Source organism: Vibrio aquaticus (assembly GCF_003970385.1).
Classification (GTDB): domain Bacteria; phylum Pseudomonadota; class Gammaproteobacteria; order Enterobacterales; family Vibrionaceae; genus Vibrio; species Vibrio aquaticus.
In genome coordinates this window covers 173,015-230,685 of record NZ_RXZH01000006.1, presented here as the reverse complement: position 1 = coordinate 230,685, position 57,671 = coordinate 173,015, and the positions used below count along the sequence as shown (strand labels likewise).

Here is a 57,671-nt window from a genome sequence, read left to right as displayed (position 1 = left end):
AACTTGGTTAATGATCAAACTAGCCTAAACGTCAGCATGACAACCATGGTTATCGCTATCTTCGCTTATTACATCATCGCGACGATTGTTCCTGTCGATAAAATCATTGGCCGTTTCTATCCACTGTTTGGGGCACTACTTATCTTCATGTCGGTTGGCCTAATGACGGCGGTTGCGTTCTCTAGCGAACACACTGTCATGGGCGACTTCCAAGTCAGCGATATGTTTAGCAACTTGAACCCTAACGACATGCCTTTATGGCCTGCGCTATTCATTACTATTGCTTGTGGTGCGATTTCTGGCTTCCATGCGACTCAATCACCATTGATGGCGCGTTGTATGGAAAATGAAACCAACGGTCGTTTCGTCTTCTACGGTGCAATGATTGGTGAAGGTGTGATTGCTCTGATTTGGTGTGCGATTGCTCTGTCTTTCTTTGGCAACCTTGATGCTCTCTCTGAAGCAGTAAGCAACGGTGGCCCAGGTAATGTTGTCTACAGCGCATCATTTGGCTTACTCGGTGTCTTTGGTGGTGTGATTGCGTTCCTTGGCGTGGTGATTCTACCTATCACATCTGGTGATACAGCCTTCCGCTCAAGCCGTCTAATTCTGGCAGAGTATTTCAACGTCGACCAAAAAGCACTGCGTAACCGCCTAATGATGGCTGTGCCACTGTTCGTCATTGGCGGTATCTTAACTCAAGTCGATTTCGGTGTGATTTGGCGCTACTTCGGTTTCGCGAACCAATCAACAGCCGTGATGATGCTATGGACCGCTTCAGCTTACCTACTACGTCACAATAAGCTGCACTGGATTACCACTATCCCTGCAATGTTTATGACGACGGTCTGTGCGACGTTCATCCTAAACAACAGTACGCTAGGCTTCGGTCTACCAATTCAAGTATCGACGGTCTCAGGCATTCTGTTCACACTAGCGGTAACGGCATACGTTATCAAAATCTCAAAAGGCAAAGGTGACACCGACCTTGCTGACGAAGAAAAACCACAAGCAGTGAAGAAAACTGCATAAGCTAATAACACTTCGCTTGCTACACATAAAAGGCTCCGATTGGAGCCTTTTTCTTGTCTCAAAGTGACAGCCAATAAAAAAGCCAGCGTTCACCGCTGGCTTTCTATGTCACGCAAATCGAGCTTAATCGACTTGTTTAATCTGTAGCTCTTTCGGCACTTCGAAGAACATATTTTCTTCACGACCTTGAATCTCTTCCACCGAGCGAGTACCAACCAGATCTTTAATGCGATCTAAGATTTGATTCACAAGCTCTTCTGGCGCTGATGCACCTGCGGTGACACCAACTTTCACTTTACCTTCAAACCATTCCGGTTTGATGTCTTCTGCGCAATCTGTCAGATAACCCGGCGTGCCCAGTTTCTCAGCCAGCTCTTTTAAGCGAGTTGAGTTTGAAGAGTTCTTAGAACCAACCACAATCACAACGTCTACGTCTGTCGCCATTTCACGAACCGCATCTTGACGGTTTTGCGTAGCGTAACAGATGTCGTCTTTACGTGGGCCTTGAATGTCTGGGAACACACGGCGTAGCTCGTCAATCACGTCAGCTGTCTCATCGACCGAAAGCGTCGTTTGGCTAACATAATGCAGGTGGCTTGGGTCTTTAACGATCTCTTTTAGCTTAAGCACATCTTCAGGACGCTCAACCAAGTACATACCGCCTTCATCACTGGCGTATTGCCCCATAGTGCCTTCAACTTCAGGGTGACCTGCGTGACCAATCAGAACGACTTCCATATGTTTGCGGCTTGCACGAGCCACTTCCATATGAACTTTCGTCACTAGCGGACAAGTGGCATCAAAGACTGTTAGGTCACGCGCTTTGGCTTCTTTACGTACTGCCTGAGATACACCATGAGCTGAGAAAATAACGATGTTGTCATCTGGCACTTCATTTAGCTCTTCAACAAAGATCGCGCCACGCTGTTTTAGGCCTTCAACAACAAAGCGGTTATGCACCACCTCATGACGAACATAAATTGGTGGTTGGTACATTTCTAATGCACGTTCAACAATACTGATCGCACGATCTACACCGGCACAAAAACCGCGAGGGTTGGCTAACTTAATTTTCATTTGATTGCTCATGGCGTCGTTATCTTCTTTGGGCGCTTATTCTACTGACAAAATCTCAACTTCAAAAGTCACATCTTGCCCTGCTAATGGATGATTAAAGTCAACCGTTACTGAATCACCCGCAATATCGGTGATAATACCTGGAATCTCCATACCATCGCGGCCAGAGAAAGCCATAATCGTACCAACTTCCACTTCGGCATCACCGACAAACTTGGCACGATCCATATAGTGGATATTGTCTGGGTTCGGCATACCGAAAGCATCAGCGGCTTTGAGCTCAATGGATTTTTTGTCTCCCGAATTCAAACCCACTAAGCACTTTTCGAAGTTTTCACTTAGGCTACCGTCACCAATAACCAATTTAGCGGGCTTACCCATATTGTGAGTGCTATCAGCCACTGAGCCGTCATTCATCTTGATGGTAAAATGCAGAGTTACTGCGGAGTCTTGGGCAATTGTCGTCACGTTACTGCTTCCTTGTTATTCGGTTTTCCTACGCTGATTGGCTTTATTGTACGAAGATGCGTAGATTCCGCTCCAACATAATAAAAAGCGTCGCCCGAATCAACGGACGACGCTTAAGGTTATTCAATTTATCACCAATTATGCTTTGGCTTCTTCTTTCTTGCGAAAGCCGTCAAGAATGATCATTGCCGCACCAATACAGATAGTCGTATCCGCTAAGTTGAATGCAGGCCAATGGTAGTCACCCCAGAAGAAATCTAGATAATCGACCACAAAGCCGTGCACAACACGGTCAAAGACATTACCAACGGCACCACCAATGATCATCGCATAAGCGATATTATTCCATTTCTCTTTGGCTGGCAGCTTACTCATCCAGTAAGTCAGCATGCCTGTTACCACAAAAGCGATACCAGTAAAGAACCAGCGCTGCCACCCAGCTTGATCACTCAAGAAGCTGAATGCTGCGCCGTAGTTATGCACATACAATAGGTTAAAGAAAGGCAGGACTTCAATACGGTTAGCCCAGCCATAACCCATGCTGTCCATGACGTACAGCTTGATACCAATGTCAGCAAAAAAGATCACGATAGCTAACCACAGCCAACGTACACCTGATTGTTTTAGTGGAATGTTACTCATTAGAGTTCCTACCAATTATAAAAATCTCGTCACTCCGCCTGTGAAGTGCGAACGAATCAAAATTACATTTAATACGAGATCCCCAACTCGGTCGCTCCTCCCTCTTGAGGATGACAGTACGACTGAACTAAACACTGTCATTCCTTAGAGCGAAGAATGAGTGAGTAAGGAATCTCTATCAACTTGAACCACTCTAAGTATCTCTAACGAGCAGTTAAAAATAACCCCAGTAGATACACTGGGGCTATGTTATTTCAATAAAGTTCCGAGAACTCTTGCTCTAAATTATTGGTGCTGTAGCAAGGCGACAAGCTTACGAGGCTCCTGAGCATAGTTTTCCTATGTGATGGAGCGAGTCAGTGCAGTCAACACAGCTACAGTGCCAAGAATGACGAGCAATTAAGCGAACTTGCGAACTTCACCTTCACCATCAACGTTAGAAACACAACGACCACAGATCTTCTCGTGACCTTCGATTGTGCCTACGTCTGGAGTGTGGTGCCAACAACGGTCACACTTCTCAGCTTCTGTTGCTTTCACTTCCACAAACAAACCTTCAACGTCTGTCGCTTGAGCTGAGTCAGACTTCTCGCTTAGAGGCTTCACTGTTGCTGCAGAGGTTAGAAGGACAAAGCGTAGTTCATCTTCTAGTTTGTTAATTTTCGCTGCTAGTGCATCTTCAGCGTATAACGTTACTTCTGCTTGCAGTGAACCACCGATCGTCTTCTCTTTACGAGCATCTTCTAGCAGTTTGTTTACACCACCACGAACGGATTGCATCTCTGCCCAGAACTCGTTGTTTAGCTCTTCGCCTTCAGCAAGACCAAATAGGCCTTCGAACCATTCGCCAGTGAAGACAAACTTATCGCGCTCGCCCGGCATTTCGTTCCAGATTTCATCCGCAGTGAACGACATGATTGGAGCCATCCAACGAACTAGAGCTTCTACGATGTAGTAAAGCGCTGTCTGACAGCTACGTTGAGCATGGCCGCCCAGTTTCGCTGTGTATTGACGGTCTTTGATTACGTCTAGGTAGAATGAACCCATTTCGATAGAACAGAACTGCATTAGACGCTGAATTACGGCGTGAGTGTTGTACTCACCGTATGCTTTCACGATCTCTTCTTGTGCTGCTAGTGCACGACCTACAGCCCAACGATCTAGAGCAACCATTTCTTCTGCAGGAACAATATCTGTTGCTGGGTTAAAGCCACTTAGGTTCGCTAGGAAGAAACGTGCCGTGTTACGAATACGACGGTATGCATCTGCAGAACGTTTTAGGATTTCGTCAGAAACCGCTACTTCACCAGTGTAGTCTGTTGAAGCAACCCATAGACGTAGAATGTCTGCACCTAGTTTGTTGGTTACGTCTTTTGGCGCAACTACGTTACCGATAGATTTCGACATCTTACGACCGTGACCATCAACCACGAAGCCGTGAGTTAGCACTTGCTTGTAAGGTGCTTCGTCTTTCATCGCGATAGATGAAATTAGAGAAGACTGGAACCAACCACGGTGTTGATCTGAACCTTCAAGGTATAGGTCAGCGCTTGCACCGTTGTACTCTGCACGAGCATCAACTACAGAGTAGTGCGTTACACCTGAATCGAACCATACGTCTAGTGTATCTAGCACTTTCTCGTACTTATCTGCGTCTTCGCCTAGTAGGTCAGAGATTTCTAGATCCCACCAAGCTTGAATGCCTTTTTCTTCAACAAGCTGTGCAACTTTCTCGATAAGTTCAAGTGTGTTCGGGTGCAGTTCTGCTGTCTCTTTATGAACGAACAGAGCAATTGGCACGCCCCAAGTACGTTGACGAGAAATACACCACTCAGGACGACCTTCAATCATACCTTCGATACGGCTTTCACCCCATTCAGGCATCCACTCAACACTCTTAATCGACTCTAGTGCTTTTGCACGTAGGCCTGCTTGGTCCATAGATACGAACCACTGTGGTGTTGCACGGAAGATGATTGGAGTTTTATGTCTCCAACAATGTGGGTAGCTGTGCTCGTAAGCGTGGTGGTGTAGTAACGCACCTTTCTCTTTCAGAACTTCAAGAACTGAATCGTTCGCTTTGAATACGTGCTGACCAGCAAATAGCTCAGTATCAGGTAGGTAAACACCGTTAGAGCCTACTGGGTTTGCGATTTCTAGGTCATATTTTTTACCAACCACAAAGTCTTCTTGACCATGGCCTGGTGCAGTGTGAACAACACCTGTACCTGATTCAGTCGTTACGTGATCGCCAAGGATAGCTGGAACAGTGAAATCATAGAACGGGTGGTTGAACTGAGTCAGTTCAAGATCGGCACCTGTAGCAAAACCAAGGTTGTGGAAGTGCTCGATACCCGCACGATCCATTACGTCTTTCGCTAGCTCAGACGCCACGATAATACGTTGTGCTGCTTGCTCACCGTTTGCTTCTACTTGGATAAGAACGTATTCCAGATCATCACGTAGACATACTGCGCGGTTTGCTGGCAGTGTCCATGGCGTAGTAGTCCAGATAACGATAGAGATATCGCCTTGACCTTCATGACCTTCTGCTAGGTTGAATTTAGCAAGAAGAGCGGCTTCATCTGCTGCTGTGAATTTCACATCGATAGATGGAGATACTTTGTCTTTGTATTCTACTTCTGCTTCAGCAAGCGCTGAACCACAGTCAGTACACCAGTGAACAGGCTTGAAACCTTTTAGTAGGTGGCCGTTATCTGCGATTTTACCTAGCGCACGGATGATGTTCGCTTCTGTTGCGAAGTCCATAGTGCGGTATGGCTTATCCCACTCACCCATGATACCTAGGCGCCTGAAGCTCTCTTTCTGGCCTTCTACCTGACCTGCCGCGTACTTACGACACTCTTCACGGAACTCAGCCGCAGAGATTTTTTGGCCTGGTTTGCCTTTTTTCTTTTCTACCATTAGTTCAATTGGTAGACCGTGACAGTCCCAACCAGGAATGTACGGTGCATCAAAACCAGAAAGTGTTTTGGATTTAATAATAATGTCTTTAAGAATCTTGTTTAGTGCGTGACCAATGTGAATGTCACCATTTGCGTATGGAGGGCCATCATGCAGAACGAAAGATTTTTTGCCTTTCTTCGCTTCACGGATTGCGCCGTAAAGGTCTTCTTTGTACCAACGCTTAAGCATTTCTGGCTCGCGATTCGCCAGATTGCCGCGCATCGGAAACCCTGTTTCAGGAAGGTTCAGGGTATCTTTATACTCACTCATCGATTCTTAATTCCGTTGTGTTGGGTGACAGTTAGACATTATGCCAAGCAGCGAACTAAACCACTTGGTCTTCACGCTGACGCAGCCACACCCTTGCTGCTTCAGCATCCAATTCAATTTGTTGTTTTAAAGCTTCGAATGACTCAAATTTATGCTCATCTCGAATCTTATCTAAAAGTACGATTTCTAGCTGCTTGCCATATAAATTGGCCTTAAAGTCAAAGAGATGTACTTCTAGCTGTTGGCGAACACCGTTAACCGTCGGCCTGTTGCCTATGTTCGCCACTCCCCCTACGGCTTTTCCATCCAGGCCTAAAGCCTCCACGGTATAGACGCCAGAAACAGGGGACACGCAACGTTTTAGTGGGATGTTCGCGGTAGGAAAACCAATGGTTCGACCTAACTTGCGACCATGAGATACTCGACCACTAATACTATAATCTCGTCCTAACATTTCTGCGGCGACATCAAGCTTATCACTAGCTAATGCTTTACGAATGGCAGTGCTGCTCACTCTTAGCTGCTGTAAGCGAAAACTCTGGGTACTTACGACCTCAAAACCATACTTTTTCCCCGCTTCTTGCAGCATCGCAAAGTTGCCTTTACGCCCACGACCAAAGCAGAAATCATCGCCTACGACGAGAAACTTAACACCCAAACGCTTCACCAACAAGTCACTAATAAACTCATCAGCTGATTGGTTGGCAAATTGATGATTAAAGTTAACACAAAGCAGTCGCTCAATATCGAGCTTACTTAGCTGAACAAACTTATCCCTCAGGCGAGTTAACCGCGCCGGGGCTTTATCTTTAGCAAACAGTTCCAATGGCTGAGGGTCAAAGGTCATCACCGTTGAAGGTAAACCTAATTCTCTCGCCTTTTCTGACACTTGGCGTAAAACCTCTTGATGCCCGAGGTGGACACCGTCAAAGTTCCCGATCGTCAATACACACCCTTGATGGTGTGATTTGATGTTGTGAATACCGCGGATCAATTCCATTGGGAAGCGCTAAAAACCTATCTTTGTATTAACTTCTCTTCAAAAAAGAGACATAGTGCGTGAAACCGACGGATTATATACTAATCAGGTTCACTCTGTCGCTGCTTTTAAATCTTTTAGGCGAACACCAAGTACGAGCAAGGTAACTAAGTAAACACCCGCACCTAACCCAATCAAGGCAGTCAGCCACATAACTCGCTCAATAAAGCTCCAAGTTAACCAAACGGCCATCTCTTCCAATTGCCATAAAATGGCAGCAATCATCAAGCCACCAGCTACAACCAATTTAGCCATAAAGACCAGAGTTCTCTGGGTGAGTTTATAGACACCCGCCAAATGAAGACCGCGATACAGCAGGGACATATTAACGAAGGCCGACAGTGCAGTAGCAATCGCCAAACCTACATAGCCATAGAACCAGGCAAAAATAGCGTTGAACACCATATTGGTGACCATGGCAATAATGCCGTACTTAACGGGGGTTTTGGTGTCTTGACGAGAGTAATACCCCGGCGCTAATACTTTGATTAGCATGAAGTTTAATAAACCAGATGCATAGGCAACCAAAGACATTGAGGCAAACTGAACATCTTGTGGCGAAAACTCACCACGCATAAAGAGCACCATTAACATAGGTTTAGCGAGAACCATCAAACCCAACATCGCCGGAATACCAAGCAAGGTCACCATGCGAACGCCCCAGTCCATCGTTTGTGCAAAGCCATCACTTTGGTCATCAACGTGTTTACGAGAGAGCGAAGGGAGAATCACAGTTGCAATCGCGATACCAAACAAACCAAGAGGGAACTCTAATAAGCGGTCTGAGTAGTAAAGCCAGCTTATCGAACCCGTCTGAAGAAAACTGGCAATAAAGGTATCAAACAACAAGTTGATCTGACTAACAGAGACACCAAATAAAGCAGGGATCATCAGAGTGCGAATTTTCACAACTCCAGGATCACGCCAGCCCCACTTAGGCTTAACCATAACGCCGGCTTTAATAAGGAAGGGAATTTGGAAAAGAAATTGAACCAAGCCACCTAAGAAGACGCCAATCGCTAAGCCGATCTCTGGCTGTGACAGCTGAGGAGCAATAAACCAGGCTGAAAAGATGATCATCACATTAAGGAACACTGGGGTAAATGAAGAGACCGCAAATTTCCCCATGGTGTTCAAAATAGCGCCGGACAGAGCAACAAAGGTAATGAACCATAAATACGGAAAGGTAATTTTAAGCATTAAGCTTGCTAGCTCAAACTTTTCCGCTGAAGGCCCGCCGTTCATCCAATCAAGAAACCAGCCGAAACCAAACAATGCGGTGACCACACCTGAACCTAAAACGCCCAAAAACGTGACAATAGAGACAATCACACTAAGCGTACCTGCCGCCCTGGCAATCAGCTCACGGGTTTTATCCATGTCTCCAGCGGCATGGCTTTCAGTTAATACTGGAACAAATGCTTGTGAAAATGCCCCTTCTGCAAATAGGCGGCGCAAAAAGTTAGGAATTTTGTTCGCAAAAAAGAAGACATCGGCACTTGCACCTGCGCCCATTAGATTTGCAACCACGACATCTCGTACTAAGCCTAAAACACGAGAAATCAATGTCATGGCGCTTACAATCATGCCCGACTTGAGTAGACGTTTACTCACATTAACCCCAGGATTTGAAAATTTTGCCTTACTTTACACTAGGAATGTCATATCCAGAGTAGATTAGTATTAGCATTGAAAAAAAAATACTGTTAGAATCCCCGCCATCTTAACCGTGAAGACCTTTCAATCCAAAATTTGTTTGGCTAGATTGGTTTTTGCACAAATTATTTGACATTTAAGAGCAAATGAGGGATATTCCTCGCCCTTAAATTGTCACTGAACTAAGTTTTTGGGAGTTAGACCCTTGGCAAATAGTAAATCTGCTAAGAAGCGCGCTATCCAGGCTGAGAAACGTCGTCAGCACAACGCTAGCCGTCGCTCAATGATGCGTACTTACATGAAGAAAACTGTTGCTGCTATCGAAGCAGGCGACAAAGAAGCTGCAACTGCTGCATTCGCTGTAGTTACACCAATCCTAGACCGCATGGCGACTAAAGGCCTTATTCACAAGAATAAAGCAGCTCGTCATAAGTCTCGCTTCTCTGCTGCAATCAAAGCTCTTTAATAGAACTCTGATTACTCAGTGAAGAAAAAACCGGCTAAGGCCGGTTTTTTTATATCCAAAATTTGAGATCTACGCTCATTCATCTCTCAATAAAAAAGACCAATAATCTCTGATCATTGGCCTCTCTTCTTTACTCTTTGCAATACAACTCATGCAGTAACTGAATCATTGCTTTTACTTCTTCGCTGCTCAACGTGTAATAAACCGTTTGTGCTTCTTTGCGTGTATGGACCAACCCATCTCGTCTTAACCATGCCAAATGCTGAGAGAGAGCCGACTGGCTAAGCTCTAACTTGCAACACAGCTCTCCTACAGAGAGTTCCTGGTTATGCAGTAAACATAAGATTTGTAATCGGCGTTCGTTCGCCATCGCCTTAAGCAGCACTACCGCTTGAGCAGAGTTTTTTTCCATCTCTTGTAGATTCATCGGTTACGGCCTCTAAAAAACAACACAACAAAAAGACTGACTGAGCGACTGCTCACGACAACAAAGTGCCTTATCCACAATTTATATAATGATATTGGTTGAGAATATTTAAAATTTTAATCGAATTGTTACAACTAATCTATTTATAGAAATGAAAAAAGCGTCTAATTGAAGAGTGTTGTGAAGTCTGCATCACAAACATTCTTTACTGCAGGATGTTGAATCATTCGCTCAGCAAAGATGACGTAATACTCTTCTTTCAGCTCTTCAATGTGTCCAATCAACTGTAAAGGTAAATCACTCTCTACTTCGGTGACATAAATAGAAGGCGCCAAAAAGATCACATCGTGGTGATAACGGGCAAAAGATTTCATTAAAGCAACGTCATCAAACTCACCGAGGATATTCGGTTGTAAGCCTTGGCGATCAAACCACTGTAGTACTTTGCGCCCCATTGCCGTTCGGCTACCTGGGATCAGCAATTTACGTTGTTCAAGAATGGCGGGAAAGCTGACAGTATCGACGTTGCCTGAACAGAAGAAGCTCATGTTTGATTCACCCAGTTTTTTACTGTACAAACCAGGGCTTTGGCTTGAATCAACCGGGCAATCCGAAAGAATCATATCCAGTTTATGTTGCGATAGTTGCTCAAGTAACATTTCATGAGTCGATTCAAAACAGCGCAAATGGATACTGTTATCGTCAGGGACTGTTGTCATCAAAATTTTACTGACCAAACGTTTCGACAAAGCATCAGCAACGCCGACATCAAACAGAATATTGGAGCGTTGGCTGTAATTAACAATATCAAGCATCTCATAACTGAGGCCAAACATACGATCTGCGTACTTAAACACGAGCTGTCCCAGCTCAGTCGGCTCTAAACTTCGGCCGTTACGCTTGGTGAGCTTTCCATCCATACGTTCTTCAAGCGCTTTAATCTGCCCGGTGACCGTTTGCGGAGTCAGAAACAACGCATCTGCCGCTTTGGTTACCGACCCTTGTTTACACACCATCCAAAAGTAATAAAGGTGGTTATAATTTAAATGTGACATGCACTGAGACTCTGTTTAAGGAACAAACATGGTTATAACAAAAGCAAACCATGACAACAATAACTCGATAAATCCGATAGAAAATCAACTTTACCACCATTTTGTCGAGGTGTGATTTTGAAATATGACAGTAAAGTGTCATAAAACTCTACTCGCCGATCATTTTTCTGTATTTTTTTCGACTTTTATCACGCTTAGCCACTCGCTAAGAAAATGAAACTTAATTGATAATAATCAATAACTTAGATTGAATGTAAAAAACAAATTACACGCAAAATATCACCACTAGTACAAAATAATTTCTATTACACAGAACTGTAATATTACTGAAATATTTCCCCTCTAACATCGCCCTCAGTTTCAACAACAGACCAAAACAAAGACATTAACGGTCCACGGAGAAAATGATTATGAACCAAGCTACTACTTCAGCAGCGCCGATTTCGAGCACTACTCGCTGGTTGCGCTGGGCTAACTTGGCATTCATGTTGTACCTACTACTTCTAGCAGTATCTATGGTAGGCAGCGGTTTCAAATGGGCAACAGGCGATCAAGCTAAAGTCCTATTCGAATTTGCGTCTCACCCAGTAGCAGGTTTGATGATCGGTCTAGTCGCAACGGCGCTAATCCAATCTTCAAGTACAGTAACTTCAATTATCGTGGGCCTTGTTGCCGGCGGTCTTCCGGTGGAAACAGCTATCCCTATGGTGATGGGTGCAAACATCGGTACAACAGTAACCAATACTCTAGTTTCTTTAGGTCACGTTCGTTGTAAAGAAGAGTTTAAGCGTGCGTTTGCAAGTGCAACCATCCACGACTTCTTTAACCTACTAGCTGTCGCGATCTTCCTACCTATCGAAATGATGTTTGGTATTCTTGATAAGATCTCTCATTGGTTGGTATCACCATTCCTTGCGACTGGCGATATGAGCATCAAAGGTTTGAACTTCATTAAACCTCTGACTAAGCCTGTTGTCAGCGCAGTAAAAGAGCCGCTAGCAACATTTGGTGACCAAGTAGGTGGCATCATGCTAATCGTTCTGGGTATTGCGACTATCTTCGTTGCTATCACAGTGATGGGCAAACTGATGAAGAGCCTAATGGTTGGCCGAGCTCGTGAAATTCTGAAGAACGCAATCGGTCGTGGCCCAATCCACGGTATCTTCTCTGGCTCAGTAGTAACGGTACTTGTTCAGTCTTCTTCTACGACAACAAGTCTAATGGTTCCACTAGTAGGTTCAGGTGTTCTAAAAGTACGTGACGTTTACCCGTTCACTCTAGGTGCAAACATCGGTACTTGTATTACAGCACTGCTAGCAGCAACAGCAGTATCTGGTGAGTTCGCTGTGTTCGCACTACAGATTGCTCTGGTACACCTAGTGTTCAATATCATGGCAACGGTATTCATCTACGGCATTCCGTTCCTACGTGAACTCCCAGTGAAAGGCGCTGACCTTATCTCTGATATGGCAGTGAAGAACAAAGCAGTGGTAGCAGGTTACCTACTAGCCGTGTTCGTCGTACTACCAGGTACTATCCTAGCGCTAACAGCATAATAAAAAGTTAATTACACCATCGCTTGCTGGCCCTCAACGAAAGTTGGGGGCTTTTTTGTATGTGTTGAAAAGAGAATCACAGCCTTTAGAGGCTATCTGCTCACTCACTCTTCGTTCTATGGCGTGAACTCTGTTCGTTCAAGCGACCTCTGCAGCGCCATCCTCAAGAGGAGGAGCGTACGAGTTAGCGATCTCTTAAAATGAGTGGATAGCTCTTGGAAATACACTACTCGCTCTTTCGTCATTCTGGAATGACCAAAGTCCGTTGTTCCAGACACAAAAAAGCCGCCCTATCTAAGGCGGCTTTCTCAATCACTGCTTGGTATTACACCGAGAACGGATACTTAATCGCGTCATGGTGTTCGTAACCTTCAACCCAGAAATCATCCAACGTTACCCAAGTTTCTAAATCTTCGAGAGATTTAATCTCTGGGTTCATGTGGAAGGTTGGCGCTTTTAGAGGCTCACGCTTCAGCTGAATATCACGCATTGGTGCCAGTTGATCTTCATAGATATGAGCGTTAACTAGCTTGTGGTAAGCCACACCCGCTTTCTTACCGGTAATCTGTGCCATGATTGCCAAGAAGACGTAAACCTGAACCATATTGAAGTTAAGACCAAGAGGAACATCACATGAGCGCTGAGTGCTGTTTAAGTACAGTGTGTCACCTAATAGAGAAAAATGGTGGCTGTACATACAAGGGCGCAGGCATCCCATGTGAAATTCACCTGGGTTGTAAAAGTTTAAGATTTCACCACGGTCATCAACACCGCGCGTTAAATCATCGACAATTTTACGTAGCTGATCGATATGACCGCCATCTGGCTTAGCCCAAGCACGACCTTGTACGCCGTACACACGGCCCATGTCATCTTCACCCTTACGGTAAGGGTTATCCAGCCATGCTTCGTTTAGGTTTGCATTCGCATCCCACGTTTTGGTACCTAGCTTACGAAAATCTTCCGCATTGTCGTAACCACGAATATAACCAAGTAACTCCGCCACTGCCGCTTTCCAAAAGCTCTTACGCGTTGTCACCAGAGGGAATTGATTATTCGCAACATCATAAGTGAGGTCTGCATTGATAACCGTGAGGCAGCGTTTACCTGTACGTTCGTTTTCAATCCACTCACCTTGGTCAACGATTCGCTGACAGAGTTCTAGATACTGTTTCACACCAATTCCTTACTTCGTTTGTTGCGGTAATTCGTCTTTGTAGTGACCACGCTTATAAGCCCACGCGATCATTAGAGCGCCGATGATCACCATCGGTAGAGATAAGATTTGTCCCATTGAGATAAATCCACCAAATAGCCCTAAATGTGCATCTGGTTCACGTACGTACTCAACTAGGAAACGGAATGTACCATATCCTGCCAAGAATAGCCCTGATACTGCCCCAAGTGGACGAGGTTTCTTGATAAACCAGTTCAAGATGAAGAACAGCACAATGCCTTCTAGCAGCATTTCATATAACTGAGAGGGGTGGCGAGGCAGTGGACCACCATTAGGGAAGACAAATGCCCACGGCACATCCGTCACACGTCCCCACAGTTCACTGTTCATAAAGTTACCTAAGCGCCCCATACCAAGGCCAAATGGCACAAGCGGTGCGATGAAGTCAGCGACACCAAAAAACGTACGGCCATTTTTCTTGGCATACCAGAACATCGCTGAGATAACACCCAACAGACCACCGTGGAACGACATGCCTCCCGTCCACACTTTGAATAGATAAAGTGGGTCTTGTAAGAACAAGTCAAAGTTGTAGAACAAGACGTACCCAACACGTCCGCCAATCACCACACCAAGGAAACCAGCAAACAGCAAGTCAGACACCTGTTCGCGAGTCCAACCGCTGTCTGGCTTATCTGCACGGCGATTTGCAAGCCAAAGAGCAAAAGCAAAACCAACAAGGTACATTAAGCCGTACCAACGAATAGAAAGCGGACCAATTGAGACCAAAACTGGGTCTATATTCGGAAATGAAAGATATCCCTGAGACATAGGAGTATTACTCTTTAGAGGTTCAAATAATTATGATGGGTATAGATGAGAGTGCATCACAGTAACATAGTTCCTGCAACAAACATTAAAAACAGTGCAAAGATTTTTTTCAGCGTTGGCGTAGGTAAAGAGCTAGCCAGTTTCGCCCCGATTCGGGTAGTCATCATTGAGGTGGATGCAATCGCAATTAACGCCGGAAGATAGACATAACCAATGCTGTATTCAGGTAAGGAGTCGACTTTATAACCGTGGAGAATGAAGCCTAGCATCCCTGATACCGCAATCATAAACCCGCACACCGATGATGACCCGACGGCCTTACGCATTTCAATGCCATGACGATTTAGAAACGGAACAGACAACGACCCACCGCCAATCCCAGCAAGGCTCGACACCGTGCCGATTCCTGTTCCTATAAAGAGAGTGGCTGTATTACTTGGCATTGAGCGAGTCGTTTTTCCTTTAATCGAAAACAACATCTGCACAGCAAGGCAAAGCACAATGAGGCCAAATACTTTAGGAAGATATTGAGCGGGTATCCACTCTGCGGCTTTTGCCCCTAAAAAACCACCAACGACAACACCAGGCATAAGCCATTTGACGACATACATATCGACATTGCCAAGTCTAAAGTGATTGATAGCAGAAGAGCCAGAGGTGGCAATGATGGTAGCCAGAGACGTTGCCAATGCGATCTGCATACTGATCGATGGATCAATATTCGCCATAGGTAACATAAACAGCAAGGCAGGAACGACAATTAGCCCCCCACCTATACCTAACAAACCTGCCATGACACCAACAACAGCGCCAAGCACTAAACATGCAACAAGTAATTCAATCAGCACAATATGCCTTACTTCTTACCAGCTCGAATAAAGCCAGCAAAGCCTCTATCTTCAAAAAATGATTGCATCATAGTATATATGTCGCGGCCATACTGCTGCATCAAGGCTTTGTCAGCAAGTGCTTTGAGATCGTCGGTTTTTGTGTTGTGTAAGAGGTATTTTACTTTTGCAACGTTTGAGGTGTTCATACTCAAACTGCGATACCCGAGTCCAACCATCAACAATGCGCCCATTGGGTCACCAGCCAATTCACCACAAATACAAACAGGTAAGTTAAGTTGGTGACAGCTCGATAAAATATGACTGAGCGCCATGATCACCGAGGGGTGAAACGATTCATACACATCCGCTACTCGTGCATTATTGCGATCTACAGCCAGCATATATTGCGTTAAGTCGTTGGTGCCGATTGAAACGAAATCCACCTTACTGGCGATCAATGGCAGTAAATAGATCATTGAAGGCACTTCAATCATCACGCCAATTTGCGGCATACGAACTCGACTATCAAGCTCAGAAACTTCCTCGTACGCTCGTTCAATTAGAGCAATCGAATCATCAAGTTCTTGCGCGCCTGACACCATCGGCAACAAGATACTAAGATTTTGATGCTCAGCACTGGCTCGCATCATGGCACGAATCTGCATGAGGAAAATATCAGGGTGATCAAGCGTGAAACGTATGCCTCGCCAACCTAAGAATGGGTTATCCTCTTCGATAGGCAGGTACGGCAGCGCTTTGTCTCCACCGACATCCAGTGTACGCATCACCACACGCTTTTCTGGGTAAGCGTTAAGGACAGACTGATATTGATGTGTTTGTTCTTCTTCAGACGGGAATCGGTGCTGAAGTAAAAACGAAATTTCGGTCCGATAGAGTCCAACCCCGTCTACCCCTTGGTTAATCGCAATATTAGCATCGGCACTCAAGCCAGCATTGAGCATCACTTCAATGCGCTCACCATCTTTGGTCACCGCTGGTTGCTCGATACGTTGATTAACCATATTCGCCAATTCACGCTCTTCATTAGCGAGTGATCGATACTCACGTAACAACTGACGACTTGGCGAAACAAGGATCTTGCCGCTGTAACCATCAACAACACCGAGCTTTCCATTAACTGTTTTAGGGTTTAGGTTGGCCCCCATAACAGCAGGAATACCCAAGGCTCGAGATAGAATCGCTGCGTGGGAATTAGCGGCACCTTCTAGAGAGATAACGGCAAGCAGCATATCTTTCGGTACCGATGCCAATAGACTGGCGGTCAGTTCACGTACCACTAAGATCACTGGCTTTTCAATCACCTGGCGGTCTTGCGCTGTGTTGTGCAAAAAGAACAGTAACCTTTGGCCGAGCTCTCGTATGTCTTGCGCTCGCTCACGAAGGTAGACATCTGACATACGCGCAAAACGGTTTGAGTAAGATTCTACCACTTGGCGAAGTGCCCAATCTGCCCGGTCACCCTTCTGGATCTGCGCTTTTAAATCTTTACGCAGCATTGGGTCATTGAGCAAGTGAGTAAAAAGATCGAAGATCGCGAGCGCATCTTTATTGATTTCACTATCGAGCTTTTTCCGCATCCGACGGAAATCACTCAAAGCTTCTTCAATCGCAAGCAATAACCACTCTTGTTCTCGCTCAATATTCAACGTTGACGCCGGATAAACATTGGAGAGTTCGGGTTGAGTGTCATCCCACCATAATTCACCAATCGCGACACCAGAAGAAGCAGGAACACCACGAATCGCCTGTTGCTTTTTCTCTAGTCGCCATAAGCCTTGAGATTGAGCGTGAGTGATGATCACCGCTAACTGCGCGGCCAGCGTGACTAAAAAAGACTCTTCCATCTCGTTGAATAAACGAGGAGATTTTTGTTGTACCACCAGCACCCCAAGCACCTGCTTGCGGTAGATAATAGGGGTACCAAGGAAGCTGTGGTAAATCTCTTCACCCAGCTCGGAGAAGTATTTGAAATGAGGGTGTTTGGAAGCTTCTGCTAAGTTGAGAGGCTCTGCACTGCGCTTAACCAATCCAACTAAGCCTTCACTAAAGCGAATGTGGATTTTGTCGCCTTTGAAACGCAGCCCTTGAGTCGCCATTAACTCTAAGCGCTGCATCTCTTCGTTCGCTAGATAGACAGTACAACACTCAGTGCTCATGGCACTGCATGTCTGCTTTACGAGAATATCTAAGGCTTGATGAACTTCATCGACTTTAGATACTTGTTCAACTATTTCCCTTAGCTGAGAAAGCATGCCTATCCTCTTCGGTGCTTACGTTTACCTTTAGTTTTGCGTTCTTTAAATGGCATTGCCATTGATGCAAACTCTTTCATCGCTCGACGATAAACGTCACGCTTAAAAGAGACCACTTGTCGCACCGGGTACCAATAACTTACCCAACGCCAACCATCAAATTCAGGGGAACTACCACGCTGCATATTGATACGCGATTCATCGCAATCTAAACGCAGTAGAAACCATTTCTGTTTTTGGCCTATACAAACAGGCTTTGAATCCCAACGAACCAGACGTTTTGGCAGTTTATACCTTAACCAATGACGACTTGTCGCAACGATCTTTACGTCTTTTTTAGTAAGACCTACCTCTTCGTATAACTCCCGATACATTGCTTGTTCAGGGTTTTCCCCTTCATCTATGCCACCTTGGGGAAATTGCCAAGAGTGTTGTCCGTATCGTTTTGCCCAGAAGACCTGACCATGGCTGTTACAGATTACAATTCCGACATTTAAGCGGTAACCATCGCCATCTATCACTGGCCAACCTCTAATAAATTCTTAATTACTGTGATTTTTCCACATATCCCCAGTCGGAGCAAACTTACTAGTGTGACTCATACAGAAAATATGACTCAACACCTCACCTTTGGATAAGTTTTAATCAAAACCAAGGTTACTCACATTATTGTGAGACATAGACCACATTTATTCACCTTTTCTGTGCATAACCATGTGAAGAATCAATGAGAAAGTGATCAATAAGCGAACAAGCAAAGAATATCGTTCAGTTAAAACATTCCACAAAAACAAATAAATATTTAAATAACAATAACTTAAATTGATTAAAATTTACATAACTCTGGCAAAGCGCTATAGAAAAACACCCCAACTCAGATCGGTTAAAGATCAACCAACAAGACATTTATCCACATTGGCATGAGCAAATTTGATATTCAACCTAAAATATCAACTGCTTTATTGGCTTAAAACCACTGTTAATTCATACATATCCAACATTTTGCGATTATTTTCCTGACAAGCCTGTGGATAACCCTTTGCTCGATGATCTTTTCGCCACTCTGATCAATCTTAGTACAGTCGATATTTGCATAAATTCCGTTACAATAACCGCAACTTCCTCCGCTCACTAAAGCTGATATGAAAAGCGAACCAAGATCCGAACAAGAATTGTTAGAAAGAGCGATGAACATTGCAGGTATGAGCTTTCAAGAACTGGCTGATGAAGCCAATATTGATGTGCCACCAGATCTACGCCGAGATAAAGGTTGGGTTGGTCAGCTTTTAGAGTGGCACTTAGGGGCAACGGCAGGCAGTAAACCAACGCAGGACTTCGAACAACTCGGAATCGAATTAAAAACCATCCCGATCAGTTATACCGGTAAACCTCTTGAAACAACCTTTGTCTGTGTTGCACCACTTGTTGGCGTTCATGGTTTAACGTGGAAAAGCAGTCACATTCGCAACAAACTATCCCGAGTATTGTGGGTGCCTGTAGAAGGTGAAAGAGAGATTCCACTTGCTGAGCGTCATGTAGGTTCCCCCTTGATCTGGTCACCCAGTGAAGAAGAAGAACAACAGCTCAAAACGGATTGGGAAGAGCTCATGGAAATGATCGTACTCGGCCAAGTTGAGCAGATAACGGCCAGACATGGTGAAGTCTTACAACTACGCCCAAAGGCAGCAAATAGCCGAGTTTTAACAGAAGCGTATGGCGCCAGTGGCAAACCGATCAAAACGCTTCCGCGAGGCTTTTATTTACGCACCCAATTTACAGCCCGCATTTTAGAGCAGCATTTTATCTAATGCGTCATCAACGATAACTCCACATCATGGTAGAGCTCCCCATTATCTGAACCGAATTCATCATAAGCATTGTGCAAACGCAGGTAAGCTCTCTCAACTCCCAACCGAATCAGCTCTTCTTTTACGAGTTCTAAGGAATCAAAATGAACAGGCTCATCATCAATCTTGATTGGCTCTAATTTATGTTTGTACTCCACAGCCAAGAGATACTGAGATAAATCTGAACAACCAATCACAAACACTTTGGGTGGTTGGTAGGTTTCTTTATGATGACTATGAATCCACTTATCTAACTGACTTTTCTGCATAACTCACCTCCATAAAACAGTATTAGCCAAGTTATTCAATTTTGCGAATTTGTTATCTCATACCTTTCATAAAGTGCAGCAGATCACCTATAGTGGGATTTGTTCGTTAGCGAAGACAAGGAAGATCTATGCAATACAACAAGTTACCTCACTCAACTCTTGAACTAAGCAAGATCTGCCTTGGCACGATGACGTTTGGTGAGCAAAACACACAACAAGAAGCCTTTAGTCAGCTAGATTATGCGTTAGAACGTGGGGTGAATTTTATTGATACCGCAGAAATGTACCCCGTTCCTCCACAAGCCAAAACGCAAGGGTTAACAGAGCAATACATCGGTAATTGGCTAGCAAAATCAGGCAAACGAGAAAAAGTTGTGCTCGCAACAAAGGTGGCAGGCCCGCGCAATGTGCCGTACATCCGAGATAATATGAGTTTGGATAGAAAAAATATCCACTTAGCCATTGATGAGAGTCTTAAACGACTACAAACCGACTACGTCGACCTCTATCAACTCCATTGGCCACAGCGCCAAACTAACTGCTTTGGTCAGCTCAACTACCCTTACCCAGACGCACAAGAAGAAGTCACCTTGATCGAAACGCTTGAAGCCCTCGCGGAATTGGTCAAAGCAGGGAAAATACGCTACATCGGCGTATCCAATGAGACGCCATGGGGAGTCATGACACTACTGCGTCTCGCTGAGAAACATGAACTGCCTAGGATTGTCTCTATTCAAAATCCATACAACTTGCTCAATCGAAGTTTTGAAGTGGGATTATCAGAGATCAGCCACTACGAAGGCGTTCAGCTATTAGCTTATTCACCCCTCGCGTTTGGCTGCTTAAGTGGTAAATACTTGGAAGGTGCTCGCCCTAATGGCGCGCGTTGCTCTCTATTTGAACGCTTTGTTCGCTACTTCACACCACAAGGTATTCAAGCAACCGAAGCTTATGTCAACTTAGCCAGAGAGCATGGGTTAGACCCAGCTCAAATGGCCCTGGCATTCGTCAATCAGCGTCCGTTTGTCGCATCCAACATCATTGGAGCGACAAACTTGGAACAATTAAAATCAAACATTGATAGCTTGGATGTCGTGTTAACCGATGAATTGCTTCAGGGGATTCAAGAGATTGGGACGACTTACTCCAACCCTTGTCCATAACTTGCCGGAAATAACCAGCATTAAAGAATTCGGGGCAGGTGAAGCAACCTGCCCCTTTTGGTTACGTCAATATTCGCGCACTGAGGACACGGCGAAGGTGACGTACACGACGTTCGGCTTTCACGCTGTCTGGTTCACTGAAACCAATTGGACGCCCATCTTGCTCTAAACCAATGTCTCGCAATAGATGTGCATTATCCCAAGGAATGTCATAAGCACTACGTCGAAGTTTTCGTTTCCATTCACGTTCTTCACGTTTTAGATCAGCCTTTACTAAGACGGTGGCAAGCTTTAGATATACAGAATGACTCATGAGTTTTCTCCAGTTGAGTGCAAGCTGGGAAAAGATCAACGAATACAAAAAGAAAGGTGCATTAATTCGCTGCTTTTCCGCAGCCAATTAATAAAAGAGGTTACGGATTAATTACATGTGTTTGTTTAGGTTACGATCGGCCATGGCAGTGGTACGTTTAGAAGTACCATTGGTAGGCATGAAGCGATCGACAGACGCACAGATAAATGATTGAACAGTGATATGTTTCATTGTGCGCCTCCTAGCTAATGTATTAATCCAAATAAAATTGAGGGTATGAACCTGAGCTCATGGTTAAATTCTAATCACAATGGTTATTTATTCAACCCCTTTTTTGCCTACAAAAGAAAAACAATTTATTTACCTAAAAACAACCAAACTAAACTTGAAGTTATAAGACATTCACACTGGTTATATAACATTAGTAGTGAATAATTTTATAAAAACAAAAAAGCCACATTAAACATAACGTGGCTTTTCTATTACAAAACATAAAGTTAGGCTGGGACGTCTGAAATCAAATTATGCTTGTTCAATAAACGATACATTGTTGCACGTGATACACCCAGCTCCTTCGCGGCCATAGAAACTTGACCGGCATGAGATTCTAGAACCAATAGCAATGCATCACGCTCACTACGCTCACGGATACTCTTCAAGCTGCGGCGGCTATCGCTACGTTTTGGCAAGTCGAGGTGTTCTTCATCCAACATCACCGTATCAGACATCAAAACAATACGCTTAATCTGATTCATCAGCTCACGCACATTACCAGGCCAATGATAGCGAGTTAGAGCTCGAGCCGCTTCTTCTGTGAAGCTACGAGCTTGAGCATTGTACTCCTTTGAATATTCCTGTAAGAAGTGACGTGCCAAAATCGCAATGTCACCAGCACGCTCTTTCAAGCTTGGTACATTAATTCTCAGTACATTGATGTAATGATAAAGCTCTTCATTGAAATCACCGTCAATCAGCGCTTTTTCTATGTCTGCGGAATTGGCTGCCAGTACACGCACATCCACCTCTCGGCGACCTGAAGCGGTATCGACCATCCCCTCTTGAAGAAAGCGCAGCAGGTTTATCTGCTGAGATTTCGGTAACGTCAGAATATCGTTGAGTAAAATCGTCCCGCCGTCGGCTCTCTCTAGGATAGAGGGTTCACTGCGATCTTCGCGGTTGATACCAAACAGATCGCTTTCAATACGCCTTTCAGACATTGCTCGACAGTTGACCGAGATAAACTCTTTGTTGGCACGAGCCGAAGTTTTGTGAACAGCGCGAGCAACCGTCTCTTTACCGGTACCACTTTCACCATAAATAAGAATAGAAACGTCCGTTGGACCAATACGTTTAATCTGATCACGTAAACGCTTAAGCGGCATGGAGTCACCAATTAAGCCCATATCACTCTGGTTACCGTAGTGAGGCCAGACTTTTTTCTCAAGCTTGAGCATCCCTAGCTGGTGACCAATCGTGCTGAGTAACTGAGCATCTGGAATCGGCGCGGTAAAGAAATCGATACAGAAGTTTACGATAAACTGGCAGATGGTGTCTGAGCTAAGCTGAGATTCACGGATAAAAGCTAGCCAGCGCACCTGCTTGTGCTTGCTAACCAAATTGGCAATCCCGTTTAAACTAAATTCATCGTGGCTAAGGTCAACAATACCGATACAAGGGCCTGTCTCAGTAAATAACTCATCCGCTTTACGCAAATCCGCACACTGGGTACATCTCCAACCAACTTGTTCTAATACTGATAACCAAGGCTCATAGGTTCCCCCCACGACAACTAACGAACCTGGAACGGAATCCATTCGGAATTGACTACCCATGAAGCGAGTTCCTTATTATTGATAACGTAAATAATGCGCACTCGAAAGCACATGAAACATTTATGTGGTTACATTATAGAGACTCGGCGAGAGAATCTGTCTCAATAATAAGACTAGCGACTCAATTGACTATTTTCCAGAAGTTGTGGGAGAGGATTCAAAGTAATTTGTGATTTATTTGTGTTTTTCAATCACTTACAGAACATCATTTTTTAATGCTCGCAATTTTTGTGCGAGTTTCTCGCAGTGCCAGAAGTGCATTAAACAATGATTGACGAGAGGCTTTGTCGAAGCTTTCCTTATGGTGACGAAACATAATTGAGAATCCTTAGTTCAATTAAATGATTAATTTACAGAATACACAACCGTATAAGATCATCAAGCGTTTTATTTTGACCTTCTAAAACGCGACAGGCCCGATCGATATAGGCCATCAGCTAGAAACAAAAAAAACCACCCGAAGGTGGCTTTTCAAATCGTCTATTTCTCTCGCTTACGCTTGCGGGCGCATCGCTGGGAATAGAATCACGTCACGGATTGTGTGCGTGTTAGTAAATAGCATTGCTAGGCGATCGATACCGATACCCTGACCTGCTGTTGGCGGTAGACCGTGCTCTAGTGCAGTAATGTAGTCTGCATCGTAGTACATTGCTTCATCATCACCAGCATCTTTCGCGTTAACTTGCGCTTTGAAACGCTCGTCTTGGTCTTCTGCATCGTTAAGCTCTGAGAAGCCGTTCGCTACTTCACGGCCACCGATAAAGAACTCGAAGCGGTCAGTGAAGAATGGGTTGTCATCGCTACGACGTGCTAGTGGAGAAATGTCCGCTGGATAGCCAGTGATGAACGTTGGTTGGATTAGCTGAGGCTCAGCCGTTTCACCAAAGATCTCTTCAAGAAGCTGACCACATGTCCAGAATGTTTCTACTTCCACATGTACAGATTTCGCGATGGCTACCATCTTCTCACGGTCTTGTAGATCCGCTTCTGTTAGTGCTTGAATTTCAGCATGGTCTGGGTTGTATTGCTTGATAGCATCGAACATGCTTAGACGTGCGTAAGTGCCACCAAATTCAACCGTTTCATCACCGTAAGGCATAGACGTTGAACCAAGAACATCCATTGCGACTGTGCTTAGCATCTCTTCTGTCAGATCCATCAGATCTTTGTAGTCAGAGTACGCTTGGTAGAATTCCATCATAGTGAATTCTGGGTTGTGACGCGGAGAAAGACCTTCGTTACGGAAGTTACGGTTGATCTCGAATACACGGTCAAAACCACCTACTACTAGACGCTTAAGGTAAAGCTCAGGTGCAACACGTAGGTACATGTCGATGTCTAGTGCATTGTGGTGAGTGATGAATGGACGAGCCGTTGCACCACCTGGGATCACGTGCATCATTGGCGTTTCAACTTCTAGGTAGCCTTTTGAGCTCATGAAGTTACGGATAGCCGATACAAGCTTAGAACGGATGATGAACGCTTCACGTGAATCTTGGTTCACGATCAGGTCAACGTAACGCTGACGGTAACGCATCTCTTGGTCAGTTAGACCGTGGAACTTCTCTGGAAGTGGACGAAGTGCTTTCGTTAGCAGCTCGTAAGATTCCATGTTCACGTAAAGGTCACCTTTACCTGACTTGTGAAGTGCACCTTTAACACCGATGATGTCACCGATATCTAGGCCTTGGTATTTCTCTTTCAGCTCTTTTTGAACATCTTTTGCTGCGTATGCTTGGATACGGCCAGATGTTTCTTGGATTGCTAGGAATGGACCACGCTTAGCCATTACACGACCAGCGATTGCAACAACGTGGTTTAACTCTTCTAGCTCTTCCTTCGTCTTTTCACCGAATTCCGCTTGAAGATCGCCTGCTAGGTGCTCACGGCGGAAATCATTTGGGTGACCGTTTGCTTTGCAGTTCTGGCGGATATGGTCCAGTTTGCTACGACGCTCAGCGATCAGCTTGTTTTCTTCTTGTTGGTTTTCGTTTTGAACAGCATCAGTCATTTTCGATGTATCCTGTTTTTCGTTAGTAACGAGTGTTTTTTCGGTGAAAAGCTTACAGGCCTGATTTCAGGCTAGCTTCGATAAATTTGTCTAAGTCGCCGTCTAAAACCGCTTGAGTATTGCGGTTTTCTACGCCTGTACGTAGATCTTTGATGCGTGAGTCATCAAGTACGTAAGAGCGGATTTGGCTACCCCAACCGATGTCAGATTTTGCATCTTCATTTGCTTGCTTCTCTGCATTCTGCTTTTGAATCTCTAATTCAAACAGTTTTGCACGAAGCTGCTTCATCGCTTGGTCTTTGTTCTTATGCTGAGAACGATCATTCTGACATTGAACCACAGTATTTGTTGGAACGTGAGTAATACGTACCGCAGATTCCGTGGTGTTAACGTGCTGACCACCGGCACCTGATGCACGGTATACGTCAATACGTAGGTCAGAAGGGTTAATGTCGATGTCGATGTTGTCATCAATCTCTGGGTAGATAAACGCAGAAGCAAACGAAGTATGACGACGACCGCTCGAGTCAAATGGCGATTTACGAACTAGACGGTGAACACCAGTCTCAGTGCGTAACCAACCGTAAGCGTATTCGCCAGAAATCTTAACCGTTGCGCCTTTAAGGCCTGCAACTTCACCTTCTGATACTTCGATAACCTCAGTCTTAAAGCCTTTCGCTTCAGCCCAACGAAGGTACATACGTAGCATCATTGAAGTCCAGTCTTGCGCCTCTGTACCACCTGAACCTGACTGCAAGTCGATGTAGCAGTCTGATGCATCGTGGTCGCCAGAGAACATACGGCGGAATTCAAGTTTCTCTAGCTTCGCTTCTAGCTCTGCCAGTTCCGGTTCGATTTCGTCAAACGTTTCTTGATCTTCTTCTTCAACCGCAAGTTCTAAAAGACCATCAACGTCTTCAACACCTTGCTCAAGTTGATCAATCGTCTCTACAACCGCTTCTAATGCAGAACGTTCTTTACCTAGCGCTTGCGCACGTTCAGGCTCGTTCCATACATCCGGTTGTTCTAGTTCTGCGTTGACTTCTTCTAGACGCTCTTGTTTAGCGTCATAGTCAAAGGTACCCCCTCAGGACATTTGTGCGCTCAGACACGTCCTTCAGGCGGTTTTTAATAGGATTGATTTCAAACATGTTTGCTCAACATTTATGAGTAGAATTTAACCGGAGAATTGTACTCAAAAGTGTGATGAAGATACAGATTTTTTTTGCAGGCGAATAAAAATCCACCGATATAAAAAATCCCCTGTCACGCCTTACGCGACAGGGGATCATTGATTCAGCTTTACTGATTGATTATGCCGTTTCTTCTGCTAGCTCCGGCTGCTCAGATTTGCCAACAAAAAGCATCGCGATCATTGCCACAACCGTCGGTAGTAGCCAGCCCATACCAATATCAAACAGTGGTAGCATGTTCAATGCAGACACATCCACACCCGCTACTTTTGCTGCATCAATAAGAGCAAATAGCAATGATACTAGAATAACCACACGGTACGCCGCTTTGGGATTTGGCAGCATCTTACGAATAAACGTCAGGGCAACCAAAGCAATCGCAACTGGGTAAAGTGCAAATAGAACTGGAACAGACAAAGCAATCAGTTGAGATAGACCTACATTTGCTACCGTCGCACACGCTACACCGTTAATGATGACCCAAGTCTTGTATGACATTGGCGTTAGCGAGCTAAAGTAATCAGAACACGCTGAAATAAGACCAATCGCTGTCGTTAGACACGCCAGAAGTACAATCACAGACAGAACGATTTGACCGTAAGGACCAAACAGAGATTGTACATAAAGGCTAAGTACAACACCGCCGTTGTCTGCGCCTGCTGCGACTGCCGAGCTGGTTGCGCCCAAGTAGAACAGTGAAACGTACACAAACGTTAGACCAGCTGCTGCAATACATGCCGCACTGATTAGGTACTTCGCTGTTGGTTTTTGCTCAGTAATGCCTTTTTGGCGCAATGCATCAACGATCAGTACACCAAACATCAGTGAACCAAACGTATCCATAGTGTTATAGCCTTCAAGGAAACCTTTTTGCAGTGGGTGCGTTAGGTATTCACCTTGCGCTGCGATCATTTCACCTTGTGGGTCAATAAATACCGCTGCCGCTAGAATAATCAGGCCGATGAAAAGAACTGGCGTCAACACTTTACCAATCACATCAATCAGTTTGCCTTGTGACCACGCGAAGAACATCGCAACAGCAAAGAAAAGAATAGAGAAGATCGTTAGGTGAGCTTGCGTCGCATCAATAAAGAATGGTTTTACCGCCATCTCATAAGCCACTAGGCCAGTACGAGGCGCGGCAAACGCAGGACCGATAATAATAAAGATCAGCACCGCCATTACCATCGCAGCACGCTTTGGCAGATCTTTTGTTAAATGTTCCCACGTTCCACCAGCCACTGCGATAGCAACGATAGTAATAAGAGGTAGACCTACCGCAGTGAGAAGGAAGCCTGTCATTGCAGGAAGAAGGTTATCACCTGCAAGCTGACCCGCTAGAGGTGGAAAAATGATGTTACCTGCACCTAAAAAGAAAGCGAAAAGCATAAAGCCTACCGCAATAATATCTGTTAGTTTTAAAGTCTGATTCACAGTCGACCCTTGAGTTATTATTGATGTGATGTTGTGTATGCTGAGTAGTACAAAACAATGTCCACTCTATAAAATTTAGGCGCGCATAATGACGAAATCCTGATTGAGTGGCAAGTCACAGACAAAAAACGCCATATAAATTTACATAAAACGTTTAAATGCAGCATATATCACTAGTCATATAAAAATAACCAGCCCGATTAACTAACCAAGTTTTGCTACAAACCCAAAACAAGCAGAATAAATAACCAAACAATTATTTAACAACAGATCATTTAACTCAAAATAACAACAAGTACCGACAAACATAAAATCTTATGAAAAAGACAAAAAGCTTTGATTTTAAACAGTTCAAAATTGAAGGTGGTTACTCAGGCATGCCGGTCAGTACGGACGGTGTCCTTCTCGGAGCCTGGGCAAACATTGAACAAGCGAAGACGTTACTGGATATCGGGACCGGTACTGGGCTACTCAGTTTGATGTGCGCGCAGCGAAATTCTCTGGTGAATATAGAAGCGATTGATATTGACCAACATGCTTTAGAAGCGGCTAAATTCAATTTTGAACAATCACTTTGGTCAGAGCGATTAACACTGAATGATGGCGATATTCTCTGCCACAATTTCGAGCATTCGTTTGATGCTATTATTTGTAACCCACCTTATTTTAATAACGGGGAACAAGCGCAAGCGAAAAGCCGAGCGACAGCAAGACACACAGACTCCTTGCGCCACGATGATCTTTTAAAGCGTTGTATGTCACTGCTCAATGAGCAGGGCACAGCCAGCTTTGTACTACCAAAAGTAGAAGGGGAAATTTTTGTTGAATTAGCAAAGCAACAAGGCTGGGTGGTTCAACGTCTGTGTTATGTGAAACCGACTGAACGCAAAGAAGCCAATAGACTATTGATTCAAATAGGAAAAAACGGCAACAGAACAGAGTGTAGTGAACTTACTATCCATCACAACGGCAGCTACAGCGACGAGTTTGTCGCACTGACCCAAGCCTTTTATCTTAAGATGTAAAAATAAGGTGTGATCCTTATCACCGAACGCTCTATAATACGACCCCTTAAATTTGAAGCTCACACCAACTCGCTTGTGGAGACCCATAGTGATCAGAAATTTCGCTGAATTAGAGTTAGACCCTAACCTACTCCTCGCCATTGAAGAAATGGGTTATGACCGCCCAACACAGATTCAAGCTGAAGCTATTCCACAAGCTTTAGATGGTCGTGATGTACTTGCATCTGCGCCAACTGGGACAGGTAAAACAGCGGCGTTCGCATTACCAGCACTGCAGTTTTTACAAGACTTCCCTCGCCGCAAGCCTGGTCCTGCTCGTATTTTGATCCTGACTCCTACTCGCGAATTAGCGATGCAAGTTGCTGATCAAGCGCGAGCACTGGCTAAGCACACAAACTTAAAGATCTTCACCATCACGGGTGGTGTTCAATACCAAGAACACGCAGATATCCTTGCAAAAACCCAAGATATCGTGGTTGCAACACCAGGACGTTTGATGGAGTACATCCGAGCAGAACGCTTTGATTGTCGTGCGATTGAGTGGTTAATTCTTGATGAAGCAGACCGCATGCTAGACATGGGCTTTGGCCCAACCGTCGATCGCCTGTCGAATGAGTGTCGCTGGCGTAAACAAACCTTACTGTTCTCAGCTACGCTTGAAGGTAAAGGTGTTGAGGGTTTCACCGCCGATCTACTCAAAGATCCAGCTGAAATCGATGCCGAGCCATCACGTCGTGAACGTAAGAAGATTTCTCAGTGGTATCACCGCGCGGATGATGCGAACCACAAACTAGAACTTCTGAAGAAGATCATTACCGATCAAGCAGAACGCTCTATCGTGTTCTTAAAAACGCGCGAGCGTCTTGCAGAGCTTCGTGCTGAACTAGAAAAGGCGCAAATCCCTTGTTCTTGGATTCAAGGCGAAATGCCACAGGATCGCCGTAACAATGCGATTTCACGCTTCCGTGATGGTACGGTTAACGTACTACTTGCGACAGACGTTGCCGCGCGTGGTATCGACCTGCCTGACGTAAGCCATGTTATCAACTACGATATGCCACGCAGCGCAGACGTCTATCTACACCGCATTGGTCGAACGGCTCGTGCTGGTAAGAAAGGTAATGCGGTATCTATTGTTGAAGCGCATGACCAACCAATGCTTGATCGCGTCGCTCGCTACGTAAAAGAAGACATCAAAGAGCGCTTCATTAAAGAGATGCGCCCTAAACACAAAAAACCTGTGTTTAAGAAAAAGAACAAAAAGAAAGACGACAAAAAGAAAGTAGCGGCAAAAGGTAAGAAGAAAGTCGCTAAGAAGAAAAAGTAACGTCTTGATTCGATAAAACTGAAAAGGGTTGATGTGAAAGCATCAACCCTTTTTTATTCAATCATAGTAAGACTCGTCATCCTCAAGAGTGAGGTACGAACGAGTTGGGGAGCTCATCAAGATAGCGACTTGTTTTAAGAGATTCCTTACTCACTCCTTCGTCGTTCTAAGGAATGACGCGCATATATTCAAGCTCAGACAGGCTCGTCATCCTCAAGAGTGAAGAACGAGCGAGTTGGGGATCTCATCGAGATAGCGACTCGCTTTGAGAGATTCCTTACTCACTCATTCTTCGTTCTAAGGAATGACGGCCTAAAAAATACCGCCTTAATAAGGCGGTATTTCAGAAACGATTCATCAAAGCATTTGTTGTGAGAGCAAGGCGACAAGTAAACTCAGCCTTGGGAGCGTAGTGCGCTACGTGACTAAGGTGAGTTTACGCTGTCAACGCCGCTATCGCAGCAAAGGCACAGAAGATTAGTGTTCGCGAGTCGCGCGAAACTCAACCTCTGGAAAACGCTCTTTCGCTAGATTTAGGTTCACCATCGTTGGTGCGATGTACGACAGGTTATCGCCACCATCTAGTGCTAGGTTAGCTTGGTTCTTACGCTTAAACTCTTCTAGCTTCTTCACATCGCCACACTCTACCCAACGTGCTGTTGCAACGTTCACACCTTCGTAGATTGCTTCTACGTTGTATTCTGCTTTTAGACGCGCAACGACTACATCAAACTGAAGCACACCAACTGCACCTACGATTAGATCGTTATTTTGTAGCGGACGGAATACCTGTACCGCACCTTCTTCAGAAAGCTGAACCAAACCTTTGAGTAGCTGCTTCTGCTTCAATGGATCTTTTAGACGAATACGACGGAACAGTTCTGGAGCGAAGTTGGGAATACCTGAGAACTTCAACGCTTCGCCTTGAGTGAAGGTATCACCAATTTGGATTGTGCCGTGGTTGTGCAGACCGATGATGTCACCTGCATACGCATTTTCAGCACGAGAACGGTCACCCGCCATAAAGGTAACCGCATCAGAAATACTGACTTTTTTACCTGTACGAACGTGGTTCATCTTCATACCTTGCTTGTAGGTACCTGATACGATACGCATGAAAGCAATACGGTCACGGTGTTTCGGGTCCATGTTTGCTTGAATCTTGAATACAAAACCAGAGAACTCTTCTTCGTTCGCTTCAACATCACGCTCAACCGCTTGACGGTTTTTAGGTGCTGGCGCCCACTTTGTTAGGCCATCTAGCATGTGGTCTACACCGAAGTTGCCCAATGCAGTACCAAAGTAAACTGGCGTGAGTTCACCGGCTAGGAACAATTCATGATCGAACTCAGGACATGCGCCCATAACGAGTTCTAGTTCGTCACGTACGCTTGCTGCGAGGTCTTCACCGACTTGTTCATCAAGTTCTGGGTTATCTAGACCTTTGATGATGCGAACGTCTTGGATCTCGTGACCGTGGCCTGATTCATACAGAATCGTTTCATCACGGTGAATGTGGTAAACACCTTTAAATTCTTTACCACAGCCGATCGGCCAAGAGATTGGCGCACATGCCATACCAAGCTCGCTTTCTACTTCATCTAGAACTTCCATTGGATCACGAACGTCGCGATCCAATTTGTTCATGAAGGTGACGATTGGTGTATCACGTAGACGCGTTACTTCCATCAGCTTACGAGTACGGTCTTCGACACCTTTTGCGGCATCGATAACCATTAGACATGAGTCAACCGCTGTTAGGGTACGGTAGGTATCTTCCGAGAAGTCTTCGTGTCCTGGAGTATCGAGTAGGTTTACCAAGCAATCGTTGTATGGAAACTGCATTACCGACGTTGTTACCGAGATACCACGCTCTTTTTCCATCTCCATCCAGTCAGATTTCGCATGCTGAGCGTTACCACGGCCTTTAACCGTACCTGCTTTTTGGATTGCGTTTCCGAATAACAGTACTTTTTCAGTAATGGTCGTTTTACCCGCATCCGGGTGAGAGATGATAGCGAACGTTCTACGCTTAGATACTTCGCTAAGAAAAGGAGTATTTGACATGAAAGGGTCTTCTTCTGTCTAGGAGCCATATCGAACAAGTCACAATAATGGCTCTATCTGTTCGATTCAATTTTGCGCGGTATTTTCGCTTATATTGTTCTGTGGGGCAACTTCATCCATGAAATTGAGCGAAAAAGTGTTTCTAGAACGCTACAAATTAAAATATCAATAAATATGGACTATAACTAAAGGAGTAGAAGGAGCTTATCTCGACTATGGCTGAAAACAAAAAAATAAACTCACTCGCGTTTAGACAAGCCAAAACAGTATTCCTAGTATCCGTTATCTTAGGGATCGGCTTTAGTTTGTACCATATCTTGGTGGATGTTCATCAGGAGCAGCAGCGCATTGAAGAGCATTATCAGTTTAAGCTATTACAGAACTACTCAAATGCCAGTCAAGCCGCTTATCACCTTAATCAGCTCCTCGCAGAACAAGTGGCCTCTAGTTTAATGATGGACAGCGCCATCTATAAAGTGCAAATCATCGATGACTTTGGCGATACCCTCACCGAGAAAGAAAAAAATATCTCTCTACAGGGTGATTTTGCTGAAGCGCTGTCCAGTTATCTAACACCGACAACACCAATCTATACTTCTGACCTTCATCAGCCTAACTCTAATGTGGTGGTTGGCACGTTAAGTTTTTCCGTTAACGGCTCTTACATTGCGCGGGATTTCATTGCTAAGACGACGCAGATATTGCTGTTTGACCTATTTAGAAACATCCTGCTCACCTCTATTTTACTGCTGTTCTTTTATCAGAAGTTATCAAAGCCTCTCGTCACTTTGATTGAGTGGGTTCGTTCATTACAAAATAGCAATCGTGATGTTCCACCGCCAACACTCTATCGGGATGACGAACTCGGTCATTTAGCCAAGACCTTCCATAGTTTGTGGAAAGACCGTGAAGCCGCTGCAGTTCAATTGAATCAACTCGCCTACTATGACTCGTTAACTGGCCTTGCCAATCGAAGCCTATTACTTCAAACCTTGGAAGAATCAATCACAACAGCAAGCAAGAACAACCAAGTGGGTGCGCTGTTTTATCTCGATTTAGATCGATTTAAGACAATTAACGATTCACTGGGTCACACCATTGGGGATCATCTCATTAAAGCCATTTCAATGAGGATAGAAGCTTGGTTGCAAGGATCTTTTACCGCAGCGAGAATTGGCGGGGATGAGTTTGCGATCCTATTACCTGATGTGACCACAGAACGCGCCCATGATTTAGCCCAACAGCTCCTCGCACTTATCTCCAATCCCTACTCGATTGATGATCACCAACTTTACTGCACCGTGAGTGTTGGCATTGCCGTTTTCCCATCCGTGGGCAGCACGAACATCGATGTACTTCGTCAGGCGGATACCGCGCTATACCGTGCTAAAGTTGCTGGCCGGAACAAATACATGTTCTACGAGCCCGAAATGCAAGCGCAAGTCGAATCTTTCCTTGAGATAGAAAAAGGACTGCATGAAGCGCTCAATAATGGTCAACTTGAACTTTATTACCAGCCCCAAGTGGACGACAAGCATCATATTATTGGTGTCGAAGCCTTAATTCGCTGGAACCACCCAACGAAAGGAGTGCTGCCTCCTGGTGTGTTCATGCCAATAGCAGAAGAAACTGGGCAGATATTGCAGATCGGTAACTGGATCATTGAACAAGCCTGCTACCAATATGCCAACTGGAAAAAGCAAGGCGTGCTGCCAGATACGTTCAGACGTCTGGCCATTAACATCAGCCCTTTACAGTTTTCGCAGAGCTCTTTTGTTGAGCACATTGTCGATTCAATGACACAAGCAGGCATTGATGGTCAGCACATTGAGTTGGAGATTACTGAGAACTTACTTCTGGAAAATATCGAAGGCGCCGTACAGAAAATGGCTGAGCTGAAAGAACATAACCTGAAAACGTCCATTGATGACTTCGGTACAGGTTATTCTTCGCTGCGTTACCTCAAACACTTATCGGTCGATGTATTGAAGATTGATCGCTCTTTTGTCACCCAATTACACTTAGACGAAAGTGACCAAGCAATTGTTGATACCATCATCATGACAGCAAGGCGTTTGAACTTGGAAGTGATTGCAGAAGGGGTAGAAGATGCACATGAGTTATACGCGCTCAAACAACTAGGCTGTGATCAATTCCAAGGTTACTTATTTGATAAGCCACTTCCCGCTTCTGAAGTGCAGCGGCGCTTTGAAGAAAATTACTACCCTGTTGAAGAGCCTACGCCAATAAAAGCGGTGCAAAAATAGCTTAGAAGAAGATGTAACTCATAATAATGGCGTCTTCTTTGCCATTGGGTGTTGGGTAGTAGTTGCGACGGCGATCTACTTCATTAAAACCAACAGCTTCATATAAGTCAGCAGCACGCTGATTACTTTCTCGGACCTCTAACCAGGCACTATCTGCGTTTTCTTTCTCACATAGATCTAGAAATGCCTCGATCAAGACCTTCCCATATCCTTTACCCTGCATGGCTGGATCCACGGCAATATTGAGCAGCGTGACTTCACCCACAATGTTTTGAGCGTAAAAGTAGCCAACAACTCGACCTTCAGTGACTAAGACGTGGTGACGAGCTCCTCGACTATTCACGTCTCGAATCATTGTTTCAGACCAAGGATGAGAGTGGGCGGAACATTCGATGCGAAAGACCTGTTCGAGGTGTTCTTCGCTTAATGGAAAAATAGAATCTATCATGATTGGTAAGAGCATATTTGTTGCCAAAGAGCGCGGCGTTGTTCGTTGTTGCCATCAATACCCGAGAGCAATGGGGAAGTGAGAACTTTACTCGCGACTCCATCCACTCCTTCACAGCCAGCAAACCATACCCACTCTAAATTAGTAGGGGTTAGTTGAGCGATTTGATCGGGGTGAAGGTGATAAGTATCCGACAAGGAGAGCTGCATACTCTTTAGTACGCGTTCAAGCAATTCTGCTGTACGATTTTTCGGATATTCAGGAGACACCAACAAGAGTTTACATGACGCTTGCAAACTGAACTTTGGCGCTTGGTAGCCTTGCAATCTTTCTGGGTGACTCAGTTCATAACACTGAATCCCCATTTCTTGTAAATACTGTAACTCGTGTTGTGGCATAAGGAGTCGTCACTGGTGTAAACGAGGCAATCCTAACACAAAAGTCAGAGGCACTATGAAACATTTCATCACTATTTTACTGTCATCTCTCGTTCTATTTACCGCAACACAAGGTTACGCCAAAGAGGCTGAGGGTTGGGTTCTGGTCAGCGATAAAGTGGTTAATTACAAATCAGAAACCGATACGGTTGAGCCTCTTGCTTATGTCAGCGAACGTAACTTCAGCAAACTAAAAATCAAAGTTGTTCAAGGAACGGTGAACCTCAAAGAATTGGTTGTGACGATGTCTGATGGCTCAACGAAAGACCTCAAATCAATGGGAACACTAACAAAAGGTATGTCGACTCGAGCATGGACACTACCCGGTGACGAGAACGCAAAATTTAAGAAGTTAGATATGACTTATGACAGCTGGGGCAGCAATACACTGAGTGCTGTTGGTCTGAGTAAAAAAGCCAAGATTGAGGTGTGGGGCAAAAAACGTACTAGCGAAGAATAAGCGCCTTCCGCTCCAATATACGAAAAAGAGCCACTCAAACAGTGGCTCTTCTCATATACAGTAATGAGGTTAACGAAGCTTAAAAGCTCGCTTTTACCGCATCAGCAATTTTTAACGCCGATGATTGCACAAGCTCTGCGTCTTCACCTTCTACCATCACGCGAATCAAAGGTTCTGTACCCGACTTACGCAGCAGCACTCGGCCTTTATCACCTAATTCAGCTTCCACTTCTTGTGTTGCGACTTTCACCGCATCCGCTTCAAGTGGGTTTGAATCCCCTTCAAATCGAACGTTCTCAAGAACTTGTGGGTATAACGTCATACCTTGTGACAGATCGTGCAGTGACATTTCGCTACCAACCACCGATGCCAGTACTTGCAGTGCAGCCACAATCGCATCACCCGTCGTCACCTTATCTAGCAAAATAACGTGACCTGAGTTTTCAGCACCAATCTTCCAGCCTTTCGCTAAAAGCTGTTCCATCACATAACGGTCACCGACGGCAGCACGAACAAATGGAATACCGAGCTGCTTAAGACCATTTTCCATACCAAGGTTAGTCATGAGTGTACCCACGACACCGCCTTTTAATTCACCGCGGCGCAGTGCATCACGGGCAATGATATAAGCAATTTGGTCACCATCAATCTTGTTACCAAGGTGATCAACCATAATGATGCGGTCACCATCACCATCAAACGCTAAACCAAGTACTGCCCCTTCTTCAACCACGCGTTTTTGCAGTGCGCGAACATCCGTAGCGCCAACTTCATGGTTGATGTTCGTACCATTTGGTTCAACACCCATCGCGATAACGTCAGCGCCAAGCTCGCTAAATACCGCTGGAGCAATGTGGTAAGTCGCACCGTGAGCACAGTCGACAACGATCTTTTTGCCTGCAAGGCTTAAGTCGTGTGGGAAGGTGCTTTTACAAAATTCAATGTAACGACCAGCCGCATCATTCAAGCGAGTCGCTTTACCCAGCATCGCTGATTCAACACATTCAATGTCTTTGTCCAGTTCAGCTTCAATCGCAAGCTCAATATCATCAGGCAGCTTTGTCCCTTCAGATGAAAAGAATTTGATGCCATTGTCGTAATAAGGGTTATGAGAAGCCGAAATCACAATACCCGCTTCGGCGCGGAACGTTTGTGTCAGGTAAGCGACAGCAGGAGTTGGCATAGGCCCAGTGAAGGTTGCTTTTAGACCCGCTGCAGCAAGGCCGGCTTCCAGCGCTGATTCAAGCATGTAGCCAGAGATACGTGTATCTTTACCAATGATCACTTTCTTCGTGCCTTGCTTGGCTAAAACCCGCCCTGCAGCCCAGCCCAGCTTCAAAATAAAATCAGGAGTAATTGGGTACTGACCCACTTTGCCACGAACACCATCGGTTCCGAAATAACGTCTTTGATTAGACATGATGATTCCTTTTTCTTTTTCACCCTCAACGGTTAGCGTTAACCATTGAGACGATTTTTACAGCATCAAGCGTTTGTTCAAAATCATGAACACGAATAATTTGAGCCCCTTTCATGGCAGCAATTGTAGCGCAACCCACGCTAGCAGCCACACACTCTGAAGGGGCTTTTTCTAATAATTTGAAGATCATAGACTTGCGAGACATCCCCGCGAGGATTGGCAAACCAAACTGATGGAACTGCTCCAAATGAGCAAGCATGTGATAATTATGCTCAATGGTTTTGCCAAAGCCAAAGCCGGGATCGAGAATCAATTTCTCTCTAGGGATACCAACCTGTTCACAAGCGGTAATGCGTTCTTCAAGAAACTCTCCCACCTCTTTCAGTAAATCTTCATAGTGAGGGTTCGCTTGCATCGTCCTAGGTTGGCCTTGCATGTGCATCAAACACACTGGCAGACCGGTTTCGGCCGCCACTTCTAGCGCACCCGGTTCTTGCAAGGCTCGAACATCGTTAATGATATCAGCACCAGCACTCGCAGCTTGTCGCATCACTTCCGCTTTACTGGTGTCGATAGAGATCCAGACATCGTAGTGCTGACGAATGGCTTTGATAACAGGGATAACACGATTGAGCTCTTCTTCCAATGCGACGTCTGGGGCGCCCGGTCGTGTAGACTCACCACCAACATCGATGATAGTCACACCTGCTTCAATCATACGTTTCGCTTGCTGAAGGGCATTGTCGAGAGAGCTGAACTGTCCACCATCAGAGAAAGAATCTGGTGTGACATTAAGTATGCCCATGACTTGAGGTGTCGATAAGTCTAAGGTTTTGCTGTTTGCCGTCATTATCATAATAAATACAAAAACCCCGAGTTTCCCCGGGGTTTATTTTATCGTTTTCGATTACTCTGAGTCTTTTTTCTCAGGCGCTTCTACTGATTGTTCTTCAGTTGTCGCTTTATCTTCTACAGGTTGCTCTGCTGGTTTCTCTTCCGCTTTGCCTTCTGTCTTTTCTTCAGGCTTCGCTTCCGGTTTGTTCGCATTGTCACCCCAACCTGCTGGTTCGCGAATGTCTTCTTTGCGATCCATTAGGTCATCAATCTGACCCGCATCAATGGTCTCGTACTTCATCAATGCATCTTTCATTGCATGCATGATATCCATGTTTTCTTCAAGGATCTTCTTAGCACGAGCGTAGTTGCGGTCGATGATTTGACGAATTTCAGTATCAATCAGCTTAGCGGTGTCATCAGACATATGTTTAGTCTGAGTCACGCTGCGACCTAGGAAGACTTCACCTTCTTCTTCTGCATAGAGAAGAGGACCAAGCTTTTCAGAGAAGCCCCACTGAGTCACCATCTTACGAGCAATATCGGTAGCACGTTCGATATCGTTTGAAGCGCCTGTTGATACTTTGTCTGCACCGTAGATGAGTTCTTCAGCTAGACGACCACCATATAGGCTTGAAACCATAGACTCTAGATGCTGACGAGACATACTTACGCGATCTTGCTCTGGTAAGTACATAGTCACACCGAGTGCACGGCCACGAGGAATGATCGACACTTTGTACACTGGGTCATGTTCAGGAACAAGGCGACCAACAATCGCGTGACCCGCTTCGTGGTACGCGGTTGATTCTTTTGTCTCTTCCGACATCACCATAGAACGGCGCTCTGCACCCATCATGATCTTGTCTTTCGCCAGTTCAAACTCAACCATAGACACATTGCGCTTATTACCGCGAGCGGCAAACAGTGCTGCTTCGTTCACTAGGTTAGCAAGGTCAGCACCAGAGAAGCCAGGAGTACCACGTGCGATTAGAGATGGCTCTACGTCACCTGAAAGAGGGACTTTACGCATATGTACTTTTAGGATCTGCTCACGGCCACGCACATCTGGTAGACCAACCACAACTTGGCGGTCGAAACGACCAGGACGAAGCAGTGCTGGGTCAAGTACGTCTGGACGGTTAGTCGCAGCGATAACGATGATACCTTCGTTACCTTCGAAACCATCCATCTCAACAAGCATTTGGTTTAGTGTTTGTTCACGTTCATCGTGACCACCACCAACACCAGCGCCACGCTGACGACCTACGGCATCGATCTCATCGATAAAGATGATACAAGGTGCTGCTTTCTTTGCCTGCTCGAACATGTCACGTACACGAGATGCACCAACACCAACGAACATTTCAACGAAGTCAGAACCAGAAATAGTAAAGAATGGCACTTTCGCCTCACCGGCAATGGCTTTCGCTAGAAGCGTTTTACCTGTACCAGGAGGACCTACCATTAGAACACCTGTAGGAATCTTACCGCCCAGTTTCTGGAAGCGGCTCGGATCACGTAGGTAATCTACCAGTTCTTTTACGTCTTCTTTTGCTTCGTCACAACCGGCAACGTCTGCAAAAGTAGTCTTGATTTGCTCTTCGCTCATCATACGAGCTTTGCTCTTACCGAAAGACATCGCGCCTTTACCGCCGCCGCCTTGCATTTGACGCATGAAGAAAATCCACACACCAATCAGTAAGATCATTGGGAACCAAGAAATAAAGATTGTACCTAGTAAGCTCTGCTCTTCAGGAGGCGTACCTTGTACTTTTACGTTTTGGTTAATTAGGTCATCAAGTAGCTTTTGGTCGTAGACCGGCATGTAAGTAACATAACGCGAGCCGCCGCCACGACGAGTGAAAGAGATCTCACCGTCTTTAAAAGTTGCTTCCTGAATCTGGCCTTGGCCAACTTCCTGTACAAACGTGGTGTAATCCACCGCTCTGCCATTACTTTCCCCAGGGCCAAAGCTCTGGAATACCGACATCAATACGACAGCGATAACAAGCCACAGAATTAAATTTTTTGCCATGTCACTCAAGGTGTCAGCCTCTCGATAACTAATTGTAATTAAAGGTAGGGTACTACAGTTTATAACCTGTAGCTATAGTGTTAACTTGCCTCCCAGAAGGCAAAATAGTTAACCTTTGTAACCAGTGGCTACAACGAAGACTTCTCTCGAGCGGGCTCGTGATGAGTCAGGTTTTCTAATTTTTACGACTTTAAACATGTCGCGGACTTCTTTCACAAACTGATCGAAGCCTTCCCCCTGGAAAACCTTTACAACAAAGCTACCATTAGGGGCTAGAACTTGTCGACACATATCTAAAGCCAATTCAACTAAATACATAGCGCGAGGCTGATCTACTGAGTTATTGCCCGCGATATTAGGTGCCATGTCAGACATAACCACATCGACCATTGAAGGTTGAATGCGCTCTAGTAGAGCATCTAGCACCGCTTCTTCGCGAAAATCACCTTGTAAGAAGCTTACGCCAGCAATCGGGTCCATTGGTAGTAGGTCACACGCAATGATTTGCCCTTCTTCACCTATTAGCTTAGCAGCATATTGAGACCAGCCACCTGGAGCTGCACCCAAATCGACAACCGTCATACCTGGTTTTAGCAGTTTATCTTTAGTCTGGATCTCTTCAATTTTAAAATAAGCTCTTGAACGATAACCTTTTTTACGAGCTTCGTTCGCGTACTTATCATCAAAATGCTCTTTTAACCAGCGACCAGAACTGGCCGAGTGTTTCTGTTTACTCATTGGTTTCCTAATAGATAGAGGGAGCAACTAACCCAATAAATTATAGTCTTCAAGGTTAGATGGCGTTAAAATGGTATTTTTCAACCCTTATAGTAAAGAAAATTGGCCGCGTAATGAACCTAAGCACTAAACAAAAGCAGCATCTAAAAGGCCTAGCGCACAGTCTAAAACCTGTTGTGCTTATGGGCGCAAATGGACTAACTGAAGCTGTTCTAGCGGAAATCGAAATCGCTCTAAACCACCACGAGCTGATCAAGGTTAAAGTTGCATCTGAAGATCGCGATACTAAAAACCTAATCATTGACGCTATCGTTCGTGAAACAAAAGCTGAAAAAGTACAAGTTATTGGTAAAACACTTGTGCTTTTCCGTCAAAGCGAAGAGCGTAAAATCGAAATACCACGTAAGTAATCTTACGAATCTCGGTAATAAAAAAGGTCGCATCTGCGACCTTTTTTGATATTTAGGCTGATTGATTAAGCTTAAATGTATTCTACGCTATCGATTTCGAAATCACGCTCACCACCTGGCGTAGAAATCACGACTTCGTCACCTTCCATTTTGCCGATCAGGCCACGAGCAATTGGAGAGCTCACTGAAATACGACCCGCTTTGATATCCGCTTCATCATCACCCACGATTTGGTAGGTTTTCTCTTCTTCAGTATCCACATCAATCAGTGTAACCGTTGAGCCAAAGATAACTTTACCGTTGTTATCCATTGTCGTCACGTCGATCACTTGTGCCACAGACAGCTTGTATTCGATATCACGAATTTGCGCTTCACAGATACCCTGCTCTTCACGTGCTGCGTGGTACTCGGCATTCTCTTTAAGATCGCCCAGTTCGCGTGCTTCAGCAATCGCTTCTGAAATTTGAGGGCGAAGCTTTAGTAGGCGCTCTAGTTCTACGCGTAGCTGCTGTTCGCCACGCAGTGTCATTGGGACTTTTTCCATTCTGTACCTCTTTGCCAAAGTTCTCTTTGGACAAAACAAAACTACCCAATCCACAGGATTAGGTAGTGAGTTAACTAACGATTTCTTCTAGTGTAAACAAACTTAGCAACTAAATCACCTTAAATCCATCAGGGGGTGAAAAACACCCCTGTATAGAAATTGGCCAAGATTATACTTAGCAAAAATTAAGTTTATTAATCACTTAGATGAATAAAAAAAAATAAATCCATTCTTATTTACATTTCGTTCAACAAGAACAAAAAATCAAACAAAGTCATATACTTGATAATTTTTTACCCAAAATAAAACACTGTTCATAACGAGCTTTTATATCGTTTTACTACCTCTTTAAGGAACTTTAGCGGTACAACATTGCTCACCAGTTGTTCGGACAGTGAATCTGTTTATTTCATATTTATGACTAATGTCTCACATATGAACATTGATTCACTGGAACAATAAGTAGAGTATGAACCATCAGTGGGGCATGGCTCGCAAAATAACTATTTATGGACAGTAAATTAGGACTAATAAGATGAACAAAACTCTGATTGCTTTAGCAGTTTCAGCTGCAGCAGTGGCAACTGGCGCAAACGCGGCAGAAATCTACAACCAAGACGGTAACTCTATCGAAATGGGCGGCCGTGCTGAAGCGCGTCTATCTGTACAAGATGGTAAAGCTCAAGACAACTCTCGTATCCGTCTTAACTTCCTAGGTAAAGCACAGATCACTGATGGCCTTTACGGTGTTGGTTTCTACGAAGGTGAGTTTACTACTTCAGACTACAACGCTAACGGCTCTAAAAAAGACAGCGGTACTGATACTATTGATAACCGTTATGCCTACGCTGGTATCGGCGGTGACTTCGGTGAAGTGACTTACGGTAAAAACGAAGGTGCTTTAGGCGTTATCACTGACTTTACCGATATCATGGCTTACCACGGTAACTCTGCTGCGTACAAAATTGCAGTTGCAGACCGTACAGACAACATGCTTACTTACAAAGGTCAATTTGCTGACCTAGGTGTTAAAGCAAGCTACCGTTTTGCTGACCGTATCAATGTAGATGAGAACGGCAACGCAGACACAAACGGTGACTTCTACTCTGATAACAAGACAGACGGTTACTCTCTATCTGCTATCTACGCTCTAGGTGAAACAGGCGTTAAACTAGGTGCTGGTTACGCAGACCAAAACACTGGTAACAATGCGTCTTCTGACCAATACATGCTTGCAGCATCTTACTCAATCAACGACCTATACTTCGCTGGTACATTCGTTGACGGTCAAGACAAAGTTAACAGCACTAAGACAGATAACACTGGTTACGAATTCGCTGCTGCTTACACAATGGGTCAGACTGTATTCACAACTACATACAACTACCTAGAAGAGAAGACTTCAGGCACTAAAGAAGATGCTAAAGACAACATCGCTGTTGATGCAACATACTACTTCAAGCCTAACTTCCGCGGCTACGTTTCTTACAACTTCAACCTGCTAGATGACAGCAAGTCATACATCTCTAAAGCAGATGCTGAAGACGAACTAGCTCTAGGTCTACGTTACGACTTCTAATTTATGGCTTAATGTCATGAATCTAAGACGCCCGCTCTCTAGCGGGCGTTTTTTTTACTCGCTATACTGAAATTTCTCTCATCGACCACGACTTCTATCATGCGACTGCTTAGCTCCTTATCTCTTACCTCTATCTTGTCACTGTTGTTTAGCTCTTCTGTCTTAGCTTATGCGCCATTGAATCAGTTACCACAAGGAAGCCGAGTGGCGATAAAAGTCCAATCACTCGATGCCGATACGAACTACGCCACGACAGATAATCAAAACCAGCTATTCCCCCCAGCAAGTACCCTAAAATTAGTCACCGCACTGGCAGCAAAGCTCGAACTAGGCGATGACTTTTCATATCAAACCTCCATTGAGCAAGTTGGGAAGGATATTGTTATTCGCTTTAGCGGCGACCCAACGTTGACCAATAAAGATCTACAGCAGCTGCTTAGTGCAATGCGTCAAAAGGGTATACAAAAAATAGAAGGGAATATTTGGCTCGATAACACCGCTTTCACTGGTTACGATCGCGCGGTGGGTTGGCCATGGGATATTTTAGGAGTCTGTTATAGCGCACCAGCAAGCGCCATCACACTGGATGATAACTGCGTACAAGCTTCGATTTATACACAAGAGAATGGAAAAACACGCGTCCACGTTCCGGAGCATCAACCCATCTATGTAACCACACAAGCGAAATCTGTCTCTAAGCGAGAGCAAGAGAGCAGCCAGTGCGATTTAGAATTACTCTCTTCCCCTGATAATCACTACCAACTGCAAGGCTGCTTACAAAATAGAAGTAAGCCGCTACCACTCAAATTCGCCGTACAAGATCCCTCTCTTTATACTCAAAGAGTGTTGAATTCACTGCTATCAAAACTCGACATATCACTAGCTGGTCAAATTAAAGTGGGTGCGCCAACTCAATCAGGAAAGACACTGGCCATACACCGCTCAGAAAAGCTACCTGCACTGCTTGAGACTATGCTGAAAAAGTCTGACAACCTAATAGCAGATAACCTAACCAAAACATTAGGTGCTCATTTCTTTATTCAACCGGGTAGCTTTGGCAATGGGACCATGGCGATCAAACAGATCTTGTTTTCACACACGGGTATCGACCTAGAACATACACCACTAGCCGATGGTTCAGGGTTATCGCGCAACAACCGCTTCACCAGCCAGAACATGGCAGCTGTACTGCGCTACATCTGGAAGCACGATCAGCAACTCAAGCTTATTGAGTTGATGCCAACGTCAGGCACAAACGGGACATTGAAATACCGTCGAAGCATGAGAAAAGATCCGATCAAAGGAAACCTGATCGCAAAGAGTGGCTCTCTGTATGGCAGCTCAAACATGGCTGGATTTGGCGTTGATAAATCAGGTAAGCCAACCACCTTATTCGTTCAATTTGTTGCTGACTATCATCCACCAAAAACAAAGAGCAACGATACACCGACCGTTGCTCCTATCACTCAATTTGAGACGTTATTCTATAAGGATGTCGTAAAGTTCAGTCAGGCGATACCTAAGAAGTAGTTCACGACGGTGAAATAGATCCACATACCTGATATATCAACAATTGACGCTAATACTGGACTCACAAGCACTGCTGGGTCCAGTTTGAAAGCGCGCGCTAAAATAGGCAGCAATCCTCCCAGTGTCGTGGACATGGTAACTTGGATAAACAGAGCCACCGCAATCGCTAATGCGATGGTATTAAGCTCAAAGCCGCCGGTGCTGCTGCTATCACTAAACAGCAATATGCGCCCAACAATCACTAAAGCTATCGCTAGCGCTAAACACAGCGCGACTCGGCTCTCTTTCCAAAACACATCCAGCCACTGCCGTTTTCTTAACTCTCCTGTTGCCAGAGCTCGAATCACTAACGTCGCGGCTTGCGTTCCTGTATTGCCACCAGCGGCCGCTATCACCGGCATATAGATCGCCAGTAATACAAGTTGGCTTAACGTATCTTCATACTGGGCAATAATCAGTCCAGAGACGATACCAAGCAATGCGAGCGCTATAATCCAGCCGATTCGTTGCTTAACATGCTCTATCACTGAGGTATCTAGATAGCTGCTCGGCGTTTCTACTTCTGAATGGATAAAACCAAGCTGGTGAGCATAATGCCTCGCTAGCTTGTCATGCCCTTCTACTTCTAAGGCTGAAATTAACTGTTGCACATAGCCGATAGAACAGTGGTGAAGTATGGCTACCGCTTCTTCAACAGGCATTACCGTTAATAGGTGGACTTGTTGCGTTTGCTCATAACGCAGAAATGCATTGCGAGCTGCCCCAATCTCTTCATTAGAGAAGTGAGGTGTATTTTCAATGTAAGTATTGCTCATTACCGTCATGGCGAATCTCCCGATTGGCAGTAGGTAACGACCATCAAACACTCATAGCGTTAAAATGCATTGGGGTTCGGTCATAAATGCCAATAAGACATAGCCCAACCAAAGAGTTCTTAGCTAAGTGAGTATTTAAGTACTAGTTTCATGGAGAAAAAAGAGAGGAGTCAGAAAAGAGTGGACAGCTCTACCACAGAGGTAGAGACAAATATGACAATACCGATGTGGACTATTTTTCTCCCTTGCTACTAGGAGGATGGTCGATATTGTTCATAAAAATCTCCGAATAAACTGCCAGACTGGCAGCGCAAGAATGCTAACAAAACCCGTAAGAAATGTCTGTCAAGAAAAGGTCAAGATGAGCCTTTTTCTGCCTAGAGAATTCACTCGCTTCAAATACAAAAAAAGCGCCAAAAAATAGGCGCTTTTATTCCAAGCAAACTTAATTACTTGATAATAATACGAGCAAATTTACGCTTACCAACTTGGAATACGTAAGTACCCGCTTCTGGTGCAAATTTAGAGTCGGCCACTTTCTCGCCTTCAATCTTAGCTGCACCTTGCTTAACCATACGCATCGCTTCTGAAGTAGACGCACATAGGCCAGCTTCTTTCAGAATGTTGCTCACTGGAAGACCCGCATCAAACGCAAACTCAGGCATTTCAGCTGGGATCTGGTTCTTAGCAAAGCGGTTCACAAACTCTTGCTCAGCGGCATCTGCATCTGCTTGGCTGTGGAAACGAGCAATGATCTCTTTCGCTAGCGCCACTTTCACGTCACGTGGGTTTTGGCCCGCTGCAACGTCAGCTTTTAGCTGTGCTACTTCGTCAAGAGGACGGAAAGAAAGCAAGTCGTAGTAGTTCCACATTAGGTCATCAGAGATCGACATGATCTTACCAAACATTTCACTTGGTGCTTCGCTGATACCAATGTAGTTATTGGCAGACTTAGACATCTTCTTCTCGCCGTCTAGACCAACAAGAAGAGGCATCATAAGAACAGCTTGAGGCTTTTGACCATTGGCTTTTTGCAGTTCACGGCCCATTAGCAGGTTGAACTTCTGGTCTGTACCACCAAGCTCTACGTCTGTTTCCATTGCTACTGAGTCATAACCTTGTAGGAGTGGATACATAAACTCATGAATAGCAATAGGTTGACCGCCAGCATAACGCTTTTTAAAGTCGTCACGCTCTAGCATACGTGCAACTGTTTGGTTTGCAGCTAGACGAATCATACCTTCAGCACCCAGCTCAGACAGCCATTCAGAGTTAAACTGAATTTTTGTTTTAGCTGGATCTAGGATTTTAAACACTTGCTCTTTGTACGTCTCAGCGTTACGCAGAACATCTTCACGGCTTAGCGGTGGACGAGTGTTATTTTTGCCCGTCGGGTCACCCACCATCGCGGTAAAATCACCGATAAGGAAAGTAACGTCGTGGCCTAGTTCCTGAAATGCACGAAGCTTGTTGAAAATAACTGTATGACCTAGGTGGATGTCCGGTGCAGTTGGATCGGCACCTAGCTTAATGCGAAGAGGTCGACCCTCTTTCAGCTTAGCAATCAGTTCTTCTTCTGGAATTAGCTCTTCAACACCACGCTTAATCTCTGCTAGTGCAGCTTCAATGCTCGCCATTCTTGTTCACTCCCACAGATTTGGCAAAAATTTAATAGTTTGCCATCTTACTTGAATAGCGATGCTTTTTGAAACCAGTTAGACTAAGAAGCTTCGCTTTTTTACTGAATTTTTTAGAACGGACATAAGATGTTGTCGCTTTTCGCTCGACTTCCATGGATTCACCGAGCACTTATCGCCTTTTTTAGCGCACTTATCGTCATCGCGCTGTTTCTTCCTGCGCCGAAAGACCTTCGCCAAGAGGAAAGTAATTACCAAGTTGGTAAAGCTTACCCATTATCAATCGACCTCGATGATTTTAATGAATCAACGACGTCTTCAACACTTGCGGTATTACGTTGGGAAAAACACACCATTGGTTCTGGTGATAGCATGGCGTTGCTATTCCAACGAGCGGGCCTCTCCTCCCGCCTGCTGTACCAATTAACGTCCACCAATAACGACATTAAACGTCAGCTGACACGAGTGCGTCCGGGCGACACATTCCAGTTAGGCTTCGACGCCGACAATCAGCTAGTTCAGATCACACGCCAGCTGAGCCCCTACGAAACGTTTGTTGTAACCAAATCGTCAAAGGGTTACACCTCTGCCGTTGATAAGAAAGACGTTCATTTCCAATATAACTATGCCGAAGCCGATATTACGTCTAACTTCTGGAACGCTGGCATGACGGCAGGTTTAACGGCCAATCAGATTATGGAGTTAGCGGGGATCTTTGGCTGGGACATCGACTTTGCATTAGACATTCGAAATGGCGACTATTTTAAGATTCTCTATCAAGAGAAAGTGGTTGAAGGTGAAGTGGTTGGCCGTGGCAAGATCATCGCGGCAATCTTCAAAAACCAAGGGGATACGTTTACCGCGATTCGTGACGATAAAACCGGTAACTACTACGATGAAAACGGCCGAGCGATGAAAAAAGCCTTCTTGCGCTCACCGCTTGATTTTCGCCGTGTGAGCTCTAACTTCAACCCAACCCGTCGCCACCCTGTGACTGGTAAAGTAAGGGCACACCGTGGTACGGACTACGCTGCACCAGTTGGTACACCAATTTGGGCTGCCGGTGATGGTATTGTGCAAAAATCGAGTTACAACCAGTTCAATGGTAACTACGTCTTTATCAAGCACAGCAACACTTATATCACTAAGTACCTGCACTTAACTAAACGAACTGTGAAGACTGGCCAACGAGTCAAGCAGGGGCAAACTATCGGTACGCTTGGCGGAACGGGGCGAGTCACAGGCCCACACTTGCACTATGAATTTTTAGTCAACGGTGTTCACAAGAACCCAAGAACCGTGAAACTGCCACAATCTAAATCTTTAACAGGCAAAGCAAAAACCACCTTTATTGCCAACGCTAAAATTAGATTAGAGAAGCTTGAAAGGTACGGCGAATTGCTCGCAACGCCTTAACCTTTAAGACAAAAAAAAGACCCACTGATGTGGGTCTTGTTGTTTCTGGGGGCTATTCCGCTTCTATTACCTTATTAGCAGACTCTTCAACCTTGTGTTGCTTTCCTAGCATCAGTAAACAAGGCGTTAATACCAAAGTAAGTACAGTAGCAAACGCCAGTCCACCAGCCACAGCAGTTGCGAGCTGAGACCACCACTGCGTGCTCGGGGCACCAAACTCGATTTTCTGGTTAATCAAGTCGATGTTCATTTCAAGCACCATAGGCAACAGGCCTAAAATTGTCGTCACTGTTGTGAGCAACACCGGACGTAAACGCTGAACACCAGTGCGCAAGATCGCCTCTCGTTTATCTAAACCGCGTTTTAGCAGGCGGTTATAGGTATCGATCAAGACAATATTGTTGTTGACCACAATACCGGCCAAGGCAATCACGCCAATACCTGACATAACAATGCCAAACGGTTTTTGGAACACAAGTAATCCAACAAAAACCCCCACCGTCGAAAACAGCACCGCACTTAAGATCAAGAACGCTTGATAGAAACTATTAAACTGAGTGATCAAAATCAGCGCCATAACAACCAAGGCCACCAAGAACGCGTTTTGTAAGAACGCAGAAGAATTTTCCTGCTCTTCATTTTGGCCACGGATTTTAAACTCGACACCTGGCGGTAGATCAAGTTGTGCCACCGCTTCGGTGATATTAGGTAGCTCGAGTGCGAGGTTATAGCCCTCTTTCATGTCGGCCATAATATTAATGACACGCTGACCGTCAATGCGGCGAATCGTATCTTGCTTATGCTCGGGCACGATAGTCGCAAAGTTGGTGATCGGTACGAGCCCCGCCGGAGTTTTCACTCTCAACTGATCAAAGCGACCAATATCGCGCTTCTCTTCTGGGTAACGGACCAAGATATCCACTTCTTCTGTAGAGTCATCGGGCAGGTAATCACCAATCTTAAGTCCATTAGTGACAAACTGAACCGTATTACCTACTAATGTTGCATCTGCAGCAAAACGAGAAGCGTCATCTCTGCGAATATCAATTTGCCAATCAATCCCCTCTTTGCTCGAAGTATCGCTTAAGTTAGTAAAGGCTGGGTAATTATCTGCCCAGTGCCTTACCATTTTCGCGGCACTGTCTAAGTTATCAGGAATGCGAGCCGACATTTCGATCACTAAGTCATGAGCCACTGGAGGACCTGCATCTGGGAATTTGTATTCAATCTCAACCCCTGCGTAATTGTCCGTTTCCTGTTTAAGCTCTTCAATGATCGCCTTCACTTGTCGGCGGTACTGCCAATCGACAGGGGTGATTTGGATCTGACCGATTTCGTCATCACCGCCAGTACGAGTGTAAACACTTTCAAACTCATCATGGCCGAGCATGACTGACTCAATATCTCGCATGATGACGTCTTTTTCATTCAGGGAGAGATCACCATACGATCGCACTTTAACAGTAAAGAAAGGAGGATCTACCTCTGGGAAGAATTCTGCACCTAACCCTGCTTTTGCGTATGTAAAGCCAACGCCAACAGCCAGCAAAATGGCACTGAACAAGATCTTTAGAGGATGTTTAATCGCGATATCTAAGGTATGAAAATAGAGCTTCGTGATGCCTGTTGCCTTAGAAAAATCACCGTCATGCAAGGCAACCATTTTCTCGCGTTGCGCCGACGTCACGTGCTGCGGACGGCCAATTAAGCTCCCTAGAACCGGTACAGAAAGAAGCGCCATCGCAAGTGATGCCGTTAATGTCGCAATCAGAGTCAAAGGCAGGTACTTCATGAACTCACCCGTGACATCTGGCCAAAACAGCAAAGGGGCAAAAGCCGCAAGTGTTGTTGCTGTCGAGGCGGTAATCGGCCACGCCATGCGTTTTGCTGCATCTCGATAAGCTTCTCGCCTTGGCGCTCCTTCTTGCATTCGCCTGTCAGCAAATTCCGTCACGACAATGGCACCATCGACAAGCATACCGACCGCCATGATCAGTGAGAACAGCACGACAATGTTGATGGTCAAACCAAACACAGATAGAACTAATAAACCGGTTAAGAAAGAGCCGGGAATTGAAACACCAACAAGGAAAGCGGTACGAACACCGAGAATCGCGATAATAACAATCACCACCAGAATGATCGCTGAAAGGATGTTGTTTTGCAGATCGTTAAGCATAATCTTAACGTCTTTAGACTGATCCCATGTGTATTTGACGAGCAAGTTATTTGGCCAGTCCGGACGCTTTTGCGCTTCAGCTAGCACCAACTTGATCAAATCCACCGTTTCTATGATGTTTTCACCAGCGCGCTTTTTGACATCCATAACAACGGCAGATTTGCCATCTAATCGAGCGTAACTTTCAGGATCTCTAAATGCTCTTCTTACGGTGGCAACATCTCCAAACGTGATCACCTGCTTGCCGTCAACTTTAACCGGTAAATCCAACACATCTTTCAGAGAGTCAAACACCGAAGGGACTTTGACAGAAAAGCGACCATAACCGGTATCAACGAAACCAGCAGCCACCACTCGGTTATTAAGCGCAATGAGATTATAGATATCCGCTTGATCAAGGCCGTAGCTTTCCATCAAAAGTGGATCGACAATGATTTCAACGATGTCTTCTCGATCACCGGCAATATCCACTTCTAATATTTGTCGGTAGCTTTCGAGCTTATCTCTTAACTGACGGGCTATATGAACAATGGTCCGTTCTGGAACCGTACCGTAAAGCACAACAGACAAAGCCGGCTCTTCTGATGCTAACGTCACCTCATTCACAGTCGGCTCATCACTGTCACTTGGCAGTTTGGGCTTGGCTAAGTCAACGGCATCTCGCACATCCGCCATGGCTTTATTTAAGTCAACGCCAACGCTGAATTCCAACATCACAGAGGCATGACCTTCGGCCGCCGTCGAGGTCATTTCTTTAACCCCTTCAATGGCTCGAAGCTCTTGTTCTATCGGCCTAACGAGCAAGCGCTCCGCATCGCTAGGCGAGATACCTTGGTGCCCTACTGAGACATAAATAATAGGGATAGTGATGTCAGGACTCGACTCTTTAGGAATCGTGACATAAGTGCCTATCCCTGCCAGTAATATAAAGACCAGCAGCACCAACATGGTTCGAGTGCGCGATAAAGCGGCATCAATCAATGCAAACATAATCGAGACTCCTAGTTTTGTTCGACAGCGATGACTCGATCACCATCACGGACAAAACCTTGCCCTGTCGTCACGATCTTCACGCTCTCTCCCAACCCTGAAAGCCAAACACCATCTTGCTCTGCTTTTACTAATTGGATTGGAACAAACTCGATGACTTCACCTTCCAATGTTTTCACGCCCAAGTTACCCGCCTCATCCAGCGCGAGCATTGCTGGGGTGACTTTGATCGCCAGTTGATCTTGGAGGTTCAAAGAAACTTCAGCACTGATACCCGCAGGGATCTTTTGCTCTGGATTCGCCATTTCAATCTCAATTGGGAATGTGTTGGTTGCGGTAGAAGAAACACGTGAAATGTAACGGACTTTGCCAACCGCTTCTTGCCCATTGATAAAGCGAACCTTAGCTTCTTGGTTAAGTACTAAATCTTGGATATGGCGCTCGCTGATGTCAGCTTCAATGATAATTTGGCCCAGATCGAGCAATGTGGCCACTGGATCGCCTACACCAACAAAATCCCCTTTTTCAATAAATAAGTGGTCCACAATGCCAGAGAAAGGAGCAGAAACCGATGTGTTTCTAAGCGCAATTCTTGCATTGCTGACCATGGCTTTGGCTTCCACTAAGCCTGCCTGAGCATTAGTAAAGGCCACCTCGCCTTGCAAGCCTTTGCTCTTTAGAGATTGAGCCGCTTTGAACTCTTTCTCTTTTACTTTAAGCATCGCTTGGGCTCGTTGAAGCTGAATCTCCAAATCACCTTTATCAATAAAGGCAATAACCTGACCTTGCTTAACGACATCGCCTTTCTTTACTTTTAATTGCACTATCTTACCAGCGATTTCAGCGCCAAGTTTCGCCTGCTTGTCAGGGGCTGTACGGCCATAAAGGTCGACAGGTTTATGCGTTGATTCAGCCTCAAACTTTGTGTAAGCCACTTTGGCTAACGGGATCTCCTCTACTTTATTCTCTACCGAAGGCTCCTCTGCTTTGAGCATACCCATGCCAAGCCAGAAACTGAGTAATACAACCAAAATAAGAGAAATCAAATAGGGGCGAGCAGCGAAGAACCGCAAGGGAGAGAATCTAGCCATGAACTATCCTTAGTAATGCTATGTGTGCGTTATTGGTTTAGTTTTGTAGCGTTCTAGTCAGCGGTCGTATGTTTTACCGACTGAAAAATAAAAGTAAGTGATAACTATTAACCAGAATATAAATTAACCAACCATAAATAAAATGAACTTGCGTGGTAATTTAGGCTAGGTCTCAGTTTCTAGAATAAACGTGATGTGTAAAGCGGTATGAATAGATACAAAAAAGGCTGCGATTGCAGCCTTTAGAAATTTATAGCGATCGTGTATTACACACTGAATGATGCACCACAACCACAAGTGGTGGTCGCATTTGGATTATTGACGAAGAAGCGAGAACCTTCTAGGCCTTCCGTATAGTCAACCTGACCACCGACAAGATATTGTAGGCTCATTGGGTCAACCACTAAGGTTACGCCACTGTTGACGATTGTCGTATCGCCTTCGTTAACGCTTTCATCAAAAGTGAAACCGTATTGGAAACCGCTACAGCCACCACCAGTGATGTAAACGCGCAGTTTTAGATTCGGGTTTTCTTCTTCAGCAATCAGCGCCCCAACTCGGCTAGCGGCTGCGTCTGAAAATGTTAGTGGGATATTTACTTCGCTCACGATGACCTCTCTCAGTCGTCTCTACCCAGACCGCTTTCACCATCTGGAGTTTTATCTTCTAATATTAGGCTGATTATCTAATACCTGAGTGAAGCGTTCAAGTATTCACCACTTTTGAAGCCATTTTTTCCCCAATATCTGCCCTATTTGATGTCAAATCACTCAGAATGTGCTGCAAAGCGTTTTATTCCATTGGTTCGGGCAGGTACAATGCGAGCCAAATTGGTCCGAGCAATCAAAAGAGGATATCCCATGACCAAATCAGCAGACTTATTTGAAAAAGCACAGCAAACCATTCCTGGCGGCGTAAACTCTCCAGTACGTGCTTTTAACGGCGTTGGTGGCGCACCGATTTTCGTTGAGCGTGCCGATGGCCCATTAATTTTTGATGCTGATGGTAAAGCGTACATCGACTACGTTGGTTCTTGGGGCCCAATGATCCTAGGTCACAACCACGCTGTTATTCGTGAAGCTGTGATCGATGCAGCGCAACGTGGTTTAAGCTTTGGCGCGCCAACAGAAATGGAAATCGCCATGGCTGAGCTGGTTTCTGAACTCGTACCATCAATGGAACAAATCCGTATGGTGAGCTCAGGTACAGAAGCGACTATGAGTGCGATTCGCCTAGCTCGTGGTTACACTGGCCGCGATAAAATCATGAAATTTGAAGGCTGTTACCACGGCCACGCTGATAGCCTATTAGTTAAAGCAGGTTCTGGCGCGCTAACACTAGGTCAACCAAGCTCTCCTGGTGTGCCTGCAGACTTTGCAAAACATACCCTAACCGCAACATTTAACGATCTTGACTCAGTACGTGAGCTGTTCGCGGCAAACAAAGGTGAAATCGCTTGTATCATTGTTGAGCCAGTTGCGGGCAACATGAACTGTATTCCACCAGTAGAAGGCTTCCACGAAGGCCTACGTCAAATCTGTGATGAAGAAGGCGCCCTACTAATCTTTGATGAAGTTATGACTGGCTTCCGCGTTGCTCTTGGTGGCGCCCAAGGTTACTACAACATCAAGCCAGACCTAACTACGCTAGGTAAAGTGATTGGTGGCGGTATGCCAGTAGGCGCGTTTGGTGGCCGTAAAGAAGTGATGCAATACATCGCTCCAACAGGTCCTGTTTACCAAGCAGGTACACTTTCAGGTAACCCTGTAGCCATGGCTGCGGGCTTCGCATGTCTTAACCTACTAAAAGAAGAAGGCAATGAGAAACGCCTAGCTTCTAAGACTAAACAACTGGCAGATGGCTTTAAATCACTGGCAGAGAGTCACGGTATCCCATTGGTTGTTAACCAAGTAGGCGGTATGTTTGGTTTCTTCTTCACAGAGCAAGAGACAATCACTCGCTACGAAGACGTAACTAAGTGTGATATCGAACGCTTTAAGCGCTTCTTCCACCTAATGCTTAAGCACGGTGTTTACCTAGCGCCTTCAGCATTTGAAGCAAGCTTTACTTCACTCGCGCACGGCAGTAAAGAAATTGAAGCAACGCTAGAAGCAGCAGACCGCTGTTTTGCTATCCTTGCTCAAGAAGCTTAATTAGCTCCCTCTTACTTATAAAAAGCTGCCTAGTGCAGCTTTTTTTATTGCCAGTTAAAGGCCACCAGCAGGAGTAGCCCAATCATAACTAAGCGAAACCAAGGTATTGAGCGCTTAGTTTTATGACTTTTTTGACAACCTTCACTTTTCTCACAGCATCCCATAGTTTTGACTCACCTCTGATACTCATTTGATTCTTCGTTGATAACTCCCTGTTTTACAGCCATTATACTGATACAACGTCAAACTAATGGACAGAATCGTGTCAGACAAAGTCAAAATCACCTCAAGCCACTGGGTTTTAGTTACTGCCCTTTTGGCTGCAGGGCTTGCCTGTTTTTTACTGGTTGAGCCTTATATCAACTCGATAGTGATGGCTTTCATCATTTCCTTATTGATGTTTCCAGTGCACGAGTGGATTGAAAATAAGCTGCCTAAGCACCCTAATATCTCCTCCCTGCTCTCATGCGTGGTGTTAACTTTTATTATTGTTGTCCCACTGTTATTTGTGTTTGCGGCCATCGTTCAGCAAGGTTCAACCTTTTCTCAGAACGTCTATCAATGGGTTACTCACGGTGGCATTCAAACGATCTTCGAACACCCATGGGTCGTAAAAGGACTCTCGTTAGTCAACACTTACCTACCTTTTGATACCATTGAGCCACAAGAGATTGCTCAAAAGGTCGCTCAGTTTGCAACATCATTTGGCAGCAATTTAGTGGGTATCAGCGCGAAAATTTTAGGTGATGCTACAAGCTTCTTGATGGATTTCTTCTTGATGCTGTTTGTGCTGTTTTTCTTACTTCGTGATCACGACAAGATCATCAGCGCAATTCGCCACATCCTTCCTCTTTCACGCAGCCAAGAAGACAAGCTGCTAGATGAAATCGAGCAAGTTTCTAAGTCTGCTGTGATGGGCTCATTCCTTACCGCGATTGCACAAGGTCTCGCGGGTGGTATTGGTATGTGGCTAGCCGGTTTCCCGGGACTGTTCTGGGGAACGATGATGGGGTTTGCCTCTTTCATCCCTGTCGTCGGTACAGCGTTAATCTGGATTCCTGCCGCTATCTACCTCTACTTAACTGGTGATAGCTCTTGGGCGATTTTCCTTACCATCTGGAGCATTGCTATTGTTGGCTCCATTGATAACCTGTTGCGCCCGCTACTCATGCAAGGCAGCGGCAGTGCAGGTATGAGTACGTTAATCATCTTTTTCTCACTGTTAGGTGGTCTGCATTTATTCGGTTTGATTGGCCTTATTTACGGCCCATTGATCTTTGCCATCACCATGGTGCTGTTCAATATTTATGAAGAAGAGTTCCAAGGCTTCTTAGATCAGCAAGATCGAAGCTAACCTTCACTACTCGAGTCGATTTACCACTACACCATGAGGGAGGATTATGCGAAAATCCTCCCTCATTTTTTATGCGAGTCCATTATGTCTGCTTATATTGCCCCTAGTCAGATCGCCGAGCGCCAACTGGCTTACTTTAAAGGTAAACACGTATTAGTTGCTGGTGAAGCGGAAGATCTGTTCCCTGTTGAACTGGCTAATCACTGTGAGTCAGTGACAGTTTTCACAACGAACTACGGTTACTACAGACAATTAGCTCCGCATAAACAAATCACTTCTGCATTTGGGGCTGAATTCACCCAAGAAACGTCCGCCGACCTGGTCCTGCTCTACTGGCCAAAAGCCAAAGCTGAAGCTGAGTTCCTATTGTCAATGCTAATGGCGAAGCTTGGTAAAGACACTGAAATTGTCGTAGTTGGTGAAAACCGCTCTGGCATTAAGAGTGTTGAAAAGATGTTTAAGTCTTACGGCCTGATCACCAAGTATGACTCTGCACGCCGTTGTTCATTTTACTGGGGTCAATGCACCCAAAGCCCTGCAAGTTTTGAACTCGAGCAGTGGTTCAAAACCTACCAGGTGGATTACAAAGAAACGTCTCTCACCATTAAGAGCTTGCCTGGTGTCTTCAGTCACGGTGAATTTGATATCGGTAGTAAGCTGCTACTTGATACTCTACCGCCCCTAAACGGTAAAGTGCTCGATTTTGGTTGCGGTGCTGGTGTGATCGGTAGCGTGATGGCCATTCTTAATCCAGGTATTGAACTCGATATGTGTGACATCAGCGCATTAGCGGTTGAATCAAGTAAAGCAACACTGGTAGCGAACGGACTAACTGGAAACGTCTTTGCTTCCGATGTCTACTCTGACACCAGTGACAATTACAACTTCATCATCAGTAACCCTCCGTTTCATGCCGGTCTAGATACCAGTTATAGCGCGACTGAAACTCTGTTAGCTAAAGGACCTAGTAAGCAAGTTCGAGCAGGGCAACTGTTTATTGTTGCAAACAGCTTTCTTAAGTACCCGCCAATTATTGAGCAAGCTTACGGTAATTGTGAGACGCTAAATAAGACCAACAAGTTC

Annotated in this window: 48 protein-coding genes (2 of these 48 running past the window's edge); 16 read left to right on the top strand and 32 right to left on the bottom strand. The window is 45.1% G+C overall.

Annotation, left to right across the window (positions count from 1 at the left end):
- Positions 1-1,032, top strand: the 3' portion of a protein-coding gene (locus EJ063_RS14595; RefSeq protein ID WP_126575091.1) for a carbon starvation CstA family protein. It extends 453 nt beyond the left edge of the window; 1,032 of the gene's 1,485 nt are visible here — the last part of the coding sequence; its start codon lies off the left edge, out of view; its stop codon occupies positions 1,030-1,032.
- A 123-nt stretch (positions 1,033-1,155) separates the two neighbouring features.
- Here the strand turns inward: EJ063_RS14595 and ispH are convergent, their stop codons facing one another.
- From ispH to murJ, 6 genes are all read right to left on the bottom strand, one after another.
- Positions 1,156-2,121: a 4-hydroxy-3-methylbut-2-enyl diphosphate reductase gene (ispH, locus tag EJ063_RS14590; RefSeq protein WP_167469907.1), complete on the bottom strand. Its 966-nt coding sequence runs from the start codon at positions 2,119-2,121 to the stop codon at positions 1,156-1,158.
- A gap of 24 nt (positions 2,122-2,145) precedes the next feature.
- Complete coding sequence (gene fkpB, locus EJ063_RS14585; protein ID WP_126575089.1) at positions 2,146-2,577, bottom strand: FKBP-type peptidyl-prolyl cis-trans isomerase; 432 nt, start codon at positions 2,575-2,577, stop codon at positions 2,146-2,148.
- 138 nt (positions 2,578-2,715) lie between these two features.
- Positions 2,716-3,219, bottom strand: coding sequence for a signal peptidase II (gene lspA, locus EJ063_RS14580; protein WP_126575088.1), 504 nt, complete (start codon positions 3,217-3,219; stop codon positions 2,716-2,718).
- A gap of 399 nt (positions 3,220-3,618) precedes the next feature.
- Positions 3,619-6,456: an isoleucine--tRNA ligase gene (gene ileS / locus EJ063_RS14575; RefSeq protein WP_126575087.1), complete on the bottom strand. Its 2,838-nt coding sequence runs from the start codon at positions 6,454-6,456 to the stop codon at positions 3,619-3,621.
- Positions 6,457-6,511: 55 nt separating this feature from the next.
- Positions 6,512-7,456: a bifunctional riboflavin kinase/FAD synthetase gene (ribF, locus tag EJ063_RS14570; protein WP_126575086.1), complete on the bottom strand. Its 945-nt coding sequence runs from the start codon at positions 7,454-7,456 to the stop codon at positions 6,512-6,514.
- A gap of 90 nt (positions 7,457-7,546) precedes the next feature.
- Positions 7,547-9,109 carry a murein biosynthesis integral membrane protein MurJ gene (gene murJ, locus EJ063_RS14565; protein WP_126575085.1) on the bottom strand — a complete coding sequence of 521 codons (1,563 nt, stop codon included), beginning with the start codon at positions 9,107-9,109 and terminating at the stop codon, positions 7,547-7,549.
- Positions 9,110-9,356: 247 nt separating this feature from the next.
- Between murJ and rpsT the strand changes: the two genes are divergently transcribed.
- Complete coding sequence (gene rpsT, locus EJ063_RS14560; protein ID WP_124937459.1) at positions 9,357-9,617, top strand: 30S ribosomal protein S20; 261 nt, start codon at positions 9,357-9,359, stop codon at positions 9,615-9,617.
- A gap of 130 nt (positions 9,618-9,747) precedes the next feature.
- On the opposite strand, the gene EJ063_RS14555 is transcribed toward rpsT, so the two are convergent.
- Positions 9,748-10,044: an ArsR/SmtB family transcription factor gene (locus EJ063_RS14555; protein ID WP_126575084.1), complete on the bottom strand. Its 297-nt coding sequence runs from the start codon at positions 10,042-10,044 to the stop codon at positions 9,748-9,750.
- Between the two features lie 164 nt (positions 10,045-10,208).
- Positions 10,209-11,099: a transcriptional activator NhaR gene (gene nhaR / locus EJ063_RS14550; protein WP_126575083.1), complete on the bottom strand. Its 891-nt coding sequence runs from the start codon at positions 11,097-11,099 to the stop codon at positions 10,209-10,211.
- A 410-nt stretch (positions 11,100-11,509) separates the two neighbouring features.
- Between nhaR and EJ063_RS14545 the strand changes: the two genes are divergently transcribed.
- Entirely contained in the window at positions 11,510-12,655 is a 1,146-nt protein-coding gene (locus EJ063_RS14545) for a Na/Pi symporter (RefSeq protein WP_126575082.1), read from the top strand.
- 325 nt (positions 12,656-12,980) lie between these two features.
- Here EJ063_RS14545 and EJ063_RS14540 read toward each other — a convergent pair whose 3' ends face one another.
- From EJ063_RS14540 to rppH, 5 genes are read right to left on the bottom strand one after another with little or no spacing between them, the layout of a single operon-like run.
- Positions 12,981-13,832, bottom strand: a complete 852-nt coding sequence (locus EJ063_RS14540) for a thymidylate synthase (protein WP_126575081.1) — start codon at positions 13,830-13,832, stop codon at positions 12,981-12,983.
- A gap of 9 nt (positions 13,833-13,841) precedes the next feature.
- Positions 13,842-14,663, bottom strand: a complete 822-nt coding sequence (gene lgt, locus EJ063_RS14535; protein WP_126575080.1) for a prolipoprotein diacylglyceryl transferase — start codon at positions 14,661-14,663, stop codon at positions 13,842-13,844.
- A 56-nt stretch (positions 14,664-14,719) separates the two neighbouring features.
- Entirely contained in the window at positions 14,720-15,511 is a 792-nt protein-coding gene (locus tag EJ063_RS14530; protein ID WP_126575079.1) for a sulfite exporter TauE/SafE family protein, read from the bottom strand.
- 8 nt (positions 15,512-15,519) lie between these two features.
- The gene (gene ptsP / locus EJ063_RS14525; RefSeq protein WP_126575078.1) at positions 15,520-17,766 is read right to left on the bottom strand and encodes a phosphoenolpyruvate--protein phosphotransferase; all 2,247 of its coding nucleotides are present in this window, start codon (positions 17,764-17,766) and stop codon (positions 15,520-15,522) included.
- Between the two features lie 2 nt (positions 17,767-17,768).
- Positions 17,769-18,287 (bottom strand): RNA pyrophosphohydrolase, encoded by a 519-nt coding sequence (rppH, locus tag EJ063_RS14520; protein ID WP_126575077.1) that lies wholly within the window; start codon positions 18,285-18,287, stop codon positions 17,769-17,771.
- Positions 18,288-18,908: 621 nt separating this feature from the next.
- Here rppH and mutH point away from each other — a divergent pair.
- On the top strand, positions 18,909-19,574 hold the full coding sequence (gene mutH / locus EJ063_RS14515; protein WP_126575076.1) for a DNA mismatch repair endonuclease MutH: 666 nt from the start codon (positions 18,909-18,911) through the stop codon (positions 19,572-19,574).
- On the opposite strand, the gene EJ063_RS14510 is transcribed toward mutH, so the two are convergent.
- Positions 19,571-19,882, bottom strand: coding sequence for a DUF6482 family protein (locus EJ063_RS14510; RefSeq protein WP_126575075.1), 312 nt, complete (start codon positions 19,880-19,882; stop codon positions 19,571-19,573). The two genes, mutH and EJ063_RS14510, sit on opposite strands and share 4 nt — an antisense overlap.
- Before the next feature lie 128 nt (positions 19,883-20,010).
- Between EJ063_RS14510 and EJ063_RS14505 the strand changes: the two genes are divergently transcribed.
- Positions 20,011-21,045 (top strand): NADP(H)-dependent aldo-keto reductase, encoded by a 1,035-nt coding sequence (locus EJ063_RS14505; RefSeq protein WP_126575074.1) that lies wholly within the window; start codon positions 20,011-20,013, stop codon positions 21,043-21,045.
- A gap of 61 nt (positions 21,046-21,106) precedes the next feature.
- Here EJ063_RS14505 and EJ063_RS14500 read toward each other — a convergent pair whose 3' ends face one another.
- The 5 genes from EJ063_RS14500 to brnQ all read right to left on the bottom strand — a co-directional run bounded on the left by EJ063_RS14500 (position 21,107) and on the right by brnQ (position 27,828).
- On the bottom strand, positions 21,107-21,358 hold the full coding sequence (locus tag EJ063_RS14500; RefSeq protein WP_126575073.1) for a DUF1127 domain-containing protein: 252 nt from the start codon (positions 21,356-21,358) through the stop codon (positions 21,107-21,109).
- Positions 21,359-21,855: 497 nt separating this feature from the next.
- Entirely contained in the window at positions 21,856-23,190 is a 1,335-nt protein-coding gene (vpsR, locus tag EJ063_RS14495) for a cyclic-di-GMP-binding transcriptional regulator VpsR (RefSeq protein ID WP_126575072.1), read from the bottom strand.
- Between the two features lie 493 nt (positions 23,191-23,683).
- Complete coding sequence (gene lysS / locus EJ063_RS14490; protein WP_126575071.1) at positions 23,684-25,201, bottom strand: lysine--tRNA ligase; 1,518 nt, start codon at positions 25,199-25,201, stop codon at positions 23,684-23,686.
- Positions 25,202-25,253: 52 nt separating this feature from the next.
- Positions 25,254-26,352, bottom strand: a protein-coding gene (prfB, locus tag EJ063_RS14485) for a peptide chain release factor 2 (RefSeq protein ID WP_126575070.1) whose coding sequence is annotated in 2 segments (ribosomal slippage) — positions 25,254-26,276 and positions 26,278-26,352 — 1,098 coding nt in all. Because the reading frame shifts where the segments join, the coding sequence is not laid out codon by codon here.
- A gap of 162 nt (positions 26,353-26,514) precedes the next feature.
- A complete protein-coding gene (gene brnQ, locus EJ063_RS14480; RefSeq protein WP_126575069.1) occupies positions 26,515-27,828 on the bottom strand; it encodes a branched-chain amino acid transport system II carrier protein in 1,314 nt (437 codons plus the stop codon).
- Between the two features lie 317 nt (positions 27,829-28,145).
- Here brnQ and EJ063_RS14475 point away from each other — a divergent pair, with 317 nt between their 5' ends.
- Both EJ063_RS14475 and srmB read left to right on the top strand, forming a co-directional pair.
- Positions 28,146-28,853 (top strand): tRNA1(Val) (adenine(37)-N6)-methyltransferase, encoded by a 708-nt coding sequence (locus tag EJ063_RS14475; RefSeq protein ID WP_126575068.1) that lies wholly within the window; start codon positions 28,146-28,148, stop codon positions 28,851-28,853.
- 88 nt (positions 28,854-28,941) lie between these two features.
- Entirely contained in the window at positions 28,942-30,180 is a 1,239-nt protein-coding gene (gene srmB, locus EJ063_RS14470; protein WP_126575067.1) for an ATP-dependent RNA helicase SrmB, read from the top strand.
- Between the two features lie 477 nt (positions 30,181-30,657).
- Here the strand turns inward: srmB and prfC are convergent, their stop codons facing one another.
- Complete coding sequence (prfC, locus tag EJ063_RS14465; protein ID WP_126575066.1) at positions 30,658-32,247, bottom strand: peptide chain release factor 3; 1,590 nt, start codon at positions 32,245-32,247, stop codon at positions 30,658-30,660.
- 215 nt (positions 32,248-32,462) lie between these two features.
- Between prfC and EJ063_RS14460 the strand changes: the two genes are divergently transcribed.
- Positions 32,463-34,514 carry a putative bifunctional diguanylate cyclase/phosphodiesterase gene (locus EJ063_RS14460; RefSeq protein ID WP_126575065.1) on the top strand — a complete coding sequence of 684 codons (2,052 nt, stop codon included), beginning with the start codon at positions 32,463-32,465 and terminating at the stop codon, positions 34,512-34,514.
- A 1-nt stretch (position 34,515) separates the two neighbouring features.
- Here EJ063_RS14460 and rimI read toward each other — a convergent pair whose 3' ends face one another.
- Both rimI and EJ063_RS14450 read right to left on the bottom strand, forming a co-directional pair.
- Positions 34,516-34,962, bottom strand: coding sequence for a ribosomal protein S18-alanine N-acetyltransferase (rimI, locus tag EJ063_RS14455; RefSeq protein WP_126575118.1), 447 nt, complete (start codon positions 34,960-34,962; stop codon positions 34,516-34,518).
- Positions 34,959-35,360, bottom strand: coding sequence for a DNA polymerase III subunit psi (locus EJ063_RS14450; protein WP_126575064.1), 402 nt, complete (start codon positions 35,358-35,360; stop codon positions 34,959-34,961). Before EJ063_RS14450 ends, rimI begins: the two co-directional genes overlap by 4 nt.
- 55 nt (positions 35,361-35,415) lie before the next feature.
- Here EJ063_RS14450 and EJ063_RS14445 point away from each other — a divergent pair, with 55 nt between their 5' ends.
- Positions 35,416-35,859 (top strand): DUF2541 family protein, encoded by a 444-nt coding sequence (locus tag EJ063_RS14445; RefSeq protein WP_126575063.1) that lies wholly within the window; start codon positions 35,416-35,418, stop codon positions 35,857-35,859.
- A 79-nt stretch (positions 35,860-35,938) separates the two neighbouring features.
- On the opposite strand, the gene glmM is transcribed toward EJ063_RS14445, so the two are convergent.
- The 4 genes from glmM to rlmE all read right to left on the bottom strand — a co-directional run bounded on the left by glmM (position 35,939) and on the right by rlmE (position 40,889).
- Entirely contained in the window at positions 35,939-37,279 is a 1,341-nt protein-coding gene (gene glmM, locus EJ063_RS14440) for a phosphoglucosamine mutase (RefSeq protein WP_126575062.1), read from the bottom strand.
- A gap of 25 nt (positions 37,280-37,304) precedes the next feature.
- Positions 37,305-38,135 (bottom strand): dihydropteroate synthase, encoded by an 831-nt coding sequence (gene folP / locus EJ063_RS14435; protein WP_126575061.1) that lies wholly within the window; start codon positions 38,133-38,135, stop codon positions 37,305-37,307.
- Positions 38,136-38,186: 51 nt separating this feature from the next.
- On the bottom strand, positions 38,187-40,151 hold the full coding sequence (gene ftsH, locus EJ063_RS14430) for an ATP-dependent zinc metalloprotease FtsH (protein WP_126575060.1): 1,965 nt from the start codon (positions 40,149-40,151) through the stop codon (positions 38,187-38,189).
- Positions 40,152-40,259: 108 nt separating this feature from the next.
- Positions 40,260-40,889 (bottom strand): 23S rRNA (uridine(2552)-2'-O)-methyltransferase RlmE, encoded by a 630-nt coding sequence (gene rlmE, locus EJ063_RS14425; RefSeq protein ID WP_126575059.1) that lies wholly within the window; start codon positions 40,887-40,889, stop codon positions 40,260-40,262.
- Positions 40,890-41,002: 113 nt separating this feature from the next.
- On the opposite strand from rlmE, the gene yhbY reads away from it, so the two are divergent.
- On the top strand, positions 41,003-41,299 hold the full coding sequence (yhbY, locus tag EJ063_RS14420) for a ribosome assembly RNA-binding protein YhbY (protein WP_126575058.1): 297 nt from the start codon (positions 41,003-41,005) through the stop codon (positions 41,297-41,299).
- A 71-nt stretch (positions 41,300-41,370) separates the two neighbouring features.
- Here the strand turns inward: yhbY and greA are convergent, their stop codons facing one another.
- A complete protein-coding gene (greA, locus tag EJ063_RS14415; RefSeq protein ID WP_126575057.1) occupies positions 41,371-41,844 on the bottom strand; it encodes a transcription elongation factor GreA in 474 nt (157 codons plus the stop codon).
- 535 nt (positions 41,845-42,379) lie between these two features.
- On the opposite strand from greA, the gene EJ063_RS14410 reads away from it, so the two are divergent.
- Both EJ063_RS14410 and dacB read left to right on the top strand, forming a co-directional pair.
- Positions 42,380-43,423: a porin gene (locus tag EJ063_RS14410; RefSeq protein WP_126575056.1), complete on the top strand. Its 1,044-nt coding sequence runs from the start codon at positions 42,380-42,382 to the stop codon at positions 43,421-43,423.
- Between the two features lie 99 nt (positions 43,424-43,522).
- The gene (dacB, locus tag EJ063_RS14405; protein WP_126575055.1) at positions 43,523-44,953 is read left to right on the top strand and encodes a serine-type D-Ala-D-Ala carboxypeptidase; all 1,431 of its coding nucleotides are present in this window, start codon (positions 43,523-43,525) and stop codon (positions 44,951-44,953) included.
- Here the strand turns inward: dacB and EJ063_RS14400 are convergent.
- Both EJ063_RS14400 and tyrS read right to left on the bottom strand, forming a co-directional pair.
- Entirely contained in the window at positions 44,932-45,777 is an 846-nt protein-coding gene (locus EJ063_RS14400; protein WP_126575054.1) for a magnesium transporter, read from the bottom strand. The two genes, dacB and EJ063_RS14400, sit on opposite strands and share 22 nt — an antisense overlap.
- 440 nt (positions 45,778-46,217) lie before the next feature.
- Entirely contained in the window at positions 46,218-47,405 is a 1,188-nt protein-coding gene (gene tyrS / locus EJ063_RS14395) for a tyrosine--tRNA ligase (RefSeq protein ID WP_126575053.1), read from the bottom strand.
- 129 nt (positions 47,406-47,534) lie between these two features.
- Between tyrS and shyC the strand changes: the two genes are divergently transcribed.
- Complete coding sequence (gene shyC / locus EJ063_RS14390; protein WP_126575052.1) at positions 47,535-48,821, top strand: peptidoglycan DD-endopeptidase ShyC; 1,287 nt, start codon at positions 47,535-47,537, stop codon at positions 48,819-48,821.
- A 52-nt stretch (positions 48,822-48,873) separates the two neighbouring features.
- Here the strand turns inward: shyC and EJ063_RS14385 are convergent, their stop codons facing one another.
- From EJ063_RS14385 to erpA, 3 genes are all read right to left on the bottom strand, one after another.
- On the bottom strand, positions 48,874-51,990 hold the full coding sequence (locus tag EJ063_RS14385) for an efflux RND transporter permease subunit (RefSeq protein ID WP_126575051.1): 3,117 nt from the start codon (positions 51,988-51,990) through the stop codon (positions 48,874-48,876).
- An 11-nt stretch (positions 51,991-52,001) separates the two neighbouring features.
- On the bottom strand, positions 52,002-53,081 hold the full coding sequence (locus EJ063_RS14380) for an efflux RND transporter periplasmic adaptor subunit (RefSeq protein ID WP_126575050.1): 1,080 nt from the start codon (positions 53,079-53,081) through the stop codon (positions 52,002-52,004).
- Between the two features lie 266 nt (positions 53,082-53,347).
- A complete protein-coding gene (gene erpA, locus EJ063_RS14375; RefSeq protein ID WP_008073305.1) occupies positions 53,348-53,689 on the bottom strand; it encodes an iron-sulfur cluster insertion protein ErpA in 342 nt (113 codons plus the stop codon).
- A 252-nt stretch (positions 53,690-53,941) separates the two neighbouring features.
- Between erpA and hemL the strand changes: the two genes are divergently transcribed.
- From hemL to rsmC, 3 genes are all read left to right on the top strand, one after another.
- A complete protein-coding gene (hemL, locus tag EJ063_RS14370) occupies positions 53,942-55,234 on the top strand; it encodes a glutamate-1-semialdehyde 2,1-aminomutase (RefSeq protein WP_126575049.1) in 1,293 nt (430 codons plus the stop codon).
- A gap of 262 nt (positions 55,235-55,496) precedes the next feature.
- Positions 55,497-56,588 carry an AI-2E family transporter gene (locus EJ063_RS14365; RefSeq protein ID WP_126575048.1) on the top strand — a complete coding sequence of 364 codons (1,092 nt, stop codon included), beginning with the start codon at positions 55,497-55,499 and terminating at the stop codon, positions 56,586-56,588.
- An 84-nt stretch (positions 56,589-56,672) separates the two neighbouring features.
- Positions 56,673-57,671, top strand: the 5' portion of a protein-coding gene (rsmC, locus tag EJ063_RS14360; protein WP_126575047.1) for a 16S rRNA (guanine(1207)-N(2))-methyltransferase RsmC. Its footprint extends 24 nt past the window's final position; 999 of the gene's 1,023 nt are visible here — the first part of the coding sequence; the start codon lies at positions 56,673-56,675; its stop codon lies off the right edge, out of view.

Coding starts and splice junctions, on each gene's coding strand:
- prfC (WP_126575066.1), bottom strand. CDS start 32,247: ATGTCAAATACTCCTTTTCTTAGCGAAGTATCTAAGCGTAGAACGTTC.
- lspA (WP_126575088.1), bottom strand. CDS start 3,219: ATGAGTAACATTCCACTAAAACAATCAGGTGTACGTTGGCTGTGGTTA.
- ispH (WP_167469907.1), bottom strand. CDS start 2,121: ATGAGCAATCAAATGAAAATTAAGTTAGCCAACCCTCGCGGTTTTTGT.
- EJ063_RS14555 (WP_126575084.1), bottom strand. CDS start 10,044: ATGAATCTACAAGAGATGGAAAAAAACTCTGCTCAAGCGGTAGTGCTG.
- lgt (WP_126575080.1), bottom strand. CDS start 14,663: ATGTCTCAGGGATATCTTTCATTTCCGAATATAGACCCAGTTTTGGTC.
- lysS (WP_126575071.1), bottom strand. CDS start 25,201: ATGACTGATGCTGTTCAAAACGAAAACCAACAAGAAGAAAACAAGCTG.
- yhbY (WP_126575058.1), top strand. CDS start 41,003: ATGAACCTAAGCACTAAACAAAAGCAGCATCTAAAAGGCCTAGCGCAC.
- EJ063_RS14410 (WP_126575056.1), top strand. CDS start 42,380: ATGAACAAAACTCTGATTGCTTTAGCAGTTTCAGCTGCAGCAGTGGCA.
- glmM (WP_126575062.1), bottom strand. CDS start 37,279: ATGTCTAATCAAAGACGTTATTTCGGAACCGATGGTGTTCGTGGCAAA.
- EJ063_RS14545 (WP_126575082.1), top strand. CDS start 11,510: ATGAACCAAGCTACTACTTCAGCAGCGCCGATTTCGAGCACTACTCGC.
- EJ063_RS14510 (WP_126575075.1), bottom strand. CDS start 19,882: ATGCAGAAAAGTCAGTTAGATAAGTGGATTCATAGTCATCATAAAGAA.
- EJ063_RS14505 (WP_126575074.1), top strand. CDS start 20,011: ATGCAATACAACAAGTTACCTCACTCAACTCTTGAACTAAGCAAGATC.
- EJ063_RS14400 (WP_126575054.1), bottom strand. CDS start 45,777: ATGACGGTAATGAGCAATACTTACATTGAAAATACACCTCACTTCTCT.
- EJ063_RS14385 (WP_126575051.1), bottom strand. CDS start 51,990: ATGTTTGCATTGATTGATGCCGCTTTATCGCGCACTCGAACCATGTTG.
- folP (WP_126575061.1), bottom strand. CDS start 38,135: ATGATAATGACGGCAAACAGCAAAACCTTAGACTTATCGACACCTCAA.
- vpsR (WP_126575072.1), bottom strand. CDS start 23,190: ATGGGTAGTCAATTCCGAATGGATTCCGTTCCAGGTTCGTTAGTTGTC.
- tyrS (WP_126575053.1), bottom strand. CDS start 47,405: ATGGCGAGCATTGAAGCTGCACTAGCAGAGATTAAGCGTGGTGTTGAA.
- EJ063_RS14445 (WP_126575063.1), top strand. CDS start 35,416: ATGAAACATTTCATCACTATTTTACTGTCATCTCTCGTTCTATTTACC.
- EJ063_RS14450 (WP_126575064.1), bottom strand. CDS start 35,360: ATGCCACAACACGAGTTACAGTATTTACAAGAAATGGGGATTCAGTGT.
- rlmE (WP_126575059.1), bottom strand. CDS start 40,889: ATGAGTAAACAGAAACACTCGGCCAGTTCTGGTCGCTGGTTAAAAGAG.
- nhaR (WP_126575083.1), bottom strand. CDS start 11,099: ATGTCACATTTAAATTATAACCACCTTTATTACTTTTGGATGGTGTGT.
- ileS (WP_126575087.1), bottom strand. CDS start 6,456: ATGAGTGAGTATAAAGATACCCTGAACCTTCCTGAAACAGGGTTTCCG.
- dacB (WP_126575055.1), top strand. CDS start 43,523: ATGCGACTGCTTAGCTCCTTATCTCTTACCTCTATCTTGTCACTGTTG.
- EJ063_RS14475 (WP_126575068.1), top strand. CDS start 28,146: ATGAAAAAGACAAAAAGCTTTGATTTTAAACAGTTCAAAATTGAAGGT.
- mutH (WP_126575076.1), top strand. CDS start 18,909: ATGAAAAGCGAACCAAGATCCGAACAAGAATTGTTAGAAAGAGCGATG.
- shyC (WP_126575052.1), top strand. CDS start 47,535: ATGTTGTCGCTTTTCGCTCGACTTCCATGGATTCACCGAGCACTTATC.
- hemL (WP_126575049.1), top strand. CDS start 53,942: ATGACCAAATCAGCAGACTTATTTGAAAAAGCACAGCAAACCATTCCT.
- ribF (WP_126575086.1), bottom strand. CDS start 7,456: ATGGAATTGATCCGCGGTATTCACAACATCAAATCACACCATCAAGGG.
- EJ063_RS14460 (WP_126575065.1), top strand. CDS start 32,463: ATGGCTGAAAACAAAAAAATAAACTCACTCGCGTTTAGACAAGCCAAA.
- ftsH (WP_126575060.1), bottom strand. CDS start 40,151: ATGGCAAAAAATTTAATTCTGTGGCTTGTTATCGCTGTCGTATTGATG.
- EJ063_RS14380 (WP_126575050.1), bottom strand. CDS start 53,081: ATGGCTAGATTCTCTCCCTTGCGGTTCTTCGCTGCTCGCCCCTATTTG.
- ptsP (WP_126575078.1), bottom strand. CDS start 17,766: ATGCTTTCTCAGCTAAGGGAAATAGTTGAACAAGTATCTAAAGTCGAT.
- rimI (WP_126575118.1), bottom strand. CDS start 34,962: ATGATAGATTCTATTTTTCCATTAAGCGAAGAACACCTCGAACAGGTC.
- greA (WP_126575057.1), bottom strand. CDS start 41,844: ATGGAAAAAGTCCCAATGACACTGCGTGGCGAACAGCAGCTACGCGTA.
- EJ063_RS14500 (WP_126575073.1), bottom strand. CDS start 21,358: ATGAGTCATTCTGTATATCTAAAGCTTGCCACCGTCTTAGTAAAGGCT.